Annotated in this window: 45 protein-coding genes and 1 tRNA gene; 26 read left to right on the plus strand and 20 right to left on the minus strand. The window is 74.5% G+C overall.

The window, feature by feature from the left end; translation table 11 throughout:
• Positions 1–102: 102 nt before the first annotated feature.
• Positions 103–1,383, minus strand: coding sequence for a HAMP domain-containing sensor histidine kinase (locus tag Q1K26_RS09900; RefSeq protein WP_300009382.1), 1,281 nt, complete (start codon positions 1,381–1,383; stop codon positions 103–105).
• Positions 1,384–1,420: 37 nt separating this feature from the next.
• Positions 1,421–2,104: a response regulator transcription factor gene (locus tag Q1K26_RS09905; RefSeq protein WP_300009385.1), complete on the minus strand. Its 684-nt coding sequence runs from the start codon at positions 2,102–2,104 to the stop codon at positions 1,421–1,423.
• A 118-nt stretch (positions 2,105–2,222) separates the two neighbouring features.
• On the opposite strand from Q1K26_RS09905, the gene Q1K26_RS09910 reads away from it, so the two are divergent.
• Positions 2,223–2,930, plus strand: coding sequence for a hypothetical protein (locus tag Q1K26_RS09910; RefSeq protein WP_300009388.1), 708 nt, complete (start codon positions 2,223–2,225; stop codon positions 2,928–2,930).
• Between the two features lie 35 nt (positions 2,931–2,965).
• Here the strand turns inward: Q1K26_RS09910 and Q1K26_RS09915 are convergent, their stop codons facing one another.
• The 3 genes from Q1K26_RS09915 to xylA form a co-directional block, all read right to left on the minus strand.
• A complete protein-coding gene (locus tag Q1K26_RS09915) occupies positions 2,966–4,117 on the minus strand; it encodes an ROK family transcriptional regulator (RefSeq protein ID WP_300009391.1) in 1,152 nt (383 codons plus the stop codon).
• A gap of 355 nt (positions 4,118–4,472) precedes the next feature.
• Positions 4,473–5,876, minus strand: a complete 1,404-nt coding sequence (locus tag Q1K26_RS09920; RefSeq protein ID WP_300009394.1) for an FGGY family carbohydrate kinase — start codon at positions 5,874–5,876, stop codon at positions 4,473–4,475.
• 46 nt (positions 5,877–5,922) lie between these two features.
• A complete protein-coding gene (gene xylA / locus Q1K26_RS09925; protein ID WP_300009397.1) occupies positions 5,923–7,101 on the minus strand; it encodes a xylose isomerase in 1,179 nt (392 codons plus the stop codon).
• Positions 7,102–7,140: 39 nt separating this feature from the next.
• Here xylA and Q1K26_RS09930 point away from each other — a divergent pair, with 39 nt between their 5' ends.
• The gene (locus Q1K26_RS09930; RefSeq protein WP_300009400.1) at positions 7,141–7,995 is read left to right on the plus strand and encodes an exodeoxyribonuclease III; all 855 of its coding nucleotides are present in this window, start codon (positions 7,141–7,143) and stop codon (positions 7,993–7,995) included.
• A 34-nt stretch (positions 7,996–8,029) separates the two neighbouring features.
• On the opposite strand, the gene Q1K26_RS09935 is transcribed toward Q1K26_RS09930, so the two are convergent.
• The gene (locus tag Q1K26_RS09935) at positions 8,030–9,418 is read right to left on the minus strand and encodes an MFS transporter (RefSeq protein WP_300009402.1); all 1,389 of its coding nucleotides are present in this window, start codon (positions 9,416–9,418) and stop codon (positions 8,030–8,032) included.
• Positions 9,419–9,846: 428 nt separating this feature from the next.
• Between Q1K26_RS09935 and Q1K26_RS09940 the strand changes: the two genes are divergently transcribed.
• Positions 9,847–11,121, plus strand: coding sequence for an aldehyde dehydrogenase family protein (locus Q1K26_RS09940; RefSeq protein ID WP_300009405.1), 1,275 nt, complete (start codon positions 9,847–9,849; stop codon positions 11,119–11,121).
• A 106-nt stretch (positions 11,122–11,227) separates the two neighbouring features.
• On the opposite strand, the gene Q1K26_RS09945 is transcribed toward Q1K26_RS09940, so the two are convergent.
• Positions 11,228–11,845 (minus strand): TetR family transcriptional regulator, encoded by a 618-nt coding sequence (locus Q1K26_RS09945; RefSeq protein ID WP_300009408.1) that lies wholly within the window; start codon positions 11,843–11,845, stop codon positions 11,228–11,230.
• A 19-nt stretch (positions 11,846–11,864) separates the two neighbouring features.
• Between Q1K26_RS09945 and Q1K26_RS09950 the strand changes: the two genes are divergently transcribed.
• The 6 genes from Q1K26_RS09950 (at position 11,865) to Q1K26_RS09975 (ending at position 18,772) form a co-directional block, all read left to right on the plus strand.
• Complete coding sequence (locus Q1K26_RS09950; protein ID WP_300009411.1) at positions 11,865–12,359, plus strand: ester cyclase; 495 nt, start codon at positions 11,865–11,867, stop codon at positions 12,357–12,359.
• Positions 12,360–12,562: 203 nt separating this feature from the next.
• Complete coding sequence (locus Q1K26_RS09955; protein WP_300009414.1) at positions 12,563–13,870, plus strand: hypothetical protein; 1,308 nt, start codon at positions 12,563–12,565, stop codon at positions 13,868–13,870.
• Between the two features lie 17 nt (positions 13,871–13,887).
• Positions 13,888–15,168 (plus strand): pitrilysin family protein, encoded by a 1,281-nt coding sequence (locus Q1K26_RS09960; RefSeq protein ID WP_300009417.1) that lies wholly within the window; start codon positions 13,888–13,890, stop codon positions 15,166–15,168.
• A gap of 139 nt (positions 15,169–15,307) precedes the next feature.
• On the plus strand, positions 15,308–16,693 hold the full coding sequence (locus tag Q1K26_RS09965) for a pitrilysin family protein (protein ID WP_300009420.1): 1,386 nt from the start codon (positions 15,308–15,310) through the stop codon (positions 16,691–16,693).
• A complete protein-coding gene (gene nudC / locus Q1K26_RS09970; protein ID WP_300009423.1) occupies positions 16,690–17,682 on the plus strand; it encodes an NAD(+) diphosphatase in 993 nt (330 codons plus the stop codon). Before Q1K26_RS09965 ends, nudC begins: the two co-directional genes overlap by 4 nt.
• A gap of 187 nt (positions 17,683–17,869) precedes the next feature.
• Positions 17,870–18,772 carry a hypothetical protein gene (locus Q1K26_RS09975; RefSeq protein WP_300009426.1) on the plus strand — a complete coding sequence of 301 codons (903 nt, stop codon included), beginning with the start codon at positions 17,870–17,872 and terminating at the stop codon, positions 18,770–18,772.
• A gap of 70 nt (positions 18,773–18,842) precedes the next feature.
• Here the strand turns inward: Q1K26_RS09975 and Q1K26_RS09980 are convergent, their stop codons facing one another.
• Complete coding sequence (locus Q1K26_RS09980) at positions 18,843–19,067, minus strand: mycoredoxin (protein ID WP_300009504.1); 225 nt, start codon at positions 19,065–19,067, stop codon at positions 18,843–18,845.
• A 74-nt stretch (positions 19,068–19,141) separates the two neighbouring features.
• Between Q1K26_RS09980 and Q1K26_RS09985 the strand changes: the two genes are divergently transcribed.
• From Q1K26_RS09985 to Q1K26_RS09995, 3 genes are all read left to right on the plus strand, one after another.
• On the plus strand, positions 19,142–21,184 hold the full coding sequence (locus Q1K26_RS09985; protein WP_300009429.1) for an ATP-dependent DNA helicase UvrD2: 2,043 nt from the start codon (positions 19,142–19,144) through the stop codon (positions 21,182–21,184).
• 398 nt (positions 21,185–21,582) lie between these two features.
• Positions 21,583–21,954 carry a WhiB family transcriptional regulator gene (locus Q1K26_RS09990; protein ID WP_300009432.1) on the plus strand — a complete coding sequence of 124 codons (372 nt, stop codon included), beginning with the start codon at positions 21,583–21,585 and terminating at the stop codon, positions 21,952–21,954.
• Between the two features lie 118 nt (positions 21,955–22,072).
• Entirely contained in the window at positions 22,073–22,231 is a 159-nt protein-coding gene (locus Q1K26_RS09995) for a hypothetical protein (protein WP_300009434.1), read from the plus strand.
• Between the two features lie 87 nt (positions 22,232–22,318).
• On the opposite strand, the gene Q1K26_RS10000 is transcribed toward Q1K26_RS09995, so the two are convergent.
• Together Q1K26_RS10000 and Q1K26_RS10005 are read right to left on the minus strand one after the other, a co-directional pair.
• Positions 22,319–23,644 carry an AarF/ABC1/UbiB kinase family protein gene (locus Q1K26_RS10000; protein ID WP_300009437.1) on the minus strand — a complete coding sequence of 442 codons (1,326 nt, stop codon included), beginning with the start codon at positions 23,642–23,644 and terminating at the stop codon, positions 22,319–22,321.
• Complete coding sequence (locus Q1K26_RS10005; RefSeq protein WP_300009440.1) at positions 23,641–24,708, minus strand: TOMM precursor leader peptide-binding protein; 1,068 nt, start codon at positions 24,706–24,708, stop codon at positions 23,641–23,643. The genes Q1K26_RS10000 and Q1K26_RS10005 overlap by 4 nt, the downstream gene beginning before the upstream one ends.
• Before the next feature lie 119 nt (positions 24,709–24,827).
• Between Q1K26_RS10005 and Q1K26_RS10010 the strand changes: the two genes are divergently transcribed.
• Positions 24,828–25,406, plus strand: a complete 579-nt coding sequence (locus Q1K26_RS10010) for a YgjP-like metallopeptidase domain-containing protein (RefSeq protein WP_300009443.1) — start codon at positions 24,828–24,830, stop codon at positions 25,404–25,406.
• Here the strand turns inward: Q1K26_RS10010 and Q1K26_RS10015 are convergent, their stop codons facing one another.
• On the minus strand, positions 25,407–26,810 hold the full coding sequence (locus tag Q1K26_RS10015; RefSeq protein ID WP_300009445.1) for a zinc-dependent metalloprotease: 1,404 nt from the start codon (positions 26,808–26,810) through the stop codon (positions 25,407–25,409).
• A 140-nt stretch (positions 26,811–26,950) separates the two neighbouring features.
• Between Q1K26_RS10015 and Q1K26_RS10020 the strand changes: the two genes are divergently transcribed.
• The 3 genes from Q1K26_RS10020 (at position 26,951) to Q1K26_RS10030 (ending at position 31,342) form a co-directional block, all read left to right on the plus strand.
• Positions 26,951–27,967 carry a PDZ domain-containing protein gene (locus tag Q1K26_RS10020; RefSeq protein WP_300009448.1) on the plus strand — a complete coding sequence of 339 codons (1,017 nt, stop codon included), beginning with the start codon at positions 26,951–26,953 and terminating at the stop codon, positions 27,965–27,967.
• 192 nt (positions 27,968–28,159) lie between these two features.
• Entirely contained in the window at positions 28,160–31,099 is a 2,940-nt protein-coding gene (locus Q1K26_RS10025) for a UPF0182 family protein (protein ID WP_300009506.1), read from the plus strand.
• Between the two features lie 169 nt (positions 31,100–31,268).
• Positions 31,269–31,342: transfer RNA gene (locus Q1K26_RS10030), tRNA-Met, on the plus strand.
• 316 nt (positions 31,343–31,658) lie between these two features.
• Here the strand turns inward: Q1K26_RS10030 and Q1K26_RS10035 are convergent.
• The gene (locus tag Q1K26_RS10035; protein ID WP_363320456.1) at positions 31,659–31,898 is read right to left on the minus strand and encodes a hypothetical protein; all 240 of its coding nucleotides are present in this window, start codon (positions 31,896–31,898) and stop codon (positions 31,659–31,661) included.
• Positions 31,899–31,959: 61 nt separating this feature from the next.
• Positions 31,960–33,435 (minus strand): glutamate-cysteine ligase family protein, encoded by a 1,476-nt coding sequence (locus Q1K26_RS10040; protein WP_300009451.1) that lies wholly within the window; start codon positions 33,433–33,435, stop codon positions 31,960–31,962.
• A 148-nt stretch (positions 33,436–33,583) separates the two neighbouring features.
• On the opposite strand from Q1K26_RS10040, the gene Q1K26_RS10045 reads away from it, so the two are divergent.
• Positions 33,584–33,817 (plus strand): RNA-binding S4 domain-containing protein, encoded by a 234-nt coding sequence (locus Q1K26_RS10045; protein WP_300009454.1) that lies wholly within the window; start codon positions 33,584–33,586, stop codon positions 33,815–33,817.
• Here Q1K26_RS10045 and Q1K26_RS10050 read toward each other — a convergent pair.
• From Q1K26_RS10050 to Q1K26_RS10060, 3 genes are all read right to left on the minus strand, one after another.
• Entirely contained in the window at positions 33,811–34,617 is an 807-nt protein-coding gene (locus tag Q1K26_RS10050; RefSeq protein WP_300009457.1) for a transglycosylase SLT domain-containing protein, read from the minus strand. The genes Q1K26_RS10045 and Q1K26_RS10050 overlap by 7 nt on opposite strands.
• A gap of 240 nt (positions 34,618–34,857) precedes the next feature.
• Entirely contained in the window at positions 34,858–35,982 is a 1,125-nt protein-coding gene (locus Q1K26_RS10055; RefSeq protein ID WP_300009460.1) for an S-adenosylmethionine:tRNA ribosyltransferase-isomerase, read from the minus strand.
• Positions 35,979–36,674, minus strand: a complete 696-nt coding sequence (locus Q1K26_RS10060) for an SDR family oxidoreductase (RefSeq protein ID WP_300009463.1) — start codon at positions 36,672–36,674, stop codon at positions 35,979–35,981. The genes Q1K26_RS10055 and Q1K26_RS10060 overlap by 4 nt, the downstream gene beginning before the upstream one ends.
• 50 nt (positions 36,675–36,724) lie before the next feature.
• Between Q1K26_RS10060 and soxR the strand changes: the two genes are divergently transcribed.
• On the plus strand, positions 36,725–37,195 hold the full coding sequence (gene soxR, locus Q1K26_RS10065) for a redox-sensitive transcriptional activator SoxR (protein WP_300009466.1): 471 nt from the start codon (positions 36,725–36,727) through the stop codon (positions 37,193–37,195).
• 126 nt (positions 37,196–37,321) lie between these two features.
• Here soxR and Q1K26_RS10070 read toward each other — a convergent pair whose 3' ends face one another.
• Both Q1K26_RS10070 and Q1K26_RS10075 read right to left on the minus strand, forming a co-directional pair.
• The gene (locus Q1K26_RS10070; protein WP_300009469.1) at positions 37,322–38,419 is read right to left on the minus strand and encodes a hypothetical protein; all 1,098 of its coding nucleotides are present in this window, start codon (positions 38,417–38,419) and stop codon (positions 37,322–37,324) included.
• 150 nt (positions 38,420–38,569) lie between these two features.
• Positions 38,570–40,018: an AMP-binding protein gene (locus Q1K26_RS10075; protein WP_300009472.1), complete on the minus strand. Its 1,449-nt coding sequence runs from the start codon at positions 40,016–40,018 to the stop codon at positions 38,570–38,572.
• A gap of 57 nt (positions 40,019–40,075) precedes the next feature.
• On the opposite strand from Q1K26_RS10075, the gene Q1K26_RS10080 reads away from it, so the two are divergent.
• Entirely contained in the window at positions 40,076–40,822 is a 747-nt protein-coding gene (locus Q1K26_RS10080) for a tyrosine-protein phosphatase (RefSeq protein WP_300009475.1), read from the plus strand.
• 21 nt (positions 40,823–40,843) lie between these two features.
• Here the strand turns inward: Q1K26_RS10080 and Q1K26_RS10085 are convergent, their stop codons facing one another.
• Both Q1K26_RS10085 and Q1K26_RS10090 read right to left on the minus strand, forming a co-directional pair.
• Positions 40,844–41,236 (minus strand): hypothetical protein, encoded by a 393-nt coding sequence (locus tag Q1K26_RS10085; RefSeq protein ID WP_300009478.1) that lies wholly within the window; start codon positions 41,234–41,236, stop codon positions 40,844–40,846.
• A 21-nt stretch (positions 41,237–41,257) separates the two neighbouring features.
• Positions 41,258–41,500, minus strand: a complete 243-nt coding sequence (locus tag Q1K26_RS10090; protein WP_300009481.1) for a hypothetical protein — start codon at positions 41,498–41,500, stop codon at positions 41,258–41,260.
• A gap of 99 nt (positions 41,501–41,599) precedes the next feature.
• On the opposite strand from Q1K26_RS10090, the gene Q1K26_RS10095 reads away from it, so the two are divergent.
• The 7 genes from Q1K26_RS10095 (at position 41,600) to ftsX (ending at position 48,758) form a co-directional block, all read left to right on the plus strand.
• Positions 41,600–42,769, plus strand: a complete 1,170-nt coding sequence (locus Q1K26_RS10095) for an acyl-CoA dehydrogenase family protein (protein WP_300009483.1) — start codon at positions 41,600–41,602, stop codon at positions 42,767–42,769.
• A 9-nt stretch (positions 42,770–42,778) separates the two neighbouring features.
• A complete protein-coding gene (locus Q1K26_RS10100; RefSeq protein ID WP_300009486.1) occupies positions 42,779–43,798 on the plus strand; it encodes an acyl-CoA dehydrogenase family protein in 1,020 nt (339 codons plus the stop codon).
• Positions 43,799–43,886: 88 nt separating this feature from the next.
• Positions 43,887–44,711 (plus strand): leishmanolysin-related zinc metalloendopeptidase, encoded by an 825-nt coding sequence (locus tag Q1K26_RS10105; protein WP_300009489.1) that lies wholly within the window; start codon positions 43,887–43,889, stop codon positions 44,709–44,711.
• Between the two features lie 76 nt (positions 44,712–44,787).
• Positions 44,788–45,303: a helix-turn-helix transcriptional regulator gene (locus Q1K26_RS10110; RefSeq protein WP_300009492.1), complete on the plus strand. Its 516-nt coding sequence runs from the start codon at positions 44,788–44,790 to the stop codon at positions 45,301–45,303.
• A gap of 24 nt (positions 45,304–45,327) precedes the next feature.
• Positions 45,328–46,440 (plus strand): peptide chain release factor 2, encoded by a 1,113-nt coding sequence (gene prfB / locus Q1K26_RS10115; protein WP_300009495.1) that lies wholly within the window; start codon positions 45,328–45,330, stop codon positions 46,438–46,440.
• Between the two features lie 686 nt (positions 46,441–47,126).
• A complete protein-coding gene (gene ftsE, locus Q1K26_RS10120; protein WP_300009498.1) occupies positions 47,127–47,816 on the plus strand; it encodes a cell division ATP-binding protein FtsE in 690 nt (229 codons plus the stop codon).
• A 39-nt stretch (positions 47,817–47,855) separates the two neighbouring features.
• Entirely contained in the window at positions 47,856–48,758 is a 903-nt protein-coding gene (gene ftsX, locus Q1K26_RS10125; RefSeq protein WP_300009501.1) for a permease-like cell division protein FtsX, read from the plus strand.
• The last annotated feature ends 301 nt before the right edge of the window (positions 48,759–49,059 follow it).

Consider the following 49,059-nt stretch of genomic DNA (forward strand, 5'->3'; position numbering starts at 1 on the left):
CCCGGGCGCGGCGGGGGGCCCCCCGCCCCCCCCCGCCCCCCCCCCGCCCCCCCGCGGGCCCCGACCCGCGCCCCCGCCGGGCCCGCCCCGCGGGGGAGGGGGTCAGGGGAGGGCGAGGGTGAACGTGGCACCCTCGCCGGGGGGCGTGTCGGCGTGTCGCAGGTCGCCGCCGTGGGCGCGGACGATGCCGCGGGCGATGGCCAGGCCGAGTCCGGCGCCGCCGTCGTGGGCGGTGCGGGCCTCGTCGAGACGCACGAGGCGGTCGAAGATCCGCTCGCGGTCGGCGGGCGGGACCCCGGGCCCGGTGTCGATCACGTGAATCTCGCGGCCGGGCCCCACCCGCACGGTGATCGTGTCGCCTGCCGGGGAGTGGCGGTGGGCGTTGTCGATCAGGTTGGCGAGCACCTGGGTGAGGCGGCCCGGGTCGCCGTCGACCGTGACCGGCTTGCCGGACACCTCGATCGCGCGGCCCGGCATGCGCAGCCGGACCCGGTCGGCCTCCGCCTCGGCCAGCCCGAGCAGCTCCACGGGCTCGCGGCGCAGCTCGATCCCGGCGTCGATGCGGGCGAGGGCGAGCAGGTCGTCGACGAGGCGCCCGGCGCGATGGCTCTCGCGCAGCAGCAGCAGGTGCAGCCGGTCGCGCTCGCCCGCGTCCAGCCCGGGCTCGACGGCCGCCTCGGCCACCGCCTGCACGCCGGCGAGCGGGGTCCGCAGCTCGTGCGCGGCGTCGGCGACGAAGCGGCGGGTCCGCGCCTCGGACTCGCGGGCCTGCCGTTCGGCGCCCTCCAGCTCGTCGAGCATGTCGTCGAACGCCGCCGCGGTGCGGCCCAGCTCGGTGTCGGTGCGGGCCGGGGCGTGGCGGCGGCCGCGGTCGCCGCGGGTGATCGACCGGGCCAGCGCGGTCATGCCGTCGAGCGGGGCCAGCGCGACCCGGGTCGTCAGCAGGGTCACCACCCCGGCGACGGCGAGCGCGCCCGCACTGAGCAGCAGCAGCGTGCGACGCAGGCGCTGCTGCGCGGCCGTCACCCCGTCGTCGATGGCCACCAGGGTCAGCTGCGACCCGTCGGCGAGAGCCTGCCGGAGCACGCCCTCGTCGCGCAGCCGCCCGCGGCGGGGTCCGTCGCCGTACACCTCGCCGTCGCGGGACACGACGACCGCGCGGATGCCCGGCGCCTCCACCTGCCGGGCGATCTCCTCGGTGCCGACGCCCCGAGCCACCAGCTCCCCGGCGAGCGAGGCGCGCACCGTGAGCTGGTCGCGCAGGTCGGCGCGGCTCTGTGCGGCGAACACCACGTCGGTCAGCGCGCCGACGACGATCAGTACCGCGGCCAGGACCAGCAGGCTCAGTGCGGTGACCCGGGCCCGCAGCGAGAAGCGACTCACGCGGCGCCTCCGGTGCTCGTGAGTGCGGGGACGTGGTCTAGCACCGCTGCGCACTCACGGGCGGCTCGGCCCGCAGCACGTACCCGAGGCCGCGCACGGTGTGCAGCAGCCGCGGCTCGCCGAGCTTGCGTCGCAGCGCCGAGACGTGCACCTCGACCAGGTTCGGGTCGTACTCGGTGTACCCCCAGACGCGGGTGAGGATCTGCCCCTTCCCGACGACGCGGCCGCGCTGCGTGGCGAGGTAGTCCAGCAGGCGCAGCTCGGTGGCCGTCAGCTCGATCGGCACGCCCGCCCGGCTGACGGACCCGGCCGCGGCGTCGACGAGCAGGTCGCCCACCTCCACCGTCGAGGGCGTGCGCCCCATCCGGCGCAGCACCGCCGTCACCCGGGCCACCAGCTCGGCCAGCGCGAACGGCTTCACCACGTAGTCGTCGGCCCCGCCGTGCAGGCCGCGCAGCCGGTCGTCGACCCCGTCCCGGGCGGTGAGCATCACCACGCCCGCGTCGGTGTGCCGGCGCACCGCCTCCAGCAGCGCGAACCCGTCGCGGCCGGGCAGCATCACGTCGAGGACGACGAGGTCGGGGCGGAAGGTCTCCAGGTCGCGTTCCAGCGCCCGCCCGTCGACCCGGCCCGCCGCGTCGAAGCCCGCGCCGGTGAGCCCGGCGAGCACGGCGGTACGGATCGCCTCGGCGTCCTCCACGACCAGCACCCGCGCTCCCATACCCGCCATCCTGCCCCGTCGTCGCTGAAGATCCGCTGAAGGAGCGCGGGCCTTCAGGTTCCGATCAGGTCGCCCGCCGAGGCTGGGGAGCGTCACCCCGACGACCGAGGAGCCACCGATGACCACCCCTGCCCCTTCCCCCGCCCCGTCCCCGCCCCGCCGTCGCCCGAGCCGCCGCGCGCTGGTGGTCGGCGCCGTCGTGCTGGCGGTGCTGGTCGTCGCCGGTGTCGTCGCGGCGTTGTTGATCCCGGGGGGTGGTCCCGGACGGGACGGCAGGCGGGGAGGCGTCCCCGAGATCGGCCTCACCGGCGAGTACGGCGAGCTCGTCGGCCCCGGTGCCGGACCTGGGCGGCGGGGTGACGGGCCCGGGGGCCGGGGCCCGCGCGACCTCGGCGGGCTCGGTGACGACGCGGTGCTCGTCGGCTCGGTCGTGTCCACCGCCGACGGCACGCTGGTCGTCACCCCCGACGGCGGTGCGCAGCGCACGCTGCGCACCGACGACGACACCCGCGTCCGCGGCGCGGGCAACGCCGCGCTGGGCGACCTGACCGCCGGCGAGCGCGTCGTCGTGCGCGTCGAGGGCACGGGGGACGCGGCCACCGCCGTGTCGGTCCTCGCGCCGCAGGGCCGCGTCTCCGGCACCGTCACCGCGCTGGACGGCGACCGTGCCACCGTCGTCGCGATCGACGGCCGCGCCGTCGCCGTCGACGTCTCCGCGCTGGGCCAGCGGCCCGCGGTCGGTGACGTCGTGGTGCTCACCGGCACGTTCGCCGACGGGACCACCCTCACCGCGGACGGTGTGCGGATCCTGCCCGGCGTCGCCTAGCTCGGCGCCCGTGCCCGCCCGCGCGCGGCGTGCGCTCACGGGGAGCGCAGCCGGGCCCGCACCACCGACGCGGCGGCGGCCCGCAGCGCGCCGCCCGGCGCCAGTGTCGAGAGCCGTACCGCCACGTCGGAGCGGTGCACCACCCGCTCGCACAGGCGGGCGTGCACGTCGTCGCACCACGCCGCCCCCAGCCGGCTGTAGATCCCCCCGAGTACGACGACGGGCACGTCGAGCAGGTTCACCGCGCCCGCCAGCGCCACCCCCAGCGCCGCGGCGGCGCCGTCGAGGGCCGCGGCGGCGCGCGGGGCGTCCGGCAGCGCGTCGAGGTCGGCGGCCCCGGCGGCGCGGAGCAGCGCCTCCAGGCCGGCGGTCTGCTCCAGGCAGCCGCGCCCGCCGCAGCGGCAGGCCGGCCCGTCCGCGTCGACGACGACGTGGCCCAGCTCGCCCGCGCGCCCGCCGGCCCCGCGGAACAGCCGCCCGCCCAGCACGATCCCGGCGCCGACGCCGACGCCACCGGACACGTACATCGCGTCGGGGGGCCCGTCGGCGAACCACAGCTCGGCGAGGGCGGCCAGGTCGGCCTCGTTCGCCGTGGTCACCGGGAGCCCGCCGAGCAGCGGGGTGAGCAGCGGCCCCACGTCGGCACCCGACCAGCGCGGGAGGTTGGGTGCCCGCACCACGACCCCGTCGGCACCCACGACGCCGGGCACCGCGACGACGGCTCCGACGACGGGCAGCGCGGCCTCCGCTCGCACGGCCCGGGCGAGCTCGGCCACCCGCGCGAGCGCGAGGGCGGGGTCGCGGTCCCGGTGGTCGGACGCGAGCCGGGCGATGGCCCGCACCGCTCCGGTGAGGTCGACGACGCAGGCCGCGACGTGGTCGACCTCGATCTCGATCCCCAGCCCCGCCGGGCCGGAGCGGTTGAGCTGCAACGGGCTCGCCGGCCGGCCGGGTGCGCCGCGCTCGGCGGCCAGCTCGTCGAGCAACCCCGCGTCGAGCAGCTCCTCGACCAGCGACGACACCGTGCCGCGGGTCAGCCCGGTCCGCCCGGCGATCGCCGCCCGCGACACCGGCTCGGCCCGCACGACCTCGCGCAACACCAGCGCCAGGTTGTGCCGCCGCACGTCACCGCCCGCCGCGCGCGACCCGCGAACGCCCAGCGCGGGTGCGCGCGTCTCATCGGGCACGGCCGGCGCCCCGACCCGCCCGGACCGTTCGCCCGACCGGTTCGCCCGCGCGCCCCGTGTGGCGGGCCCGCGCAGCCCGACTGGTGCGCGGCGGGAGCCCGACCCGCACGCACGTACGCCCCGGCTCGCCCGCTCGCACGGCCCGGTTCGCGGGCACGCACGCCCCGACTCGCGCGCTCCCACGCCCCGGTTCGCGCGCACGCACGCCCCGACTCGCGCGCACCGGGAGCCCGACTCGCGCGCACGCACGGCCCGACTCGCGCGCACCGGGAGCCCGGTTCGCGCGCACGCACGCCCCGACTCGCGCGCTCCCACGCCCCGACTCGCGCGCACCGAGAGCCCGACTCGCGCGCACTCAGGCCCCGACTCGCGGGATGGTGTGGTCGCGGGCCTGGGCGTAGCGGTCGCGGACCTGCGGGGTCGGCTCGGCCTCGAACACCTCGGTGTCCGCGGCCGTCCACTCCGGCGGCGCCGCCTGGCCGGCCAGCACCCAGGCCGCCTGCCGGGCCGCGCCGTCGGCCACGTACTCGCCCGGCGTCGGGCGCAGCACCGGGCGTCCGAAGACGGCGGGCGCGATCCGCGCCACGGCGTCCGAGCGCGCGCCGCCCCCGACCAGGAACACCCGGCGCACGTCCACCCCGGCCGCCACCAGCGCGTCGAGGGCGTCGGCGAGTCCGCACAGCAGTCCCTCGACGGCGGCCCGGGCCAGGTGCGACGGCGCGGCCGAGCCGAGCGTCAGCCCGTGCAGCGCGCCGGTGGCGTCGGGCCGGTTGGGGGTGCGCTCGCCCACCAGGTACGGCACGAGCACCAGACCGCCCGCGCCGGCCGGGGCGTCGAGCGCGAGCCGGGAGAGCCCGGCGTGGTCGACCGAGAGCATCGCCGCCGCGGCGTCGAGCACCCGCGCGGCGTTGAGCGTGCACACCAGCGGCAGGTGCTCGCCGGTGGCGGAGGCGAACCCGGCGATGATGCCGGTCGGGTCGGCCGTCGGCGTCGGGCTCACCGCCGAGACGACCCCGGAGGTGCCCAGCGAGACCACCACGTCCCCCGCGGCGGCGCCGAGGCCCAGCGCGGCGCCTGCGTTGTCGCCCGCGCCGGGCCCGAGCAGCACGCCGTCCGGGGTGCGGCCGGCGGCCTCGCCGGGGCCGAGCACCCGGGGCAGCACGACGTCGGAGCGGCCGAACGCGCGGTCCAGGATGTCCGGGAGGTAGGCGCCGGTGGTGCCCGAGAAGTAGCCGGTGCCCGAGGCGTCGCTGCGGTCGGTGACCAGGTCGTCCAGGGAACCCGTGCCGCGCAGCTTCCAGGTCAGCCAGTCGTGCGGCAGGCACACGGCCGCGACCCGGGCCGCGAGCGCGGGCTCGTGCGTGGCGAGCCAGCGCAGCTTGGTGACGGTGAACGACGCGACCGGCACGCTCCCGATCGCGGTCGCCCACTCGCCCGGGCCCAGCTCGGCGACGAGGTCGTCGGCGGCGGGCGCGGAGCGGGTGTCGTTCCACAGCAGCGCGGGCCGCACGACCTCGCCGTCCGCGTCGAGGCACACGAGTCCGTGCTGCTGCCCGGCGACGGCGAGCGCGTCGACGTCGGAGAGACCGCCCGCGCCGTCGAGCGCGGTCGCCATCGCCTCCCACCAGGCGGCCGGGTCGACCTCGGTGCCCGGCGGGTGCGGCGCCCGCCCCTGCCGCACGAGCGCCCCGGAGGCGGCGTCGCGGACGACGACGGTGCACGACTGGGTGGAGGAGTCGACGCCGGCGACCAGGCTCACGATCGACTCCTCCCACCGTGCTCGCTGCGGTGCGGGTGCCCGCCGCTCACCGTGCCCCCATCAGGTGCTCCAGCGCCAGCTGCCCGAGCCGGACGTAGCCGTAGCCGCGCTCGCCCGCCTTGTCCGCGTCGAAGTCGGCGTCGGCGGCGCGCAGGTCGGCCACCGACTCGCCCGCACCCAGAGTCGGCGTCGCGAGGTCGGCGACCCCGGACACCTCCAGCGCCCGCGCCACCTCCGGGTCCGCGCGGAACGCCGCGGCCCGCTCCTTGAGCAGCAGGTAGGTGCGCATGTTCGCGGCGGCCGAGTCCCACACGCCCGCGACGTCCTCGGTGCGCAGCGGCTTGTAGTCGAAGTGCCGCGGCCCGTCGTAGGCGGGGCCACCCCCCGGGGCCCCGTTCTCGATGAGGTCCACCAGCGAGAACGCGTTGATCAGATCCCCGTGCCCGAACACCAGGTCCTGGTCGTACTTGACGCCGCGCTGGCCGTTGAGGTCGAGATGGAACAGCTTCCCGGCCCACAACGCCTGCGCGATCCCGCTCGTGTAGTTGAGCCCGGCCATCTGCTCGTGCCCGACCTCCGGGTTCACACCCACGATGTCGCCGTGCTCCAGTTCGGCGATGAACGCGAGCGCGTGCCCGAGCGTGGGCAGCAGGATGTCGCCGCGCGGCTCGTTGGGCTTGGGCTCGATCGCGAACCGGATGCCGTAGCCCTGCTCCTTGACGTAGGCGGCGAGCAGGTCGATGCCCTCGCGGTAGCGGTCCAGCGCCGCGCGGATGTCCTTGCCCTGGTCGACCTCGGCGCCCTCGCGCCCGCCCCAGAACACGTAGGTCGAGGCGCCGAGCGAGGCGGCGAGGTCGAGGTTGGCCAGCACCTTGCGCAGCGCGAACCGGCGCACCGACCGGTCGTTGCTGGTGAACCCCCCGTCCTTGAACACGGGGTGGGTGAACAGGTTGGTCGTCATCATCGGCACGACGACGCCCGCCTCGTCGCACGCGCGCCGGAACCGGGCGAGGATCCGCTCCCGGTCGGCGGGCGGCGTGCCGAACGGGACGACGTCGTCGTCGTGGAAGGTGACGCCCCAGGCACCCAGCTCGCCGAGGCGGTGCACGGACTCCACCGGGTCCAGCGCCGGGCGGGTGGCGTCGCCGAACGGGTCGCGGGCGGGCCAGCCGACCGTCCACAGCCCGAAGCTGAACCGGTCCTCGCGCGTCGGCTGCATGCCCACCCCTTTGTTCGGCCATCGTACAAACCAGCTGACGGTAGCGTGCCGCACGTGCGTCTGGCTACGTGGAACGTGAACTCCGCCCTGATCCGGCTGCCCCGGCTGCTGCCCTGGCTCGACGAGCGCGCGCCCGACGTCGTCTGCCTGCAGGAGACGAAGCTGACCGACGAGGCGTTCGCCGAGTCGTTCGACGCACCGCTGAAGGAGCGCGGGTACGAGGTCGTGCACGTCGGGGAGGGGCGCTGGAACGGGGTCGCGCTGCTCTCGCGCGTCGGACTCGACGACGTGGTGCGCGAGCTGCCCGGCGCGCCCCGCTTCGCCGACGCGCTGGAGGCCCGCGCGGTGACCGCCACGTGCGGCGGCCTGCGCATCACCTCGGTCTACGTGCCCAACGGCCGCACGCCGGACGACCCGCACTACGCCTACAAGCTGGAGTGGCTGGCCGCGTTGGCGGCGTCGGTCACCGACCCGGCCACCACCGTGATCGCCGGCGACGTCAACATCGCCCCCACCGACGACGACCTGTGGGACCCGTCGCTGTTCGTCGACTCCACCCACGTCACCCCGGCCGAGCGGGCCGCGCTGGCCGGGCTGCAGGAGCTGGGCCTGCACGACGTCGTCCGCGACCGCTGGCCCACCGAGCGCGTGTTCAGCTACTGGGACTACCGCGCCGGACGCTTCCACCAGGACAAGGGCATGCGCATCGACCTGGTGCTCGCCGGTGCCGACCCGGCCGGACGGGTCACGGCGGCCTGGATCGATCGCAAGGCCCGCAAGGGCAAGGGCCCCAGCGACCACGCGCCGGTGATCGTCGACCTGGACACGGCCCCCGACGGCGACATCGGCCCCGTGGTCCCCCCGCCCTCGACCCCGGCGAAGCTCCCGCACCGCACCTGAGTTCGGCCCCGACGAGCGGGACTTCCGTACGAACCTAGGCGACGGGAGTCCCGCTCGTCCGCACCGCGGAGCCCGTGCGGCCCGCCAGCACCGCACCCAGCCCGGCCAGCCCGGCCAGGACCGCCACCAGCACCGGCAGCGCCACCGCGGGGCCGGCCAGCAGCGCCAGGAGAGCGCCGCCGAGGCCGATCATGGTGGCGGTGGTGAGCTGGTCGGCGATCTGCGCGGCCGAGCTGTGGAAGCCCACCTCGGCCGGCGCCGACTGCTGCAGCAGCAGGTAGGACACCGACGAGAAGCCCAACCCCATGCCGACGCCCGCGAGTACCCAGAACGGCAGCGCCAGCCACGCCACGCCCCACGTCGGCGCGACGAGCAGCATGCCCGCGGTGCCCGCGGCGAGCAGGCAGAACCCGACGCGCAGCAGGCGGCTGCGGGGCAGGTCGGGCCGTCGCCCCTGCCACGCCGCGGCGCTCGACCAGCCCAGCGACCCGACGATCAGCGGGATGCCGGCGGCGGCCAGCGACCAGCCGTGGGTGCCGTTGAGCATCAGCGGGAGGTAGGAGTTGACGGTGAAGAACACGCCGGCGAGCAGCCCGCGGGACACGACCACGGTCGGGATCCCGCGCGCGGCCCGGAACACCCCGCGCGGCACCAGCCTAGGCACCGCCGGCACGAGCAGGAGCAGCGCCGCCGTCCCGACGGCGGCGGCGAGGACACCGGTCTGCTGCGCCGCCCAGCTCAGGGCCGAGACACCCACGGCCGCGGCCAGCGCGGCCATCACCAGGCCCCGGCGCCGGACGGCGTCGGCCCGTTCCGGGTCCGGCGGCCCGAGCCTGCGCACGGCCGGCACCACGAGCGCCACCGCCACGCCCACGACCGGGACCAGCCCGAGGAACACCCAGTGCCACGACAGCGCCTCGGTCACCACGCCGGCCACCGGCGGTCCGACCAGCGAGGGCAGCACCCACGCCGAGGACATCAGGCCGAACACCGCGGGCCGGGCCCGCTCGGGGTAGACGACCGAGACCAGCACGTAGATCGCGACGACCAGCGATCCGGCGCCGAGGCCCTGCACGAGCCGCCCGCCGAGCAACTGCGCCATCGACGACGCGGTGCCCGCCACGAGCAGCCCGACCCCGAACAGCACCGGCGCGGCGACCAGCGGCACCCGGGGCCCGGCGCGGTCGCACCACCGCCCGCCGAGCACGGTGCCGAACACCGCCGCCGCCGTGAACGCCACGAACGGCCACGCGTACATCGACACGTCACCGAGGTCGGCGACCAGCGCGGGCATCGCGGTCCCCACCCCCATCGCCTCGAACGCCACGAGGCTGATCAGCAGCACGACCCCGACCGTCGTCGCACGCCGGTCCGGCCCGAACAGCTCTGCGCGGACGGCGACGGGCGGGGGTGCGGCGGTCATGGCGCCGATCGTGCGCCCTGAAGCCGGGTCGAGGTCAACCCGGTTGGCGGGCCGGTCGGTTCGCCGTCGACCTCGGGCAGGCAGGGCGGGGCTCACCGGATCGAGCGGGGCCCGCGCTGCAGGGCGGGGCAGGGCGGGGCAGGGCAGGCCGGGCCGCGCCGGCGTGCGGGCGACTCCCCGTCCCGCACCGGCCGCCCACCCCCGGTGGCCCACCCCGGGCCTGGTGCTGAGCACCTGCGGCGGTCGCACGCAGCACTGCGGCCCGGACGGCGCTGCCGTCGCCCTCGCAGATCCACCGGTTCGTCGCAGGGCCCCGGGCGTGTGCGACGAGCGACTCGCTCTGCGACGCCGCCTGTGCGGCCCCTTGTGCGACCTCCCGTGCCGCATCGGTGCGCCGCGCGCGGGCGGCGCGTGGCAACCTGTCCGCCGTGAGCACCAGCGTCGACCCTGCCATCGCCCCGACCGCCGAGGGCCCCGAGCACGCCGCCGTCCGCGCCGCCGCCGTCGCCGCGGCGGCCGCCGCGCCGGGGGTCCGGGCCGCCGGGGGAGCGGCCGTCGACGCCGCCCTGCGCACCGCGGCCGGCCTGCTCCGCGACCGGTCCGCGCTGCTGCTGGAGGCCAACCACACCGACGTCGCGGCCGCCGAGCAGAACGGCATGGCGCCCGGCCTGCTCGACCGCCTGCGGCTCACCCCCGAGCGCCTGGCCGACATGGCCACCCAGCTCGAGGTGCTCGCCGACACCCCCGAGCCGCCGCACCAGCGCGAGGTCCGCACCCTGCCCACCGGCGAGCGGGTCTTCGAGCGCCGCGTGCCCGTCGGCGTCATCGGAGCGGTGTTCGAGGCGCGGCCCAACGTCACCGTCGACGTCGCCTCGCAGGTGCTGAAGGCCCGCAGCGCCGCCGTGCTGCGCACCGGGGCGGCCGCGCTGGGCTCGGCGAGGGCGCTGGTCGAGCTGGTGCTGGCGCCCGCGCTGGAGCAGCACGGGGTCCCGGCCGCGGCCGTGCAGCTCGTGCCCACGCCCGGCCACGCGGGCGCCGACGCGCTCGTCGGACTCCCCGATCTCGTCCCGCTGGTGGTGGTGCGCGGCAGCGGTGAGGTCACCCGGCGGCTCTCCGCTCTCGGCGCCGCGGCCGGCACCCGGGTGCTGGCCCACGCGGACGGCGGTGGCGTGCTCTACCTGCACTCCTCCGCCGCCGAGGACGACGTGGAGCGCCTGGTCACCGAGTCCACCGACCGCCTCGGCGTCTGCAACCGCCTCAACCTGCTGCTCATCGACGCCCACGCCTACGACCGCCTGTGGCCGGTCGCGGAGGAGGCGCTGGCCGACCGCGACATCGTCCCCAGCCTCGCCCCCCACGACCACCCGCTGGGCCACGAGTGGGCGCTGGACTCCGGCGCCGAGGCCCACGTGACGGTCGCGACCGTCGACGGCCCGGTCGACGCCGCGCTGACGGCGGCGCGGGAGACCTCGGGCCTGGCCGCGTGCGTCTGCGCCACCGACCGGGTCGCCGCCGAGCAGTTCATCGACGCCTACACCGGCACCGGCGCCTTCTGGAACACCACGACCCGCCTGCTCGACGGCTACAAGCTCCTCGGGCTGCCCGAGACCGGCATCAACGTCGACCACACCCCCGGCCCCCGCGGCCCGGTGACCTACGTCGACCTCTCGCTGCGCCAGTTCGTGGTCCTGCCCCCGGCCTGACGCCCACCGCACCGGCGTGGCGGTCGGCGCACCGGCGTCCCGGCGCCCGTGCGGTGCACCCGATGCCGGTGCGGTGCACCCGACGCCGGTGTGCTGCCACGCACCGTCATCCGGGTGCCCGACCGGCGCCGTCGTCGAGGAGTTGCTGCTCGGCCGTCGCGTGCAGCCAGGCCGCCATCCGCTCCTCGCTCCAGCCGCGGTCGTGAACCAGGGCGTGGTAGAGCCCGGGATCGTTGAGCAGCCAGAGCAGGTCGCCGGCCGTGGCCGGTTGCGTGATCGGCGCTCCGCGCGCGACCAGGGCGTCCACCACCCGGCGGGACACGACGGCGCGGGAGTCCTGGATGTGGTCGTAGAGCTCGCGGACACGCTCGTCGCCGACGGCCGCCCGCAGGGCCACGTGGATCGACGCGACCCGCGCCTGGATGCCCAGTGCCATGTCCAGGTACAGGTGCAGGGCCGCGACCGGATCGGCTTCATCCCTGATCCGGGCCGCCGCCGGCCGGTCGGCCATGGCGATCTCATCGTGGTCGCCGGCGATCGCCGTGTCGTAGGCGAGCTTGAGCAGTTCGGGCTTGCCGCCGATCGCGTAGACCGTCCGGCGGGCCACCTGGGCGGTGGCGGCGATGTCGTCGATCGACGTGGCCGCGTACCCGCGGTCGACGAACAGCGACCGCGCGGCGTCGACGACCGCGGCCCGGGTCTGCTCCGCCTGCCGCTCCCGCACGGCGGACCGGTAGGGCCTCTTGACGTCCGACTGGGTCGACCACGAGGCGTCGTTCGAGCAGGTGCTGGGTCCGCTGCGGGGCCCGGCGTGCCTGCTCGCCGTCGGCGCCTGGCTGCGCACCGGATTCCCCGACCTGCGCTTCGTGGAGCAGACGATGGTCGGCGACGACCGGCACGTGATCTCCGTGATGCGCCTGACCGGGACCAACACCGGGCCGCTGGTCCGGTTCCGTGGTGGGCGGGTCCGCAGCGTCGTCCCGCCCACCGGGCGGCGGGTCGACGCTCCGCAGTCGCACATCTACGAGCTGCGCGACGGCGCGGTGGTCAGCCATGCCGCCGTCCGCGACGACCTCGGCCTGCTCACCCAGCTCGGTCTGCTGCCACCGGCGCCGTCGGGCCTGGCCCGCACGGCCGGGTGGGCGGTGAGCGGTCGGTCACGCCGGATCGCAGGTGAGGTGGTCGAGAAGATGCGGCAGGCTGCGGCGCAGTTGCCGGACCGCCGATCCGTGGCCTGACGCCGCGGTCTCGGGTACCGGCCGGCCACCGGTTGGGAGGCGACCCTCGCCTCGGCGCGGTACCCGCGTCGCGGCCCGGTCACCGACGTCGATCTCGGCCTGCGGCAATTCGTGGTGCTCCCGCCCACCCGACCCGCTACCGTCGGCGCGCCCGCGCCCGGGGTGGTCGTGCCCCGGTCCGTCGAGTGCGCCGGGCACCCCACATGACGCGATTCCTGCGCCCGTCGGCCCTGCTCGCCACCGCCGGGGACATCTGGCTCGTCGACGACCTCCAACCGGTCGTCGCGCGGCTCGACCCCGCCGACGGCCGGCTGCTGGGGCTCGTCGATGCGAGCGAGGTGCCCCCACCGCCGGTGCCGCGACGGCCGGTGGCCGCCGCCGACGACACCCGCCTCTGGATGCAGCTCGGCGACACCCTGGTCTGCCTCGACGCGGACGGCGTGCGGTCCACGGCGGAGGTACCCGGCCTCACCCTCCTGGCCGCGGGCCGGCCGGGGGCGTGGCTGGCCGAGGTGCGCACCCCCGACATCGGCGACCCTCAGCGCGGCGTGGCGGCGCCGTGGCCGTCGCCGGGGCGGCTCGTCGTCGTCACCGCGGACGGCGCGCTGCGCGAAGTCGTGCTGGACCGGCCGCCCACGGGCGAGGCGGTGGCGGACGACGACGGGCTGCGCCTGCAGGTGTACCTGGCGGCGCCGACCGCGATCCCGCATCGAGGCGGCTACGGCTTGGACTACCACGAGACCACCGTCCGGTTGACCTGGGACGCGCTGCGCCACCCGCGCGTGGCGGTCGGGGAGCACGAGCGGGTGCCCCTGGACGCGGGCCCGTCGCAGCTGTACCGGCTCGACGTCGACGAGCCCGGCTGGCGGATCGGCGAGCGGACCTGGCGGGCCGGACGCATCGACGCCGGCCCCCGCCACGACCCCGAGGTCGTCGCCGCGGGTGCCGAGGGTGACACGGAGGTGCTGCGCGTGCCGCTCGGTCGCGGTGTCGTGCTGTCCGGCGCCCCGCTGCACGGCTGGCTCTGGCTGCTGGTCGCGCGCCGCGACCCGGGCGGCGGGCGCGCCCACGAGGTCGTCGCCGTCGACCCCGACACCGGTGCGGTGACGACCGTGCTCGGACGCGACGCCGTCGACATCACCGGGCACGGGTGGGAGCCGCCGCCGACCCCGGCACCCGGTGCCGCGGCGCACGCGCGGCGCTGGCTCGAGCACCTCTCCGACCTCGACCACCACTGGCGCGGCACGGACGGCGACCCCGGTTCACCACTGGCCGCCGGGCTGTCCGGCGCCCGCGCCGAGCTGGTCGGATCGTGGCCGGACCAGGCCGTCCAGGTCACCTTTCGGCACCCGTGGTACCCGGCCGGGCTGCTGCGCCGGCGCCTCACGCTGTTCGACGAGCTGGGCCGACCCCTCGATCTGGAGTACTGCGACATCCACCTGATGGAGGACCTCGACACCCGCGACCTGCCGCCACCGTCGGAGGCGGTGAACGGCGTGCTGTCGGTGTGACGACTAGATTCGACCCCGTGCTGCATCGAACGACCCTCGCCAACGGGCTCCGGGTCCTGCTCGTCCCCGATCCCGCCACCCCCGTCGTCGGCGTCGCCGTGCACGTCGACGTCGGTTTCCGCTCCGAGCCACAGGGTCGCACCGGCTTCGCGCACCTGTTCGAGCACCTGATGTTCCAGGGCAGCGAGAGCCTGGAGAAGCTCGCGCACTTCCGCCACGTCCAGGGCTCCGGCGGGGTGTTCAACGGCTCCACCCACCAGGACTACACCGACTACTTCGAGGTGCTGCCCGCCGCGGCGCTGGAGCGGGCGCTGTTCCTGGAGGCCGACCGGCTGCGCGCGCCCACGCTGTCGGTGGAGAACCTGCGCAACCAGGTGGACGTCGTCAAGGAGGAGATCCGGCTCAACGTGCTGAACCGGCCCTACGGCGGGTTCCCCTGGATCCTGCTGCCGCCGGTCCTCTACGACACCTTCCCCAACGCCCACAACGGCTACGGCGACTTCTCCGAGCTGGAGCAGGCCTCCCTCGACGACGCCGCGGGCTTCTTCGACACCTACTACGCCCCGGGCAACGCGCAGGTCACCGTGGCCGGGTTCATCGACGTCGACGAGACGGTGGCGCTGGTCGAGAAGCACTTCGGCGACATCCCCGCCCGCCCCACCCCGACCCGCCCGAGCTTCGCGGAGCCTCCGCCCGGCGCCGAGCGGCGCCAGGCCGTGCCCGACGCGCACGCCCCGCTGCCCGCTCTCGCGCTGGGCTACCGGCTGCCCGATCCGGCCGCCGACCTCGACGGCTACCTCGCCCACGTGCTGCTCGCGTCCGTCCTCGGGGACGGGGAGGCGGCGCGGCTGCAGCGCCGGCTCGTGCACGCGGACGGGCTGGTCACCGACATCTCCGCCGGGGCCGGGCTGATGGGCTCGCTGGACGCCCGTGACCCCGACACGTTCACGATCACCGCGGTGCACCCGGCCGCCGTCGACCCGGACCGCGTGCTCGGCGCCGTCGACGAGGAGCTGGACAAGCTCGCGGCCACCGGACCTACGCCGGAGGAGCTGGCCGGGCAGGTCGCGCGCTGGTCGGCGAGCGCGCACCAGGAGAACGACCGCGTCATGTACCGCATGCTCGGCCTCGGGGCGCGCGAGCTGCTCTACGGCCGCGCCGAGATCACCGACGAGCTGCCGGGACGCCTCGCCGCCGTCACCCCGGAGCAGGTCCGCGCCGCCGCCGGGACGCTGCGCGGTTCGGGCCGCGGCGTGCTGCTGGTCGAGCCCGCCGCCACCTCGGAGGACGACGCGTGACCGGGCCGTCGAGGTCGCCGTCGGACCCGGCGGGCGCGTACGAGCTCGGGATCGTGACCGCGACAGCACACTCGGGCCCGGCACTCTCGGGCCCGGCACTCTCGGGCCCGCCGGCAACGGGCCCCAGCGAGGAGACGACGTGACCACCGCAGTGTCGAACGACCGAGGCCACCGCAGCGCCGCCGAGATCGGCCGCACCCCGACGGGCCCGCGCCCGTTGCCCCCGCTCGGCGTCACCCGCGAGGTGCCGCTGCCCGACGTCGTCTCCGCGGAGCTGCCCAGCGGGCTGCGCGTGCTCGTCGCGAACCGTTCCACCGTCCCGATGGTCGAGCTCCGGCTGCGCGTGCCGTTCGCCGACCCGGCCCCCGGGTCGGCGCATCCGGCCGTCGCCGAGCTGCTCTCCGAGACGCTGTTCACCGGCACCGCGTCCCGCGACCGCGTCGCCATCGACGACGAGCTCGCCGCCGTCGGCGCCGACCTGGGCGCCAGCGTCGACCCGGAGCGACTGCTGGTGGCCGGGTCCGGGCTGGCCGAGGGGCTGCCGGCGGTCCTCGCGCTGCTCGCCGACGTCCTCACCGGCGCCACCCACCCCGACCACGAGGTGTCCCGCGAGCGGGAGCGGCTCGTGGAACGGATCGCCGTGGCCCGCGCGCAGCCGCGCACGATCGCCCGCGAGGCGCTGCAGCGGGTCCGCTTCGGCGACCACCCGATCACCCGGGAGATGCCCACGGCGGAGGAGGTCACGGCGGTCACCGCGGACCAGGTGCGGGCCACCCACGCGGCGTCGCTGGTGCCGCGGGGTTCGATCCTCACCCTCGTCGGCGACGTCGACCCGGCCGCCGCGATCGCCGCCGTCGAGCAGGCACTCGGCGGCTGGTCGTCGTCCGCGACCGCGGTCGAGCTGGCCGCCCCGCCGTACCCGCTCGCCGGTGAGCTGGCGCTGGTGCACCGGCCGGGCTCGGTGCAGTCGCAGCTGCGGCTCTCCGGTCCGGCGGTACCGCGCGACGACCCGGCCTACGCCGCGCTGCAGCTCGCCAACCTGGTGTTCGGCGGGTACTTCTCCTCGCGCTGGATGGAGAACATCCGCGAGGACAAGGGCTACACCTACGGCGCGCACTCCGGCCCGGAGTTCATCCCCGGCGGGGCGGTGCTGGGCGTCGACACCGACGTGGCCAGCGACGTCACCGCCGCCGCGCTGCTGGAGACCCGCTACGAGCTGGGCCGCCTCACCGCGGTGCCGCCCACGGCCGCGGAGATCGAGGCGGCGCGCAGCTACGCGGTCGGTTCGCTGCTGATCTCGCTGGACAACCAGGGCGGGCTCGCGTCCACGATCGCCGGGCTGTCGGCGGTCGGGCTGGGCCTGGACTGGGTGCGCGAGCACCCCGCCCGGCTCGCCGCGGTCACCGTCGACGAGGTCGCCGAGGCCGCGCTGCGGTTCTTCGCCCCCACCGGCTTCACCGGCGTCGTCGTGGGCGACGCGGACGTCATCGGTGCGAAGGTGCGCGCGCTGGGCGGGATCGCGTGAGCTCCTCCACCCGGGTCGGCTTCGACCTGCTCGGCCCGCCCGTGCTGTCGCGTTCGGCCGTGCTGCGCGACGAGCCGCTGCGCACCGACACCGCGCGCCAGACCGCCGGGTGGGCGGCGGCGCAACTCGTCGTCGTCGACGACGCGGGCCGCACCCCGGTCGTCTGGGACACCGAGCCGGCGGCCGGTTTCCAGGTCACCGACGCCGGGAGCTGGGACGTCGGGGGCGGCGCCCGCCTGCGCACCCGCCCGACCACCGGCGACGCACCCCCCGCCGGCGCGGTGCTGCTCGGCGAGCGCGACGGCATCGCGTACTGGGCGGTGCGCGGCGGGCCCGATCTCGTGGCCGGGGACGACCCCTCCGAATGGGCCGACCTGCGGATGACGGGTGCCGTGCTCGACGCGCTGGGCGCCGGCCTGTTCACCACCGCGGTGGCCGCACTGAACTGGCACGACTCCTCACGCTTCTGTTCCCGCGACGGCTCGCCGACCCATCCCGCGCACGCCGGCTGGCACCGGCACTGCGAGGCGGCGGGTCACGAGGAGTACCCGCGTACCGACCCGGCCGTCATCTGCCTGGTGCACGACGGCGCCGACCGGGTGCTGCTCGCCCGCCAGCCGAGCTGGCCCGAGCGCCGCTACTCGGTGCTGGCCGGGTTCGTCGAGGCCGGTGAGTCGCTGGAGGCGTGCGTGCTGCGCGAGATCCACGAGGAGGTCGGCGCGCGGGTGAGCGAGGTGCGCTACCTCGGCAGCCAGTCGTGGCCGTTCCCGCGCAGCCTGATGGTCGGCTTCCATGCGGTGGCCGATCCGGACGTGGCGCTGATCCCGGCCGACGGCGAGATCGCGGAGGCCTTCTGGGCCACCCGCGCCGACGTCCGCACCGCCCTGGGCGAAGGTGACTGGAGTGCCGAGGGCGAGGCTCCGTTCCTGCTCCCCGGCAAGGTGAGCATCGCGAGGTCGATGATCGAGTCCTGGGCCGCGCTCGACTGACCCGGGTCCGCGGCGGGCACGTGGCGCCTCGCACACAGGTCAGGGGGCCCGCACACAGGTCCGGCCCTGTGCGCGGCCCCGTAGGCTGTGTGCGAGCCGGGTTGTCCCCAACGGCATGGCGGCATCCACAGATCGGCGGCGTCCCTCCCGCGGCGCCGGTGCTCGGCGCAGCATCGTGTCCATGGGGATGTCCGCACCTGTGGTGCACATGCGGGCGGGGCTGCGCGCCGCGGGCTACGGCGACGACGAGGTGCGCGCGCTCCTGCGCCGCGGTGAGCTGGCCACCGTGCGCCGCGGTGCCTACGTCAGCGGTCCGCGATCCGGCGATGCCACGCTTCGGCATCTCGCGCAGATCCGTGCTGCCTCGGAGCAGCTCGATCCCGGTGCGGTCGTCAGCCATCTGTCCGGGGCCGTCCTGCTCGGGTGGGACGTGTGGGGGCTCCCGCTGACGCGGGTGCAGGTCACCCGCCACCGGCGCACCGGCGGACGGCGTGATCCGAGCGTGCACGTGCGGGCCGCGCCGCTGCGCGACGACGAGATCCAGTTCGTCGACGGTGTCGCGGTCACGTGCGCGGCCCGCGTCGTCACCGACATCGCACGCACGGTGCCATTCGAGCAGGCGGTCGTGGTGGCCGACTGTGCGCTGGCGAGAGGCGACGTCACCCCGGAGGCGCTGGCCGAGGCCATCGCCCGGCAGAAGGGCTGGCCGGGCGCACCGAACGCCCGGCGTGCGCTCGGCTTCGCCGACGGGCGGAGCGGCAGCGTCGGCGAGTCGCGCAGCCGGGTCGCGATCATGCGCGCCGGGCTGCCTCCTCCGCAGCTGCAGCGCGAGTTCCGTGACGATCGGGGCGGGCACCTCGGCACGGTGGACTTCTGGTGGGAGAGACAGCGGCTGATCGGCGAGTTCGACGGGCTGGCGAAGTACGGCCGACTGCTGAAGCCCGGGCAGTCCGTCGCGGACGTCGTGGTGGCCGAGAAGATCCGCGAGGACGCGCTCCGTGACCAGGACACGAGAATGCTCCGCTGGCTCTGGGTCGACCTCCACCCCTTCACCGCGACGGCGGCCCGCCTCCGCGCCCGTCTGGGATAGCCCGCACACAGCCTGCGGGGCTCGCACACGGGTCCGGCCCTGTGTGCGAGCCCCGGAAGGTGTGTGCGAGCTACGCCGCCAGCTTCGCCTGCACCTGGGCCAGGCTCGGGTTGGTCGCCGTCGTCTCGTCCGCGTAACGGATCAGCGGGACGGTCTGGTTGCCGCCGTTCGCCCGCTCCACGAACCGCGCCGCGTCCGGGTCGCGCTCGATGTCGATCTCGGTGTACGCGATCCCGGCCTGGTCGAACTGCAGCTTGAGGCGGCGGCAGAAGCCGCACCACGTCGTGGAGTACATCGTCACCTGGGACATGGTCACTGCAACCGCGCGGTGGGCGTGGCTCTTCCCGGTGCGGGTGTCAGGATGGTCGCGTGGGCAGTGACAGCGACGAGCGGGGACTGGACGACGAGCAGCGTGCCGCGGTCACCGCCCCGCGCGGACCGGTGTGCGTGCTGGCGGGCGCGGGCACCGGCAAGACCCGCACGATCACCCGGCGGATCGCGCACCTCGTCGGTGCCGGCCATGTCGCGCCGGGGCAGGTGCTCGCGGTGACGTTCACGGCGCGGGCGGCGGGGGAGATGCGCACCCGGCTGCGGGGCCTGGGCGTGGGTGGGGTGCAGGCGCGCACGTTCCACGCCGCGAGCCTGCGGCAGCTGCGCTACTTCTGGCCGCGGGTCGTCGGTGGCGACCAGTGGCAGCTGCTGGAGGGCAAGCTGCGTGTCGTCGGGCAGGCCGCCGCCCGGGTCAAGGCCGGCACCGACGCCGCCTCGCTGCGCGACTTCGCCGGCGAGATCGAGTGGGCCAAGGCCAGCCTGGTCACCCCGGAGGCCTACCCGGCGGAGGCGGCCCGGCGCAGCCGCGACACCCCGGGGCCCGCCGAGCAGGTCGCGGCGGTCTACGCCGGCTACGAGGCGCTGAAGAACCGTGCCGAGCTGCTCGACTTCGACGACCTGCTGTTGCACACCGCCGCCGCCCTGGAGGAACACGCCGGGGTGGCCGAGGAGTTCCGGGAGCGCTACCGCTGCTTCGTCGTCGACGAGTACCAGGACGTCACCCCCTTGCAGCAGCGCGTCCTGGACGCCTGGCTCGGCGACCGCGACGACCTCACCGTCGTCGGCGACGCCAACCAGACGATCTACACCTTCGCCGGTGCCACCCCGCGCCACCTGCTCGACTTCCCGCGTCGCTTCCCCGAGGCCGTCGTCGTCCGGCTGCAGCGCGACTACCGCTCCACACCGCAGGTCGTCGCGTGCGCCAACACGCTGATCGGCGCGGCCCGGGGGCGGGTGGCCGGCAGCAGGCTGGCGCTGATCGGCCAGCTCCCGCCCGGTCCCGATCCCGACTTCACCGAGTACGACGACGAGCCCGCCGAGGCCGCCGCCGTCGCCACGCAGGTCAGGCGCCTCGTGGACGGCGGCACGCCGGCCGCGGAGATCGCGGTGTTGTTCCGGATCAACGCGCAGTCGCAGGTGTACGAGCAGGCGCTCACCGACATCGGCGTGCCGTTCCAGGTGCGCGGGGGCGAGCGGTTCTTCTCGCGGCCCGAGGTGCGCAAGGCGATGAGCGTGATCCGGATGGCGGGACCGACGAGCACGCCGCTCGTCGATGCCGTGCGGGCGGTGCTCGGCCCCGTCGGGCTCACGCTGGAGCCGCCCGGCGGCGCGGCGCAGCGGGCGCAGTGGGAGTCGCTGCTCGCGCTCGTCGAGCTGGCCGAGGAGCTCGTCGCCGACGAGCCCGACGCCGACCTGCGCCGCTTCTCCGTCGAGCTGGAGACCCGGGCCGACGCCGCGCACCCGCCCACCGTGCAGGGCGTCACGCTGGCCTCGCTGCACGCGGCCAAGGGCCTGGAGTGGGACGTCGTGTTCCTCGTCGGGCTCGCCGACGGCACGCTCCCCATCCAGCACGCCGACGGCGACGACGCCGCGATCGAGGAGGAGCGCCGCCTGCTCTACGTCGGGGTGACCCGGGCGCGCCGCCGTCTCGCGCTGTCGTGGGCGCTGTCGCGCCAGCCCGGCGGGGCACGGCGACGGCGGCGCAGCCGGTTCCTGCACGGGCTGATCCCGGAGAGCCACCCGGCGTCGCGGGTGGCGGCCACGTCGAACGGTGGCACCAAGCCGCGGTGCCGGGTCTGCGGGTCGCCGCTGCTGGGCACGGACGCGCTGAAGATGCGCCGCTGCTCCGACTGCCCGTCGGACGTGGACACCGAACTGCTCGATCGGCTCCGCGGCTGGCGGGCCGACGAGGCCAGGGGCCAGCAGGTGCCCGCGTACGTGGTGTTCACCGACGCCACGCTCACCGCGATCGCCGAGCACCGCCCCGCAGACAGCGCGGCGCTGGTGTCCATCCCCGGCATCGGCGCGCGCAAGCTCGACCGCTACGGGCCGGCCGTGCTCGCCCTCGTGGCCGAGTCCTGACGGGTGCGAAGAACTTCCCGTAAATCAGTTGTGCGCCCCGGGGGGCGTCTCTAACGTAGCTCGCGACGGACTGCACCAGCCCGTCCACTGCCACGACCGGACCCGAGAAGGGGGTGCTGAACATGATCACGATGACGAGCGTCGTCGCCACGCACAGCACCCGTCTGTGGACGGAGTCCGTGGCGGCCCACGTCCCTGCGTGCAAGCAGCGACCGTCCGCCCTCGCGCTCGGCGGAATCGTCTTCGACAACAGCACAGGTGTGTCCGCAGTGAGGTGTCGTCATAGGTAGACGCCGACCCTCACCGGCAGCAGTTCAGCCGCGGACCCCAGCACCTGGGATCCGCGGCTTTTTTTGTTTTTCACCACCGGAGTGCACGTCAGACCAGGAGGTAGTGCGGTGCTAGTCCGATCAGTTCCGTTGGACGGCGGAGCGATCAGTCCCGACCAGTGCGGTGGCGACACCAGCGCGCTGGGCTCGCTGCTCGATGCCGCCCCCCGGGCGGGTCTCGACCTGCCCTGTCGCTCCGGCGACGCCGACCTGTGGTTCGCCGAGGCCCCCGCCGAGCTGGAGCGGGCCAAGGCCCTGTGCGGGGAGTGTCCGATCCGGGCCGAGTGCCTGGCCGGGGCGCTCTCCCGCGAGGAGCCGTGGGGCGTGTGGGGCGGGGAGATCTTCGAACGCGGGGTCGTCATCCCGCGCAAGCGGCCTCGGGGCCGACCCAGCAAGGCCGACCTGGCCCGCGACCGCGCGTTCGCCGCGGCGAGCGCCTGACCCGTACGAACCCAGATCCGCCGACGACCACAGGAGATCTCCGATGACCCACCTCGACACGACCACCGCCGCCGGACCCAGCGCCATCCGCGACCGCGAAGGACCCGGGATGCTACTGATGAACGAAGCCTTGGCCCGATCCCGATCGCGGGAGGCCGAACAGGCCGCACGTGAACACGCCATCGCCCGCCAGCTGCTCGCCGGTCGCCGCTGGGCCCGGCTCGCCGACTTCGCCGCCCGCCGCGCCGCGCGCGCCCGGGAGGGTGCGGCCCGCTGAGCCCGCGACGCCCTCTGTGCGGCGTCGCCCGAAGACCGACGGCGCCCCGGTCCTCCCGCGACCGGGGTGCCGTCGGCGTGCCGGGAATCAGCCTGCCGACTCCGCTTCGAAGATCCACGGCTGCCAGTGCTGCACGATGCCGCGCAGCGGCACGTCGGCGTCGAGCTGGCAGAGCACCCCGATCGTGCCCATCGTGACGCGGTGCACGAGCAGGTACTGCGCGGGCAGGTTGAGCTCCCGCGCGGTGGTGAAGTGCGGGCTGCGCAGATCGCCGACCCGCTCGGCCTGCTTCTGCAGCCAGGCCCGGTCGAAGTGGAACGACTCGGTGTGCATCGGCTCGGTGAACGGCGCGAGGTAGTCCATGGCCTCGTCGGCCGTCATCGCCGATCCCGCACGGACGAAGCCCTCGCGGCGCAGGTGCGCCAGCAGCTCGGCCGGGCGCTCCTGCATCGCGAGCCGCAGCATCTCCGACAGCGGGCGCGGCATGCCGTCGGGAAGCCGGGCGACGGCCCCGAAGTCGATCACCATGAGCCGGCCGTCGTCCAGGATGTGGAAGTTGCCCGGATGGGGGTCGGCGTGCAGCAGGCCCACCCGGCCCGGCGAGGAGTACAGGAACTCCGAGAGCATCATCGCCGCGTGGTCGCGCTCGGCCTGCGTGCCGCGGGCGATGACGTCGGACAGCCTGCGCCCGGTGACCCACTCGGTGACCATCGCCTTGGGCGCCGAAGCGACGACCCGCGGCACCCTGACCTGCGGGTCGCCCTCGTACGCCGCGGCGAACGCGCGCTGGTTGTCGGCCTCGTCGCGGTAGTCGAGCTCCTCGGCCATCCGGTCCTGCAGCTCCGCGATCAGCGGCTTGATCTCCAGGCCCGGCATGAACGGCTGCAGCACCCGGCTCATGCGGGACAGCTGGCGCAGGTCCGACAGCAGTGCCTGCTCGGCCCCCGGGTACTGCACCTTGACGGCGACCTCGCGGCCGTCCCGCCACACCGCCCGGTGCACCTGGCCGATGCTCGCCGCCGCGGCGGGGGTCTCGTCGAACTCGGTGAAGCGGGCGCGCCAGTTGCGGCCGAACTGCTCGGCGAGCATGCGGTCCACCTCGCGCGGGGGCATCGGCGGGGCCGCGGACTGCAGCTTGACCAGCGACTCCCGGAACGGTGCCGCGTACTCCTCGGGCACCGCCGCCTCGAACACGCTCAGGGCCTGGCCGAACTTCATCGCGCCGCCCTTGAGCTCCCCGAGCACCGCGAAGAGCTGCTCGGCGCTCCGGGCCATCATCTGCGCGGAGATCTCCTCACCGTTGCCCCCGGCGAGCCGGCGACCCCACCCGGCGGCGGCACGCCCGGCGACCCCGAGGGGGAGGCTGGCGAGCTTGGCGGTGCGGGCGGCGGTGCGCCGTGGGATGTCGGTCACGACACCAGTGTCCCCCCGGGTGCGGGTGCCGCGCATGTCGCCCGGGGGTGTCGAGGCCCACCGTGGACCGGGGCGGCGCCGCAGCTGCACTCCGGGTGGGGTGCCCACGATCGGCGCCGTGCGGTGCCCGCGGTGACGTCCAGCTCGATCGTGGCGTCGAGGACGGCCGGCTCGGCCGTGCCGTCGATCCCGGCCAGCGCCTGGGCCGTGCCGAACGCGGCGGTGGCCGCCGCGCACGCCGGATCGGCCCGGCCCGGGCGCCCGACGAGCTGCGCGGCGACCGCGGGCCAGCCCGGGTCGCGCTCGCTGCGCCGCAGGTCCAGGCAGCGCAGGCACGCGGTGCGGCCGGGCAGCACGAGCGGGCCCACGACGCCGGTCCCGTCCCGCAGCCGGACGAGCAGGTGCGCCACGCCCGCCTCGAGCAGGCGCGCCGCCGCCCTCGGCTCGGGCGCCTGCGCGTCGGCGAACACCACCAGGTCCGGGACCAGTCGCTGCGACGGCGGGCCCACCACCGTGCCCGGGACGAGCCGCGCCGCTGCCGCTGCGAGGGCGGCGCCCCGGTCGTCGCCCCGGTCGGCGTCGACGAGGCCGGTGCCGAGATCGGCCGCGCGCACCGGGCCCGCCGCCTCGACGTGGACCGCGCCCACCCCGGCCTGCACCAGCCCGGTGACGACGCCGGCGGCCAGCGGCCCGCCCCCGACGACCAGCACGGCGCTGTGCGTGCGCCGGCCCGCGCGCCGCTGCACGGCCCGCGTGTCGACGACCGATCCCGACCCGACCAGCCGGTGCAGCAGTCCCGCGGCCGAGCCGGGCGGTGCTCCGCGGGCGGTCGCCGTGGCGGTGAGCCGCGCCGAGTCGACCGCCACCGAGTGGACCGCCACGGGGTCGACCGCCCCCGCAGCGGCGCCGGCCAGCTCGTCGAGCATCGTGGCGAGCGCCGGGTGGAGGCCGTCGACGTCGACACCGTGGTGCGGGTCGAGGCCGATGCGCCTCGAGCCGGGGCCGAGCACGAGCAGCGACCGGTGCGGGGACAGGCACAGGCGGGCGGGCAGGGCAGGATCCATGCCGCCATCGTGCGGCGTCCCGGGCCGGTGCGCGGCGATCCGTCCACAGGTGCGGGCCGAGCCTGTGGACAGGTCCCGGTGCCCGCCTGCGGGCGTGCCCCAGGGACTAATCTGGGCCGATGGCGTTACCCGCGGTCGTCGAGGTCCGGCGCAGTGACCGCCGCAAGCGGATGGTGAGCGCTCGGCGCGAGGGCGACACGGTGATCGTCTTCATCCCGGGATGGATGAGCGAGAGCGAGGAGCGGCGCTGGGTCGACGAGATGGTCGCGCGCCTGGAGCGCAGCGAGGCGCGGCGCCGCTCCCCGGCCCGTACCGGTGACGACGCCCTGCGCCGGCGCAGCCTGGAGCTGAACCGGCGCCACCTGGACGGCCTCGCCGTGCCCACCACCGTGCGCTGGGTGCCCGCGATGCGCACCCGGTGGGCGTCGTGCACCCCGGCGGACGGCACGATCCGGATCAGCGAGCGGCTGCGCGACGCCCCCGGCTGGGTCGTCGACTACGTCCTCGTGCACGAGCTGGCCCATCTGCTCGAACCCGGCCACGACGCCACGTTCTGGGGGTGGGTGCACCGCTACCCGCGTGCCGAGCGGGCGATGGGCTATCTCGAGGGGCTTTCCGCCGCGGCCGGGCTCGGCCTGGTGGGCACCGACGGCGACGAGCCCGAGCCCGATGCCGTACCGCTCGCCGAGGACGTCTGACTACTCCTTTCCGGGACCCTCCTGCGGGTCCTCGGGTGCCTCGGTGTTCGCGAGCTTCTCCAGCTCCGCCATCGGGTCGCCGATCTCGTCGCGGCCCACGAACCCGGCCGGGTCGTCGAGATCGTCGGCGGACGGGATGAGGTCCGGGTGCGCCCACAGCGCGTCGCGGCCGGTGGATCCGCGCTGCTCGCCGAGCAGGCGCCACAGCTCGGCGGCGGCCCGCAGCCTGCGCGGACGCAGCTCCAGCCCGACGACGGTGGCGAAGGTCTGCTCGGCAGGCCCGCCGGACGCCCGGCGACGGCGCAGCGTCTCGCGCAGCGCCTCGGCGCCGGGGATCCGCTCGCCGAGCGCCTCGGCCACCACGGCGTCCACCCAGCCCTCGATCAGCGCCAGCAGGGTTTCCAGCCGCGCGAGCGCGGCCTGCTGCTCGGGGGTGGTCTCGGGCTCGAACAGGCCCGAGCCCATCGCCTCCTGGATCGCGGCCGGGTTGGACGGGTCGATGCCCCGGGCCAGCTCCTCGATCTTGGAGGTGTCGATGGTGATGCCCTGGGCGTACTCCTCGACGGTGCGCAGCAGCCGCTCCTTGAGCCACCCGACGTGCGCGAACAGTCGCTGGTGGGCGGCCTCCCGGGCGGCGAGGAAGATCAGCACCTCGCTCGCCGGACGGTCCAGGTCGCGGGTGAACTTGTCGACGTTCTCCGGCAGCAGCGCGGCCACCCGGTCGGGACCCACGGGGATGCCGATGTCGGTGGAGGTCAGCACCTCCGCGGCGAGCGTCGCGAGTCCCTGACCCAGCTGCGTGCCGAACGCGAGCCCGCCCATCTGGCCGAGCATCGCCATCATCGGACCCGCGGCGGCGCGGACCTCCTCGGGCAGCGCGTCGGTCCACGCGCCCGACATCCGCCGCGCCACCGGATCGCACAGCCGCTTCCAGGTGGGCATGCTCGCGGTGACCCACTCGGCCGCCGACCACGCCTTCACCTCGGTGGCGCCCGCCGGGAAGTCGGTGGCCGCGTCGAGCCAGAGCTCGGCCAGCTTCACCGCGTCGGTGACGGCCGCGCGCTGCGTGCCCGTCAGCGACGACGTGGTGGCGGCGAGGCTCTGGGTGGCCATCTGGGCGGCGAGGTCGTAGTTGACCGGACCGTCGCCGCTGTTCTGGGCCTGGCTGAGCATCTGGCCCAGCTGGGTGAGCATCTGGCCCAACTGGCTGACGTCGAAACCGCCCGGTCCGCCCATGCCGGGCATCCCGGGGAAACCACCCGGCGGCATGCCCGGCAGGTTCCCGAAGCCGAAGGGGTCGACGGGTCCGTCCCCGCGCGACTCCTCAGGTCCCCTGCCCGACCTGTCGGGGTCCGAGTCGTCGCGGTCGGAGGGTCCGAACCCGAACGGCGGCTTGTCACTCATGGCGTCCACGGTACGCGCGACGCGCGCGCGGGGGTGTTCGCCGTGAGGGGTGGTCCCGCGGCGGCTCGCCGCCCGCCGGCCGTCGATCATGGCCACCGCCCCACGGGGCTCCCACCTGCGACCGCATAGGGTGCTCGGTCGTGACCCGTCGCATGCTGACCGTCGTGGCCGCCGCGCTGCTGGCCCTGACGCTCGGCGTGATCGGCGCGACGCTGCCGGTGCCCTACGTCGCGCTCGGTCCCGGGCCCACCTACGACACGCTCGGCACGTACGAGGACGCCGAGATCGTCTCCGTCGACGGGATCCCGGAGTACCCGACGTCGGGTCAGCTCAACATGACGACGGTGTCGGTGACCGACCGGTTGTCGCTGTTCACGTCGCTGTACTTCTGGGCCGCGGGGGACCGACGGGTGATCCCGCGGGAGGCGGTGTTCCCCTCCGACCGCTCCGACGCCGAGATCCAGGCGGAGAACGCCGCGCAGTTCGAGGGGTCGGAGGCCAACGCGGTGGCGGCCGCGGTGAACGAGCTCGGGCTGCCGGCGCGGGTGCTGGTGGGCGGGGTCGTCCCCGACTCGCCGGCGGTGGGTGTGCTGGAGGCGGGCGACGAGCTCGTCACGGTGGCCGGGCAGCCGGTGGCGACCGCGGCCGAGGTGTCCGAGCGGCTCGCCGGGGCGCTCCCCGGCGAGACCGTCACCATCGTCTACCGGCGCGGGGGCGCCGAGCGGCAGGCGGACATCGTGCTCGGCACGAGTCCCGACCGCCCGCAGGGCTTCCTCGGCGTGCGCCCCACGGTCGAGCCCCAGGAGGGGGAGATCGACATCAGCCTGAACGGGATCGGCGGGCCGTCGGCGGGGCTGATGTTCGCCCTCGCTGTGGTCGACCGGCTCACCCCCGGGGAGCTGACCGGCGGGCGGTTCGTCGCCGGGACCGGAGCGATCGACCCCGGCGGTGCCGTCGGCGCGATCGACGGGGTGCCGTTCAAGATGCTGAAGGCCCGTGAGGTCGGCGCCGAGGTCTTCCTGGTGCCGGACGGCAACTGCGCCGAGGCCGCCGCCACCGCCCCCGACGGGCTGCAGCTCGTGCGTGTCGCGTCGCTGGGGGACGCGGTCGACGCCCTGGACGCGCTGCGCGAGGGCCGCCCCGTCACCTCCTGCTGACGCCGGGTGACGACAACCGGGCGAATCCGGCGAAAGTCACGATCCGATCCTCCCCACGGGAACCCCACACCCCCCTCGTAGAGTTGGGAGAGCAGGGCGCGCCGTCGGGCCGGCTGCGGCGACCGGTGAGTGGTCGCGGCGGGACACGCTTCGTGCCACCTAATGACCGACCCTGGAGTGTGTCCCGTGGCCATGCGGCCCCCGGTGGGAGCCCCGACGCTGACCCGCCGCACCCGGATCCTGCTCGCCGTCGCGGGCGTGTTGGTGCTGCTGTTGCTCGGTGGATCCCGGATCATCAACTTCTACATCGACTGGCTGTGGTACGGCGAGGTCGACTTCCGCGGCGTGTTCAGCACGATCCTGTTCACCCGGATCGTGCAGTTCCTCGCGGGTGGCCTGCTGATCGGCGGGCTGGTGGCGCTGTCGCTGTGGATCGCCTACCGCTCGCGGCCGGTGTTCGTGCCGCTGTCGGGCCCCGAGGACCCGATCGCCCGCTACCGCACCGTGATCATCCAGCGGCTACGGCTGTTCGCCATCGGCATCCCGGTCGGCATCGGCCTGATCGCCGGGCTGTCCGCCCAGGGCGACTGGCAGGTCGTGCAGCAGTTCCTCAACTCCACGCCGTTCGGCACCGTCGACCCCGAGTTCGGTCTCGACGTCAGCTTCTACGCCTTCCAGCTGCCCTTCTACCGGCTGCTGCTGAACTGGCTCTTCGCCGGCATCGCGATCAGCTTCATCGTCGCGCTGGTCACGCACTACATCTTCGGCGGCATCCGGCTCACCGGCCGGGGTGGCCAGGTCTCCGGGGCGGCGCGCGCCCAGCTCGCCGTCCTCGCGGGCGTGTTCGTGCTGCTCAAGGCCGTCGCCTACTGGCTCGACCGCTACGAGCTGCTGTTCTCCGACCGCAACCCGCTGTTCAACGGCGCCACCTACACCGACCTCAACGCGGTCATGCCGGCCAAGCTGATCCTGCTGTTCATCTCGGTGATCTGCGCGGCCGCGTTCTTCGTGGCGGTGTTCCGCAACAACCTGCAGCTCCCGGCGATCGCCACGGTGCTGCTCGTGCTGTCGAGCGTGCTGGTCGGGGCGGCGTGGCCGGCGATCCTGCAGCAGTTCGTGGTGGCGCCCAACGCGCAGGACCGCGAGTCGCTCTCCATCGAGCGCAACATCGCCGCCACCCGCGACGCCTACGGGCTCACCGAGGCCACCGTCACCGAGGTCGACTACAGCGGCGAGACCGAGGCCACGCCGGCCGAGGTGCGCGCCGAGTCGGCGACCATCCCCAACATCCGCATCCTGGACCCGGCGCAGCTCACCGACACGTTCACCCAGCTGCAGCAGCGCCGCACGTTCTACGGCTTCCCCGAGACCCTCGACATCGACCGGTACGAGGGCGCCGACGGCACCGTGCAGGACTACATCCTGGGCCTGCGCGAGCTGAACACCGCCGGTCTCGCGGGCAACCAGACCGACTGGATCAACCAGCAGCTGGTCTACACCCACGGCAACGGCATCGTGGTCGCGCCGGCGAATCAGGTGAACGCGGCCCTGGACGACCAGGGTGGCGAGGGCGGGCTGCCCCGGTTCACCAGCATCGACACCACCAACTCGATGAGCGAGCTCATCCCGGAGAGCCTGCGGGTGGAGCAGCCGCGCACCTACTACGGCGAGCTGATCCAGGGCTACTCCATCGTGGGCGCCCCCGAGGGCGCTCCGCCGGTCGAGTACGACTCCGACACCGAGCAGTTCACCTACGACGGCGCCGGTGGCGTGCCGCTGGACAACTTCGTCAACCGGCTGGCGTTCGCGGCCTACTACGGCGAGCGGAACATCCTGTTCAACAGCTCGATCAACGAGAACTCCAAGATCATGTACGTGCGCGACCCCAAGGACCGGGTCGAGCTGGCCGCGCCGTGGCTGACCACCGACAGCGACCCGTACCCGGCCGTCGTCGACGGGCGGATCACCTGGATCGTCGACGGCTACACCACGCTCGCCAACTACCCCTACGCCGAGCGCACCCAGCTCGGCGAGGCCACGGCCGACGCCATCGCGGGGGGGCCGGGCGTGCGGCCGGAACTGGACCGCGAGGTCAGCTACCTGCGCAACTCGGTGAAGGCCACCGTCGATGCCTACGACGGCACCGTCACCCTCTACGAGTTCGACGAGTCCGACCCCGTCCTGCAGACCTGGATGAAGACCTTCCCCGGCACGGTGCAGCCGCGCTCGGCGATCAGCGAGAGCCTCAACGAGCACCTGCGCTACCCCGAGGACCAGTTCAAGGTGCAGCGCGACCTGCTCACCAGCTACCACGTGGACAACCCGGGCGAGTTCTTCCAGAACGTCTCGTTCTGGAACGTGCCCTCGGACCCGACGCCCGCGGGCGGCGGGACGGGCGGGCTGGCCCAGCCGCCGTACTACCTGCTGGCCGGCGAGCCGGGCGGGGCGGCCTCGGGAGACCCGCGGTTCCAGCTGACCAGCGCGCTGGTGTTCCAGAACCGCGACATCCTGTCGGCCTACATGTCGGCGAGCTCGGATCCGGAGACCTACGGGCAGATCACGCTGCTGCAACTGCCACCGGACACCCAGGAACTCGGGCCGCAACAGGTGCAGAGCCGGTTCGTCGGCACGCCGGAGGTCTCCCAGGAGCTCGGCCTGCTGGCCCGCAACGGCCAGAGCACGGTGATCAACGGCAACCTCCTGACCCTGCCCGTGGCCGGGGGTCTGCTCTACGTGGAACCCGTCTACATCCAGCGGGCCAACGAGGACTCCAGCTATCCACAGCTCGCTCGCGTGCTCGTGAGCTACAACGGGCGGGTCGGGTTCGCCCCCGACCTGGCCTCCGCGCTGGATCAGGTGTTCGGGGCGGGTGCCGCGGCCGAGGTGCCGGAGGTTCCCGGGGCACCCGCCGACGACACGGCACCGCCGGACGAGGGAAGCGCGGTCCCGAATGTCGATCCGGGGGCGGCACCGGACCTGGCGGCGGCCGCGCAGGGCATCCAGGCCGCGATCGACCAGCTCGAGGCCGCCAACCGCAGCGGTGATCTGGGTGAGGTCGGCACGGCGCTCCAGGCCCTGGACGCCGCCGTCGAGCAGTTCCAGGCGGCCCAGGGCGCAGGCACCGGCGGCTGAGACGCACGTCTCGAAGGACGACGCCCCCGTGAACATCGCGTTCACGGGGGCGTCGGCGTCCGGGGCGGCCGGCTGATCTGCGGAAACGCGGCAGGAGGGGCCGGTCCACCCCCGCTGCGAGCGGGTGACGGGCGGGTGTACAGTCGTAGACACAACAGCACAACAGCGTCGCGGGGTGGAGCAGCTCGGTAGCTCGCTGGGCTCATAACCCAGAGGTCGTAGGTTCGAATCCTACCCCCGCTACTAGGCGAAACGGCCCTCCGGGAATTTCCGGAGGGCCGTTTCCGGCATGTGACCATCGGCTACTCGACCTCCGGCGGCTACCACGTCATCCGCCCACGTGTCGCCAGCGCCGGTCGGGCCCGCGGCGGGCAAGACCCCGGCCGCCGTCCAGGAAGACCGGGCCTGCGACGGCCGGGACCGGCCCCGGCCGCCTCGATCCCGAGATCGCAGGTTCGAACGGGACGCGCAGAAGTCGCCGCTCACCCCTCGTGGCGGCGGCGTACCCGGCGCAGCATGCCGTCGAGCTCGTCGCGGTCGAACGCCTTCGGACGGCAGATCAGGAGCGCGACGAGCCGGGCCGCGGTGTCGTCGGTGGCCCACAGCTGTCGGGCGAGCTCGTGCTGGGTCGTGAGCCGCTTGGCGACCGCACGGAGTTCCCGAGGTTCACCCCGTGGTCGTCACCGTGCTTCTCGTTCACCTGGCGGGTCCTGGGATCCTCCAGTGCCGCCAGCTCGGCGAGCACCTCGGCCACCGTCTCGTCGGCCACCGTCCCGTCGGACGTCGTCGTCCCGGCCATGTCGGCCTCCCGTCGTCGCGCGTGCCGGTCAGCCTACGACCGGCGACAGGGTCCGCCTGGGCTACTCGTGGGCCCAGGTGTGCACGGGCCGGTTCGAGTGCATGTTCGTCACGTAGCGGCGCAGCATCTCGTGCAGCGCCTCGATACGGCTCATGCCACCTCCCTCCAGCTCGTGCACGGTGGACGCCTGCCACGCGGCGCCGTTGACGCCGGTGACGCAGCGGCCCTCGATGACGCCGAGGAGCCGGTCGCGCTCGGTCGCCGCAACGCCCCAGGCGTCCAGGCCCGCGTGCGCCAGCGGCAGCAGCCGCCGCAGCACCAGCTCGGTGGCGGGCGCCGGCCCGAGCCCGGGCCAGTACAGGCCGGCGTCGATGCCGTGGCGGGCGCCGCTGTGGAAATTCTCCTCGGCCGCCGAGAACGACATCTGCGACCACAACGGCCGCTCCTGGTCGGCGAGCGCGCGCACCAGGCCGTAGTAGAACGCGGCGTTGGCCATGGTGTCGACGACCGTCGGCCCGGCCGGCAGCACCCGGTTCTCCACGCGCAGGTGCGGCCGCCCGTCGACGACGGCGTAGATCGGCCGGTTCCAGCGGTACACCGTGCCGTTGTGCAGCGACAGCTCCTCCAGCCGCGGCACGCCGCCCGCGTCGAGCACGGCCATCGGGTCGTCGTCCTCGCAGACGGGCAGCAGCGCGGGAAAGTAGCGGGCGTTCTCCTCGAACAGGTCGAACACCGAGGTGATCCACCGCTCGCCGAACCACACCCGGGGCCGCACGCCCTGCTCCTTGAGCTCCTGCGGACGGGTGTCGGTGACCTGCTCGAACAGCGGGATGCGCGTCTCGCGCCACAGCTGCGTGCCGAACAGGAACGGGGAGTTCGCGCCCAGCGCGAGCTGCACCCCGGAGACGGCCTGCGCGGCGTTCCAGTACGCCGCGAACTCTGCGGGGGAGACCTGCAGGTGCAGCTGCACGCTCGTGCACGCGGCCTCGGGTGTGATCGAGTCGGTGTAGGTCCGCAGCTGCTCCACGCCGTCGATGGACAGCGCCATGTCCTCACCCCGCGCGGCGAAGATCTGGTCGTTCAGCACGGCATAGCGCGGGTTGGCGCTCAGCGCGTCGATGCCGACGTGGCGGGGCATGAGCGTCGGGAGCATGCCGGTCATCACCAGCCGGCCGCCCTCGAGCCGCGCCCGCTCGTCGGCGGCGTTGAGGCTGGACCGCACGGCCGCCTCGAACTCGGCCAGGCCCGTGCCGCGGATCTCGCGAGGGGCCATGTTGATCTCCACGTTGAACCGGCCCATCTCGGTCTGGAAGTCCGGATCGGCGAGCAGCTCGAGCACCTGCGCGTTGACGTTCGCGGGCTCGCCGACGTCGTCGACGAGGTTGAGCTCGATCTCCATGCCCGTCAGCGGCCGCTCGAACTCGAACTGCGCGTCCCGCAGCATGGCGTCCAGCGCGTCGAGGCAGCGACGGATCTTGTCGCGGAACCGGCGGCGGTCCTCGCGGGTGAAGACGGTGTGCTCGACGTCGCGGCCCATGTGCTGCCCTGCCCTGCCCTGCCCCTCGGATGCCCGGACGGCTGATCCTGTCGCCCCATCGTCGGTCCCCGTGGACCCGCCGTCCACGCCGGGCGCCGGGCGGGGACCTCGGTGCCCGTCCGGCCGGCGCCCCGGGCACGATGGGCCGGTGTCCCGAACCCCCATCGACGACGTCCCGCTGACCGGCGAGCCCATCCGGCTCGGCCAGTTCCTCAAGCTCGCCGGAATGGCGGAGGACGGGAGCCACGCGAAGGCCCTGCTCGAGTCCGGGCAGGTGCAGGTGAACGGCCGCGAGGAGACCCGTCGTGGAGCGCAGCTACGGGCCGGGGACGTCGTCGCGGTGGCCGGGCGACGCGCCCGGCCGGTGATCGACGGTCAGTAGCCGACGTACGAGCCTGCGGAGTTCGTGCGACCGCCGGCCTCGAGGGTGTCCATGCCATAGGTGTCGATCATGTAGCGGACCCCTGCGGTGATGTTGGCGATGGGGTGCGTGATCGATTCGCCGGCGAGGTCCGGGTGCACGTAGTGGGCGAACGTGGAGGGGATCGTCTGCATGAGGCCCTGCGACGGGGTGCCGGCGCGGGCGTTGGAGTCCCAGTCGTTGATCGCGCGGGGGTTGCCGCCGGACTCGGCCATGATGATCTTCTTGACGGCCGGGGCGAGCGACTGCGGCAGCCCCATGACGTCGAGCGCCTCGGCGATCCAGCCGTCGACGCCACCCTCGGCGATCAGCGCGTCCAGCTCGGCTCGCTCGGCAGCGATGCGCTGCTCCTCGGCCCGCTGCGCGGCGAGCTCCTCGGCCATGACGGCCGCCTTGTCGAGCAGGGCGAGGTCGGCGATGGCGGCGGCGTCGGCCGTGTCGGTGCCATCGTAGGAGACGGGGGAGAGCACGGCGGTCGTCTCGGTGGGCAGCTCGGTGGGCAACTCGACGAGTGCGGCGCTGGAGGACAGCAGCGCGCCGTCCAGGGTCTCCGCGCCGGCCTCGGTCGTGGCGTCTCCCGGCGTGGGCAGCAGCGCGGTGAACGTGCCCGTGGCGACCGCTCCGACCGCTGCCGCAGTGGCGACGACGGTGTTCCGCAGGGAGGGCGCCGACGGTGCCGGACGGTCGGCGGCGTGGTGCCGCGCCGGTCCGGCGGCGCGCCGTGGCGCGCGGGAGCCGTGCGGGGAACGGTGTCCGGCCACGAACCAACCTCTCAGCGCTCGGGGGAGCGAACCGATCTCGACGCCCGGTCGGGGGTCCGGGGTGGGCCGGATTGGGGAGCTCCGGCCCACGTGGTCGAGATCGGTTCGTAACGCTGAGGCAGGACCTTACGAGACCGCGATGCACCGGGACAAGGCGGGACACGACCTGTCGGCGCAGCTCGGCTGCCGTTCATCGGTCGGCGCGTCTCCCTGGTTGTGCCGAGCGGCTGCGACCAGCGGTCACCGAGCGCGACGAGTGACGGTCCGCGAGGGCAGGAGGAGGCAGGAGTCGCCGAACTCGTGCCAGCGGTAGTCCCGTTCGTCGGCCGCGGCGTACGCGCGCCCGACGAGCTCCGCACCGGCCACGGCCTCCAGGAGCAGCAGGTGCGAGGCGCCCGGTTCGTGCCAGCCCGTCACCAGGCCGTCGACGATCCGGGCCGGGTGGTCGGGGCCCAGCACCAGGTCGGTCCAGCCCCGGGCCGCCCGCACGGTGCCATCGGGGTCCGCGGCCGTCTCCAGGGCGCGGGTGACGGTGGTGCCGACGGCGACGACCCGCCCGCCGCGGGCGCGCGCCGCGGCGACCGCCGCGGCGGTGGCGGCGGGCACCCGGTAGCGCTCGGGCAGGGGCACCTCGTCGGCCTCCGGGGAGGAGACACCGGTGTGCAGCACGATCTCCGCGACGCCGATGCCCCGCGCGCGCAGCCCGTCGAGCACGGCCGTGGTGAACGGGCGTCCGGCGCTCGGCATCTCGGCGCTCCCGAACTCGCCGGGTACGGGGGCGGCGAACACGGTGCGGTAGTCGGCCAGGGGCCAGCGTCGCGGCACGTAGGAGTAGCGGATCGGGTCGCCGACCGCGGCGAGCCAGGACCGCACCCCGCCCTCGACGGGGATCGCGGCGCGCCACAGCCTGCTGCCGGTGCGGACCCCGGCGTCGGGGTACCCGGCCGACAGGGTGGCCACGACACCGGCCGGCAGGGACAGGGTCTCGCCGGCCACGGCGTCGGCGACGCGGTGGCCGTCCGGCGTGCGCAGCTCGACGAGCGTCCCGGAGGCTGCGGGGGCGGCGTGCGACCCGCCGGCCGAGGAGGTGGGTGCCGGGCGGGCGGGGCCCGAGACGTGCAGCAGCACCGGCCGCCCGTCGACCCGGCGGCCGGGGACAGCGGCGGGCTCGGTGTCGGAGGTGTTGACGACGACCAGGTCGCCCTCGGACAGTGCCGCGGGCAGGTCGGGGAACCGGCGGTGGCGGACAGGGTGGCCGTCCGCGGCCACCATCAGCCGGATCCCGTCGCGGGCGGTCCCGCGGGCCTCGGGAGGCTCCGTGGCCGAGGGGCCGACGGTGAACCGGGTGACCGGGGCGGCTCTCACGACACCACCGGGGCCAGTTCGGCGGCGCGGTGGCGGCCGCTGGGCGGGCGTTCGTCGATCAGGCGCAGGAAGGCCGGGACCGCGGTGTGCGGTTCGGGCCGGTCGGAGATGTCCTCGCCGGGGTGGGCGCGCTGGTGCATCGCGGTGCGCATGTCGCCGGGGTCGACGGCGTGCACCCGGATGAGCGGTTCCTCGACCCCGAGCACGGCGGCGAGGTGGTCGAGCGCGGCCTTCGCGGCACCGTAGCCTCCCCAGCCCTCGTAGGCCTCGACGGCGGCGTCCGAGCTCAGGGTGATGATCGCCGGGGCGGCGGACTCGCGCAGCAGCGGCAGGGCGAGCTGGGTCAGGGCGAGCGGGGCGAGCACCGTGCTCTCCAGCACGGCGCGCAGCGCGTCGACGGGGTAGGCCGCGAGCGCCGGGAGCGGTGCCGGGCCGAGCTCACCGGCGTTGTGCACGAGCAGGTCGAGCCCGCCGAGCCTGCGGGCGGTGGCGACGAGCTCGGCGCGGTGCGCGGGATCGGTGACGTCACCGGGCACGGCCACCACGGCGGGCAGGTCGGCGGTGGCGGCGCGGAGGCGGTCGGCGTCGCGGCCGGTGGCGAGCACCGTGGTGCCGCGCGCGGCGAGTGCGGTGGCCAGCGCCAGGCCGAAGCCCTGCCCGGCGCCGGTGACGATGGCGAGATCGGGGGTCATGCGCCTACCGTGCAACCTGAAGTCAGCTTCAGGTCAAGGGAGGAGGAGGAGTGGACGCGCGGGATCTGTTGACCATCGGCGACGTCGCGCACCGCAGCGGGTTCGCACCGTCGGCGCTGCGGTTCTACGAGCGTGAGGGGCTGCTGCGCACCACGCGCACGTCGGGCGGGCAGCGGCGCTACGAGCGCTCGGTGCTGCGCCGCCTGGCGTTCATCCGCGCGGCGCGCGCGATCGGCGTGCCGCTCGACGAGGTGCGCGAGGGGCTGGACCGGCTGCCCGGCGGCCGCACCCCGACGAAGGCGGACTGGACCCGGCTGTCGCGGGCCTGGCGGGGCCGGCTCGACGAGCAGATCGACGCGCTGGCGGCGCTGCGCGACGGGCTGGACTCCTGCATCGGCTGTGGCTGCCTCTCGCTGGCCCGCTGCCGGCTGTACAACCCCGGCGACCGGGTGGCCGAGGGCGGCTCCGGTGCCCGCCTGCTGCCGCCGATGCTGCGCCGCACCCCCGTCGGCGGTGCCTGAGCCGGACGCCCGCAGACCCCGACTCGCCCGCCCGGGTACCCCGACTCGCGGGTGTGCTCCGCGAGTCGGGGTATCCGGGTGACCGTGTCGGGGCCTGCGTGTGCCGCCGAGGTGTCAGCCGAGGTGTCAGCCGCAGGCCGGTAGCGCGTCGGGGCGGGCGCTGATCCAGTCCGCGACGTCCTGGGTGATCTCGGAGCCGTTGCGGTGGAACTCCACGCCGTGCCCGATGCCCGGGTAGCTGTTGAACGTGACGTCGTCGCTGCTCAGGAACGTCGCCTCGTCGACGGGGGCGCCCGCGGCGTTGAAGATCTCGTCGTCCTCGGCGATCAGGGTGAGCACCGGAACGTCGATCAGCGGCGCGAGGGCGCGAGAGGGCTGCGGGCCGATCGAGAGGATCTCCCCGGCCGGGGTCTCGTTCACCAGCGGGTGCAGCGCCTGGACGAGCTCCGGGTCGGCCATCTCGGTGAACAGGAAGCTGTCGCGGGTCTCGTGGTCACCGAAGAAGAACGGGTAGTCGTCGGTGAGCGTGCGCGGCACCTCCTTCGTCGCGATCTGGACGGTGAACCGCTCGGTGGCGAGGTGGGTGAACCCGGACAGGATCAGGGCGTCCACGTCCTGGTAGAGCCCGGCCTGGATCTCGGACTCCTCGCTGCCTGCGGAGTGCCCGATCAGCCCGACGTGGTCGTAGCCGTCGGCGCGCAGCTGCTGGGTGACCTGGTGGCTGGCGTCGGCCAGCGCCTCGACCGTGACGGTGTAGCCGTCGGGGCGGTCCGAGGAGCGGTAGGGGTGGTCCGGCTGGCCGTAGCCGAGCTTGTTCAGGGCCAGGAACGAGATCCCGGACTCCTTGACGATCTTGCGGGCGATCGAGTAGCGGTCCTGCTCGAAGGGGATGTCCCAGTACCAGGCACCGGTGGTCAGCGCGTGGTTGGCCTGCAGGATCGAGGTCCGGCAGCCCTCCTGGCCCGCGGGCTCGTAGAGGAAGCCGCGCAGGGTGTAGGACGAGCCGGGCTCGAGCTGGTTGGACACCTCGAAGTCGATCGGGGTGACCGTGACCTCGTCGTCGGAGACCGGGGCCGAGTAGTCCGAGAGTTCGGGGTCGCCGGGCAGCGCGTCCTCGGGGAGGGCGGCCGCGGAACCTGCGGTGAGGGCGATCGGGACCGCAACCGCCAGAGCGGTGAACGCGGCTGCGGCGGTGTAGCGAAGCCGGCGACGGGACGTGGGCATGCATTACTCCGAACGGAGGCAGGGGAGCGAGGACGAATGGACCATATGGAGTAACGAGTCGGAATCGAATTCGACGCGATGGCCACCGTGTAACGGACCGCTCACAGCGCGACGGGCCGCGCTGTGCGCGCCGACCGGCCGCGCTGCGGGCTACCGGGGGAGGCGCGCGGCGCGCAGGGCGGAGCGGCGGATCTTGCCGGTGTCCTCGCGGAGCGGCTCCGCCACCCGCTCCCAGGTGCTCGGCACCTTGATCGGGGTCAGGCGGGCGGCGACGTGGGAGTGCAGATCGGCGTCGGGCACGTCGGAGTCCAGCTGCACGATGGCGTGCACGCGCGCGCCGAGGTCGTCGTCGGGCAGGCCGATCACGCAGGACGACAGCACCTGGGGGTGCTCGGCCAGCGCCGCCTCCACCTCGGCCGGGTAGACGTTGGAGCCGCCGACGAGGATCAGGTCGCTGCGGCGGTCGGCGAGGTAGAGGTAGCCGTCGGCGTCCATGCGACCGAGATCACCGATGGACTCCCAGCCGTCGACGAAGCGCGACTCGGCGCCGAGGTAGTGGTACGGCGTGGCGTCGGGCGGTGGGCGCATCCACACCTCGCCGATCTCGCCCGCCGGCAGCGGGTTCCCGTGGGCGTCGGCGATGCGCATCTCGCCCGACACCGGCCGCCCGACCGACCCGGGGTGGGCGAGCCACTCGACGCCGTCGATCATGCAGACGGCCAGCGACTCGGTGCCCGCGTACAGCTCCATGACCCGCTCGGGCCCGAGCCAGTCGATCCAGGCGCGCTTGACCGGCTCGGGGCAGGGCGCGCCCACGTGCAGCAGCGTCCGCACGCTCGACAGGTCCGCGGCCGCGCGGACCTCGGGCGGCAGCCGCAGGATGCGGCCCATGAGCGTCGGCACGGCGTAGAGCCAGTGCACGCGGTGCGCGACGACGGCGTCGAGCACATGGGCGCCGTCGAAGCGATCGAGCACCAGCAGCGGGCAGCCGCGCAGCAGCGCGATCAGCGAGAACATGAACGGCGCGTTGTGGTATAGCGGTGCGGTCACGGCGAAGACGTCGCCCGGACCGCCGATCCGCAGGCGCTCGGCCCGCAGGGTGACCTGGTCCAGCCATCCCGCGTTGCCCGCCACGATGATCTTCGGACGGCCGGTGCTGCCGCCCGAGGTCGGCGCCTTCCAGCTCGGTGGCAGGGCCGGGGGCAGCGGGTCGGGGGACAGCGCCGGGTCCGGGGTCCAGTGCGGGGGCAGCCACGGCCGGTCGGCCGCCTCCAGGCCGACGACGAGCGGCGGGTCCGCGATCTCCACCAGCGCGGCGAGCTCCGCGGCCGGCAGCTTCGCCGACACCGGCTGCGGCACCGCGCCCAGCTTCCACGCCCCGAGCACGGCGGCGTAGAACGCGGCCCCGTTGCCGAGCCCGATCGTCACCAGGTCGTCCTGGCCGGCGCCGAGATCGGCGAACTGGCGCGCCGCCCTGCTGGACGCGGCGGCCAGCTCGGCCCGCGTGACCGGGCCGTCCGGGGCGTGCAGCGCGACCGCGTCCGGGTCGGCGTCGGCGAGCCGGTCGAACCCGGTGCCCACCGGGATGTGGTCGTCCACACGGGCCTCCGGCTGTAGCGTGGTCGCAGTGATCGACGAGACTCGTGAGTACACCGTATGAACCGATGGCTCACGTTCGAGGGTCTGGACAACGTCCGCGACGTCGGCGGCCTGCCCCTGCGCGACGGCGGCGTCACCCGCACCGGGGTGCTGCTGCGCAGCGCGTCGCTGCACCACGCCACGGCCGCGGACGTCGCTGCGCTCGTCGACGGGTTCGGGCTGCGGCTGGTGCTGGACCTGCGCACGCCGCGGGAGATCGACCGCGACGGGCCGACGCCGGTGGCCGCGGCCGGTGTCGAGACCGTCGCACTGACCTTCATCGGTGAGAGCCGCGAGTACCTCCCGGAGACCGGCGACGACACCGATCCGCTGCTGCGCAACTACCTCGGCTACCTCGGCGACCACCCCACCAACGTCGTGCAGGCGGTGAAGCACCTCGCCGCGCCCGATGCGGGCCCGGCGCTGGTGCACTGCGCCGCGGGCAAGGACCGCACCGGCACGTTGGTGGCGCTGGTCCTCGACGCGGTGGGCGTCGAGCGCGCGGCCGTCGTCGAGGACTACGCGCTCTCCGCCGAGCAGGTGGAGGCGATGTTCCGGCGCTGGACCACGGCGGCCGGCATCGAGATGCCCGCCGACCTGACCCCGCACCTGCCGCGTGCCGAGGCCATGGACGCGGTGCTGGCCCACCTGGACGGGGAGTACGGAACGAACGGCACCGGCGGCGCGGCGGGCTGGCTGGCAGCGAACGGCCTGGACGACGTCGAGCTGGCCCAGCTCCGCACCCGCCTCACGACGCCCGGCTGACCCGGGCAGCGCACGGACCCGCTACGGCAGTTCTTCGATCGTCACCGCGGCGTCGACCTTGCGCAGGTACCAGGGTTCGCCCGTGACCGCGGGCCACCCCCGGCGACGGGCGCTGAGCGCCACCTGGCCCGCCGCGAGATCGTCGGTGCCCGCCGCGGCGAGCATGATCCCCGACTCCTGGGCTGCGCGCGGGTCGAGCTGGTCGATCACGGTGATCGGCAGGTCGAGCAGCACGCCCAGGGCGGCGTGGTGCTCGGGTTCGAGCATCGACCAGGCGCGGCCGAGCGCGGCGCTGGGCACCGCCAGGATGATGTTGGCCTCCACCGCGGCCCAGACCAGCGCGCGCACGTACACCGGACGCCCGGTGGCGAAGGCGACGAGGGCCGTGGAGTCGAGAACCCGCCCGCCGATCACTCTGAGTAACCCATCGGGCGCTCAGACCGCCGCTGCGGGCGGCGCGAGCCGCAGCGTGCGCCGGGCCTCGTCCAGCTCGTCGGACGGCGGTGGGCCGCCGTAGAGGTCCTCGAGGGTGGCCAGGGTCCGTTCCCGGACCTGGCGCGCGGCCACGGCCTCGGCGATGTAGGCGGACATGCTGGGTGCCGCGCCGCGCCGTACCGCGCCACGCGCCTCGGCCACCAGCTCGGCCGGGAGGTTCACCGTCACACGCTCGCTGCGCATGCGCGGAGAGTACCCGTGATCGCGGTCCCCACACATGGGCCCTGCGAGGTTACTACCCGGTATGCCAAGGTGGGTGACACCGCGCGAGGAGGCCGTGCCATGGATCTGACCTACACCGCAGCCGAGGAGGAGTTCCGCAGCGAGCTCCGGTCCTGGCTACGGGCGAACATCCCCGACGAGTGGACGCGTCCGGGCTTCTGGGAGTCTCTCGACGACGACGAGAGCTTCCGGCTGCGCCGTGACTGGGAGCGCGACAAGGCCCTCGCCGGGTTCGCCGGCATCCAGTGGCCCACCGAGTACGGCGGTCGCGGCGGCACCCCCGGCATGAAGGCCATCTACGACGTGGAGACGGTGCTGGCGCGCGCCCCGCGCACCGTCAACCCGCTGGGCCTGACCTTCCTCGCGCCCACCGTGATGGCGATCGGCACCGAGGCCCAGCGCAAGGAGATCATCGGCCCGATGCTGCGCAACGAGGTGATCTGGTGCCAGGGCTTCTCCGAGCCCGGCGCGGGGTCCGACCTCGCGGCCCTGTCCTGCAAGGGCGTGCGCGACGGCGACGACTTCGTCGTCAACGGGCAGAAGGTGTGGACCACCAACGCCATGCACGGCGACAAGATCTTCACGCTGGTGCGCACCGAGGCGGGCAGCCAGAAGCACCGCGGGATCTCGATGCTGCTCATCGACATGCACCAGGACGGCGTGGACGCCCGGCCGCTCAAGCAGATGAGCGGGGCGAGCGAGTTCGGCGAGGTGTTCTTCGACGACGCGCGCGTGCCGGCCACCGACGTGCTCGGCGAGATCGGCGAGGGCTGGCGCACCGCGATGCTGCTGCTGTCCTTCGAGCGCGGGGCGTCGGGGATCGCGCAGTACACCGAGTTCCGCCGCCAGTACGACGAGATCGTCGAGGTCGCGCGGCAGCTCGGGCGGGACTCCGACCCGGTGATCCGCGGGAAGCTGGCGAAGGTCCTGACCGACCTGGAGTGCCTGCGCTACCACGCGATGCACGTCCAGACGCAGGTGGAGCAGGGCCGCGACCTCGGTTTCGAGGCGTCGATGACCAAGCTGATCTGGTCGGAGCCCAGCCAGGACCTGTGGGAGGTGTTCGACGAGATCCTGGGCGAGGACGCCACCCTGGACTCGGTCGACGGTGTCGATCTCCGCCCGCTGCACGCCCAGGCCATGTGGTCCCGGTCGGTCACGATCTGGGGCGGTTCCTCGCAGGTACAGCGCACCGTCACCGCCGAGCGCGTGCTCGGCCTTCCGCGATAGGGGCCGGTCATGTTCTTCGCACTCGATTCCGACCAGCGCGAGTTCGACGCCGCGGTCCGTTCCTACCTCGCCGAGCGCTTCGATCTCGACGCCGTGCGGGGCGTGGTCGAGGACGTCTCCGGCGACGGTCACCCGGCGTCGCTGTGGAAGGCCGCGGCCGAGCAGGGCTGGCTGGCCGTCACCGTTCCCGAGGAGCACGACGGCCTCGGTCTCGGGCTCGTCGACGCCCAGGTCATCGCCAGGGCGCTCGGGGCGGGGGTCGCGCCCGGCCCGTGGCGCGGCACCGTCCTCGCGGCGGAGGCGATCCGCCTCGCGGGGTCACCCGAGCAGCAGGCCGCGTGGCTGCCGCGGCTGTCCACCGGTGCCGCGGTCGGCGCGTTCACCCTGCGCGGCGCCGCCCCCGGAACCCTGACCACCGTCGAGTACGGCGCGGTGGCCACGGTGCTCGTCGCGCGCTCCGGTGACGGGCTCGTGCTGGTGGAGCCGTCCTCGGCCACCCCGCAGGGCTCCTACGACGGCACCACCAGGCTCGCCTCGGTCGAGGTCGGCGCGGGGGAGGCGTTGCCCGGGGCGACACCCGCGGTCATCGCCGACGTGGCGGCCCGCGCCACCGTGCTCGTGGCCGCCGACCTCGCCGGGATCGCCCGCGAGGCGATCACCCGGACCGTGGCCTACGACCGCGAGCGCCAGCAGTTCGGGGTGCCCATCGGCTCGTTCCAGGCGATCAAGCACGCGCTGGCCGACCTGCACGTGGCCGTCACGCTGGCCGAGCACGCCGTGCTCTACGCCGCGCACGCGGTGGACGCGGGCCTCGACGGGGCCGACCTCGCCGTCGCCGTGGCCAAGGCGAAGGCGAGCGACGCGGCGTTCGACGCCACCGCCGCGATGATCCAGTACCACGGCGGCATCGGGTACACCTGGGAGCACGAGGCGCACTTCTTCTACAAGCGCGCCAAGCGCCTGGCCGGCCAGTACGGCGACGGCGACGCGCACCGGGCCCGGATCGCGGAGCTGACGATCGGCCCGTGAGTGCGTAGCGGTGCTCCGACACCACTACGCACTTCGTGAGAGCCTGCCCCGTGGCGCGCGCCACCGACGGTTGTGCTCTGATCGATCCGTGCCGGCTGCTGATCACTACCTCTCCCGTTCCGGACACGCGGCGCAGGCCGTCGCGGAGTCGCCGTTCACCATCGAGGTCCGGTTCACCGGAGGGCTCTCGGACCGGCAGCGCGCCGCGTTCGCCTCGGCCGCCGACCGCTGGTCGCAGGTGATCGTCGGCGACCTGCCGTCCGTGGTCGTCGACGGCGAGACGATCGACGACGTGCTGATCGTCGCCGAGGGCGCGGACATCGACGGAACCGGGCAGGTGCTCGGGCAGGCCGGGCCCACCCACCTGCGCCCGGAGTCGGCCGGGGTGGCGGCGCTGCTCCCCGCGCGCGGGGAGATGACGTTCGACTCCGCCGACCTGGCCGCGCTGCAGGCCGACGGCAGCCTCGACGACGTCATCGCCCACGAGATGGGTCACGTCCTGGGCATCGGCACGCTCTGGGAGGCCAAGGGCCTGCTCGCGGGCTCCGGCTCGGGCGACCCCACGTTCACCGGGGCGGGCGCGGTGGCGGAGTGGGGCGCGCTCGGCGGGTCCGGGGACGTGCCGGTGGAGAACACCGGTGGGCCGGGCACCGCGGAGGGGCACTGGCGGGAGTCGGTGTTCGCCGACGAGCTGATGAGCGGGTTCATCTCCGAGGCAGGCAACCCGCTGTCCCGGATGACCGCCGCGAGCCTGCGCGACCTCGGCTACGACGTCGCGCTCGACGCCGCCGAGGCGTACGCGCTCCCGGCCGCCGCGCCCGCCGGCCGGGCCGCCGCGGTGCGGCGACTCGCGCGGTGCGCGGTGACCGTCCCGACCGCGGTCGTGTTGCCCGGGTCGAGCCTGCTCGGCTGAGGTCGACGAGCGGTCCGTCCCTCGCCACCGACCACTGTGGAGTGCGGGCCGGGCCGCGGGATGGCACCGTGGGGTGATGCCGCCCGCGCGAGCCCGCCCCGTCAACGCCACCGCCGCGGCCCTGCTCGGGCTGCTGCACGACGGTCCGATGACCGGCGGGCAGCTGGTGGCCGCGGCGGGGACGGAGCTGGGGTCGTTCTTCGCGGTGACCCGCAGCCAGGTGTACCGCGAGCTGCCCGCCATGGCGGAGGCCGGGCTGCTGAAGAAGGGCAGGCTGGGCGCGCGGTCGTCGCAGCAGTACGCGATCACCGCGGCGGGTCGCCGGTCGTTCACCGCGTGGCTGCGTTCCGGCGGGGCCAGCGACGCGGTCCGCAGTCCGCTGGTGCTGCGCCTGCTGCACGCGGGCTCGCTCACCCCGACCCAGCGCGCGGAGCTCGTCGACGCGAGCCGGACGGCCTACGCCGAGCGGCTCGGCACGGCGCGGGCCGCCGCGCGGGGCGAGAAGGACCCGTACCGGAAGGCCACCGCCGACTTCGTCGTCGCCCACACCCGCGCGATGCTGCGGCTGCTGGACGCCGTCGGGCAGGCATAGGCCGCCCGCGTACCCTGGATCGTTGTGAACCCCGACGTCGCCGCGGACCTGAAGGAACTCTCCGCCACCCTGGAGAGCATCGAGGCGGTCACGGACCTGCCCCGGCTGCGGGCCGAGATCGCCGACCTGGAGGACCAGGCCGGGCAGCCCGACCTGTGGAACGACACCGAGGTCGCGCAGCAGGTCACCAGCCGGCTGGCCTACGCCACCGGTGACGTGCGCCGCCTGGAGGAGCTCCGCCGCCGCCTCGACGACATGCCGCTGCTCTACGAGCTGGCCCTCGACGAGAAGGACGAGGGCGCGCTCGCCGAGGCCGAGACCGAGCGGACCAAGCTGCGCGCCGAGATCGAGGCGCTGGAGGTGCGCACGCTGCTGTCCGGCGAGTACGACCAGCGCGAGGCACTGGTGACGATCCGGTCCGGTCAGGGTGGCATCGACGCCGCGGACTTCGCCGAGATGTTGATGCGCATGTACCTGCGCTGGGCGGAGCAGCACGGCTACGGCGTCGACGTCTACGACACCTCCTACGCGGAGGAGGCGGGCATCCGGTCGGCCACGTTCGCCGTCCACACGCCCTACGCCTACGGCACGCTGTCGGTCGAGCAGGGCACGCACCGGCTCGTCCGCATCTCGCCGTTCGACAACCAGGGCCGCCGCCAGACCTCCTTCGCCGCGGTGGAGGTCACGCCGGTGGTCGAGACCAGCGACCACGTCGAGATCGACGAGAAGGACCTGCGCGTCGACGTCTACCGGTCCTCGGGGCCGGGCGGGCAGGGCGTCAACACCACCGACTCCGCCGTGCGCCTGACCCACCTGCCCACCGGCATCGTCGTGTCCTGCCAGAACGAGCGCAGCCAGATCCAGAACAAGGCCGCGGCGATGATGGTGCTGCAGGCCAAGCTCCTGGTGCGGCGCAAGGAGGAGGAGCGGGCGTTGATGGACTCGCTCAAGGACACCGGCGACGCCTCGTTCGGCAACCAGATGCGCTCCTACGTGCTGCACCCGTACCAGATGGTCAAGGACCTGCGCACGAACTACGAGGTCAACAACCCGAGCGCGGTGCTCGACGGCGGCATCGACGGCTTCATCGAGGCCGGCATCCGCTGGCGGCGCAACGAGGCCACGGCCACCGACTGATCCGGCGCCCACCGCAGTGGGGGCGGGACCGGTCCGGCGCCGTGGCCGAAGCCGCTCCGGGTGGTGGAGATCATCGGTACGGAACCGGGAGGCGTGCTCCGGCGCGTTGAGGGTTCCGATCCGTCGATCATGTCCGCGGGCCCGTTCGGGTGCGTCCGGTGATCGTCGTCCGGGAACCGCTGGGTGTGGCCCGGCGCGTTGACGGTTCCGGTTCGTCGATCATCGGGAGGGCTGACCGGGGGCTGACCGGCGTGATCGTCGGTTGGGAACGGCCGGCCGTGTCCCGGCGCGTTGACGGTTCCCGGCCGTCGATCATGGCGGGGCGGGGTTCGTTCCGCACACCCCGCCCAGTGCCCGCCCAGCACCCGGGAGGCTCGCGAGGCTCCGTGCGCCGACGAGGCCGCGGCCGCCCGCGTCGCCCGGCCGTGCCCGCGGTGTCCGCCGCGAAGGACCGTGTCCCGCTGTGACGGACCGTGCGTGACGGGACCGGTCGTGCGTGACAGGACCGGTCGTGCCCGCCCTGGCCCAGGCCCGGTGCCCAGGCCCGGTGCCGGTCCGGAGACGGCCTGCGCGGCACGGTGGTACCCGCCGGCATCCGGGGCGAACCCGTCCAGCGGGCGCTGTGGAGCGCCGAGGGGGCGGGTCGCGTGCCGGTACCACCGATCCACCTCGGTAACGTGCCGCGCGTGATCCGCCTCGAACGCGTCACCAAGATGTACAAGACGTCCACGCGCCCGGCGCTGGACCGGGTGACGGTGACGGTCGAGAGGGGGGAGTTCGTCTTCCTCATCGGCCCGTCGGGCTCGGGCAAGTCGACGTTCCTGCGGCTGCTGCTGCGCGAGGACGTGCCCACCCGCGGCGACATCTTCGTCTCCGACATGAACGTGGCGAAGCTGCCCCGGCGCCGGGTACCGAAGCTGCGCCAGCGCATCGGCTGCGTCTTCCAGGACTTCCGGCTGCTGCCCAACAAGACCGTCGGCGAGAACGTGGCGTTCGCGCTGGAAGTGATCGGCAAGCCGGCCGGCACCATCCGGAAGGTCGTGCCCGAGGTGCTCGACCTGGTCGGGCTGGGCGGCAAGGCCGACCGCCTGCCCCACGAGCTCTCCGGCGGCGAGCAGCAGCGCGTCGCGATCGCGCGCGCGTTCGTCAACCGGCCGCTGGTGCTGCTCGCCGACGAGCCCACGGGCAACCTGGACCCGGACACGAGCCAGGACATCATGTTGCTGCTGGAGCGGATCAATCGCACGGGCACCACGGTCGTGATGGCCACCCACGACCACTCGATCGTCGACTCCATGCGCCGCCGCGTCGTGGAGCTGGACCTGGGCCACGTCGTGCGCGACGAGGCCCGCGGCGTCTACGGGGTGGGGCGCTGACATGAGGCACGCCGACGCACCCGGTCCCGCGGAGGCCAGATGAGAAGCGACTTCGTCGTCCGGGAGGTCTTCACCGGCCTGCGCCGCAACGTGACGATGACGATCGCGATGGTGCTGACCACCGCGATCTCGCTCGGGCTGGTCGGCACCGGCCTGCTCGCCGTGCGCACGATCGACCGCACCGAGGAGCTCTACAGCGACCGCGTCGAGGTGCAGGTGGCACTCACCGCCGACGTCTCCGCGGCCGACACCGACTGCAGCCAGCCCATCTGCTCCGGGCTGCGGGCCACGCTGGAGAGCTCGCCGCTCGTCGAGTCGGTGCGGTTCGAGAGCCAGCAGCAGGCCTACGAGCGGTACCTGGAGCTGTTCGAGGGGCAGTCGCTCGCCGAGGTGGTGCGGCCGCAGTCGCTGCCGGCCACGCTGCGGGTGCGCCTGGGCGACCAGGAGGCCGGGGCCGCGGCCGTGCAGCAGGCGATGACCGACCAGGTCGGCGTGCGCAACGTGATCGACCAGCGCGAGGTCGTCGCCAAGCTGTTCGACTTCCTCGGCGGTGTGCGCAACGTGACGTTCGCGCTCGCGCTGGTGCAGGCGATCGCCGCGCTGCTGCTGATCTCCAACACGGTGCAGGTGTCGGCGTACACGCGGCGCACCGAGGTCGGCGTGATGCGGCTCGTGGGCGCCACGCGCTGGTACACCCAGCTGCCCTTCCTCATCGAGGCCGTGGTGACGGGCGTGGTGGGTGCGTTGATCGCCGCGGCCGGCCTGCTGGTCGGCAAGTTCCTGTTCATCGACCAGCTGCTGTCGGGCATCGTCTCCAACGGGGTGGTGCCGCCGATCGAGCTGTCCGACATCCTGTGGGTCTCCCCGATCCTGGTGATGATCGGCGCCGGCATCGCGGCCGTGACCGGCTACGTCACGCTCCGCCTCTACGTGCGCCTCTAGAGTCGCCGCCCTCGGCCGCAGCGGTCGCAGACCCTGTGGGGTGTCGCAGAGCGTCGCGATCGTCGCAGACGGCGCACGGTCTGCGAGGGCGCGAAAGGTCTGCGAGACGGCCGTGCGCGATCGGCGCCCGGCAACCCGGTGGCCCTCCCGCGTAGGCTGGAGCGGTGGTGCGTCCTGAAAGCTGGATCAGGCCAGCGGGTGTGAGTCCCGCCTGGGTAGGTACCGGAGCGCCCAGTAGCAGGCCCCGGTTCGTCGGAGAGATCCGGCGGGCTGAGCGGGGCGTCGAGAGCCTCTTCGGAGG

Source organism: Pseudonocardia sp. (genome assembly GCF_029263155.1).
GTDB lineage: Bacteria > Actinomycetota > Actinomycetes > Mycobacteriales > Pseudonocardiaceae > Pseudonocardia.

Coding starts and splice junctions, on each gene's coding strand:
- Q1K26_RS10110 (WP_300009492.1), top strand. CDS start 44,788: ATGCCGCCCGCGCGAGCCCGCCCCGTCAACGCCACCGCCGCGGCCCTG.
- Q1K26_RS10060 (WP_300009463.1), bottom strand. CDS start 36,674: ATGACCCCCGATCTCGCCATCGTCACCGGCGCCGGGCAGGGCTTCGGC.
- Q1K26_RS10015 (WP_300009445.1), bottom strand. CDS start 26,810: ATGAGTGACAAGCCGCCGTTCGGGTTCGGACCCTCCGACCGCGACGAC.
- Q1K26_RS09995 (WP_300009434.1), top strand. CDS start 22,073: ATGAACGAAGCCTTGGCCCGATCCCGATCGCGGGAGGCCGAACAGGCC.
- Q1K26_RS10095 (WP_300009483.1), top strand. CDS start 41,600: ATGGATCTGACCTACACCGCAGCCGAGGAGGAGTTCCGCAGCGAGCTC.
- Q1K26_RS10040 (WP_300009451.1), bottom strand. CDS start 33,435: ATGGGCCGCGACGTCGAGCACACCGTCTTCACCCGCGAGGACCGCCGC.
- Q1K26_RS09975 (WP_300009426.1), top strand. CDS start 17,870: ATGTCCGCACCTGTGGTGCACATGCGGGCGGGGCTGCGCGCCGCGGGC.
- ftsX (WP_300009501.1), top strand. CDS start 47,856: ATGAGAAGCGACTTCGTCGTCCGGGAGGTCTTCACCGGCCTGCGCCGC.
- Q1K26_RS09905 (WP_300009385.1), bottom strand. CDS start 2,104: ATGGGAGCGCGGGTGCTGGTCGTGGAGGACGCCGAGGCGATCCGTACC.
- Q1K26_RS09935 (WP_300009402.1), bottom strand. CDS start 9,418: ATGACCGCCGCACCCCCGCCCGTCGCCGTCCGCGCAGAGCTGTTCGGG.
- Q1K26_RS10035 (WP_363320456.1), bottom strand. CDS start 31,898: ATGGCCGGGACGACGACGTCCGACGGGACGGTGGCCGACGAGACGGTG.
- Q1K26_RS10080 (WP_300009475.1), top strand. CDS start 40,076: ATGAACCGATGGCTCACGTTCGAGGGTCTGGACAACGTCCGCGACGTC.
- Q1K26_RS09955 (WP_300009414.1), top strand. CDS start 12,563: ATGACGCGATTCCTGCGCCCGTCGGCCCTGCTCGCCACCGCCGGGGAC.
- Q1K26_RS10005 (WP_300009440.1), bottom strand. CDS start 24,708: ATGGATCCTGCCCTGCCCGCCCGCCTGTGCCTGTCCCCGCACCGGTCG.
- Q1K26_RS10100 (WP_300009486.1), top strand. CDS start 42,779: ATGTTCTTCGCACTCGATTCCGACCAGCGCGAGTTCGACGCCGCGGTC.
- Q1K26_RS09910 (WP_300009388.1), top strand. CDS start 2,223: ATGACCACCCCTGCCCCTTCCCCCGCCCCGTCCCCGCCCCGCCGTCGC.
- Q1K26_RS10025 (WP_300009506.1), top strand. CDS start 28,160: ATGCGGCCCCCGGTGGGAGCCCCGACGCTGACCCGCCGCACCCGGATC.
- Q1K26_RS09980 (WP_300009504.1), bottom strand. CDS start 19,067: ATGTACTCCACGACGTGGTGCGGCTTCTGCCGCCGCCTCAAGCTGCAG.
- Q1K26_RS10090 (WP_300009481.1), bottom strand. CDS start 41,500: ATGCGCAGCGAGCGTGTGACGGTGAACCTCCCGGCCGAGCTGGTGGCC.
- Q1K26_RS10070 (WP_300009469.1), bottom strand. CDS start 38,419: ATGCCCACGTCCCGTCGCCGGCTTCGCTACACCGCCGCAGCCGCGTTC.
- Q1K26_RS10010 (WP_300009443.1), top strand. CDS start 24,828: ATGGCGTTACCCGCGGTCGTCGAGGTCCGGCGCAGTGACCGCCGCAAG.